Here is a 56,703-nt window from a genome sequence, read left to right on the forward strand (position 1 = left end):
CGACCTGGCCCGGGAACACCTCGGCGTGACCGGGGCCTTCTCGCGCCTGGAGCGGGTCAAGTTCCCCCAGCTGCTGCCTCCCGGCGAACGCGTCACCCTGGCCCTCGAGTGGCACGGCGACATGCAGCGGCTGGATTTCCGCCTCAGCGGCCGTCACGGCTGCCATGCCAGCGGCCGGATGCACTTCCGTGCAGGAGACCCGTCATGACCCCGGCTCGCCCCTGCGTCCTGATCCCGGTCTACAACCACGAACAGGCCATCGGCCGCACCTGCGCGGCGATCCGCGAGCGCCTCGGCCTGCCGCTGCTGCTGGTCGACGACGGCAGCGACCCGGCGTGCGCCGCGACGCTCGACGCCCTGGCGGCGGCCGATGATGTCCAGCTGATCCGCCTGCCGCGCAATCGTGGCAAGGGCGCGGCGGTCAAGGCCGGCCTCGCCGAGGCGCAACGCCGGGGCTACACCCACGCCCTGCAGGTCGACGCCGACGGCCAGCACGACCCCGCCGACCTGCCCGCCTTCGTCGCCGACCTCGCCGCCGACGACGAACGCCTGCGCATCGGCTATCCGCGCTTCGACGCCAGCGTACCGCGCCACCGCTTCTACGCCCGCTACCTGACCCACGGCATGGTCTGGCTCGACACCCTGTCGTTCGCCCTGCGGGACACCATGTGCGGCGTCAAGCTGTTTCCCGTGGCCGCCACCCGCCGGCTCCTCGCTCGTCACGGCTGCGGCGAGCGCATGCAGCTCGACACCGAACTGCCGGTGCGCTGGGTCTGGGCGGGCGGTGAGGTGCTCAACCTCCCGGTTCGGGTACACTATCCGCTCGACGGGGTGTCGCACTTCGCCCTCGGCCGCGACAACGCGCTGCTGGTGGCGATGCATCTGCGGCTGTTCGCCGGCATGCTCTGCCGCCTGCCACGCCTGGTGTGGCGCCACGTCAAGCGAACCACCGGGAGGAACGACGCGTGAACGCCACGGAAAAGGCGCCGCGCCACTGGGCGCGCATCCAGGAATCGGGCAGCGTCGCCGGCATGCGGATCATGGTCTGGATCCGTCGCCGGCTGGGCCCCCTGCCATTTCGCTTCATGCTGGCATGGGTGATTCTCTACTACTATCTGCGCCGCCCGCTGGCCCGGCGTGCCTCGCGGCGCTATCTCAAGCGCATCTGGCCGTACCATGCCGGCGGCGCGCCCGGCGGCATGGCGTTGCTGGTGATGCGCCACTTCTGGGCCTTCGGGCGCTCACTGATGGACAAGGTCGACGTCTGGAGCGGCCTGGCGCTGGATGTACGCATCCCCGATGCCGACCGCGCCCGGCTGGACGCCGCCATCCGCAGCGGCCGGGGCGGGCTGATGCTGGTCTCGCATCACGGCAACCTCGAGATCTGCAGCGCCATGAGCCACACCCGGGACGACTTCCACGTCACCCAGCTGATGCACACCCGCAACGCCGAGAAGTTCAACACCCTGCTGGCCCAGGCGACCCACCGTCGCCCCCCCGAGATCGTCGAGGTCAGCGAGATCACGCCCGCCACCGCGATGCGCCTGGCCCGGCGCATCGATGCCGGCGGCTTCGTGGTGATCGCCGCCGATCGCGTGCCGGTGGGCGAGTCCGGGCGCACCCGGGACCTGGACTTCCTCGGCGACGCCGCGCCCTTTCCCGAAGGCCCGTTCCGGCTGGCCGCGCTGCTGCGCTGTCCGATCTACACGCTGGGCTGCGTGCGCGACGGCGATCATCACCGCATCACCTTCGAGCCGTTCGATGACACATCCACCCTGAGGCGCCGTGATCGCGACGCCTGGTGCGATGCCGCCATGCCCCGCTACGTCGCCTGGCTGACCGAGCAGTGCCGGCGTCACCCGCTGCAATGGTTCAACTTCTTTCCCTTCTGGCACGCCGATGACCGCTGACAACACTCGCCCCTGGCTGACGCTGGACGGCACCCCCGTCCCGCTCGAGAGCGTCGCGCGGGTCGCGCGGCGCGACTGCCGCGTGCGCCTCACCGACGCCCCTGCCTTCCGCCGCCGCATCGAGGCCGGCCCGGCCTTTCTCGAGCGCCTGCTCGACGAGGACGGCGTCATCTACGGCGTGACCACCGGCTTCGGCGACGCCTGTACCCGCGCGGTACCCGCCGACCAGCTCGAGGCCCTGCCCCGACAGCTGTATACCTTCCATGGCTGCGGCCTGGGCGAGGTGCTGGACGTCGAGACCGCCCGCGCCGTGGTCGTCGTGCGGCTGATCTCGCTGTGCCGCGGCCTGTCCGGGGCGTCGTGGACCCTGCTCGAACGCCTCGTCTGGCTGCTCGAGGAGGACGTGATACCGGTCATCCCCACCGAAGGCTCGGTGGGCGCCAGCGGCGACCTCACCCCGCTGTCGTACCTGGCCGCGGTGCTCTGCGGCGAACGCGAGGTCTACGACCGCGGCCACCGCCGCGCCACCGCCGAGGCCTTCGCCGAGCGCGGCCTCGCCCCCTACCGGCTGCGCCCCAAGGAAGGCCTGGCGCTGATGAACGGTACCGCGGTGATGACCGCCCTGGCCTGCCTGGCCTGGGAGCGCGCCGAACATCTCTCGCGGCTCGCCACTCGGGCCACGGCGATGAACGTCTGGGCGCTGGACGGCAACCCCTACCACTTCGACGCCACCCTGTTCGCCGCCAAGCCGCATCCCGGCCAGCAGCGCATCGCCGCCCGCCTGCGCGCCGATCTTGCCGTCGACGCCGAGGCCCGCACCCCACGCAACTCGCCGCGCCTGCAGGACCGCTACTCGACCCGCTGCGCGCCGCACGTGATCGGCGTGCTCGAGGACAGCCTCGGCTGGCTGCGCCGCTTCATCGAGGACGAGCTCAACAGTGCCAACGACAACCCGCTGATCGACCCCGACGGCGAGACGGTGCTGCACGGCGGCCATTTCTATGGCGGTCACATCGCCTTCGCCATGGACGCGCTGAAGCCCCTGGCCGCCAACCTCGCCGACCTGCTCGACCGCCAGCTGGCCCTGCTGGTCGACCCCCGCTACAACCACGGCCTGCCGGCCAACCTGAGCGGCGCCGAGCCCGAGCGCGCGGCGCTCAACCACGGCTACAAGGCGGTGCAGATCGGTGTCTCGGCGTGGACGGCCGAGGCGCTCCAGCACAGCCTGCCGGCCAGCGTCTTCTCGCGCTCCACCGAGTGCCACAATCAGGACAAGGTGAGCCTGGGCACCATCGCCGCCCGCGATGCCCTGCGCGTGCTCACGCTCGTCGAGCAGGTCGTCGCCGGCGTGCTCCACGCCGCCTGCCAGGCACTCGAGCTGCGCCGGAGCCTGAGCGACGAGCCGCCGGCGGTGCTGGCCGCCTGGCTCGCCGCCTGCCGCACGCACATCGCGCCGCTGGCCGAGGACCGCCCCCTCGAGGACGAGCTGCGACGGCTGTGTCGGGTCCTGCCCGAACTCGCCGCCACGCTGTACCCCGACACCCCGGCCCACACCGCCGACTGACCCATCGACCGGAGATTGTCATGCGCCTGTTCGTACTGCTCATGCTGGGACTGCTGTCGAGTCCGGCCCTGGCCTTCGACCTCGCCGACCTCCAGCACCGGCTCGGCGACACCCAGGGGTTGAGCGGTCGCTTCGTGCAGACCCGCCACCTCGCCGACCTGGATACCGATCTGGAGAGCCGCGGGCACTTCACCTATCAGCGCGGTAAGCGGGTCGTCTGGGCGCTGGAGCAACCGGTCGAGGACCGCCAGGTCTTCACGCCCGCCGACGCCCGCGCGGCGGACGACGCGCCGGGCGATACCGGCGATGACCGACGCCGTCGCCAGATCGCCGCACTGCTGCTGAACCTGCTCGACGGCGACTGGCAGGCGCTCGAACGGCGCTTCTCGCTGACCCTGAGCGGCGACGCCACGGCCTGGCAGGTGGCGCTCGCGCCCCGCCAGGCCGCCCTGCGCGAGCGTCTCGCCGAGGTGACGCTCGCCGGCGGCCGCTACGTCGAGCGCCTGCGGCTCGAGACCGCCGACGGCGACACCCTCACGGTACGCTTCAGCGACCTGCAGCCCCTGGCCGGAAGCGACCCGTGACGCGCCCGGCGGCCCTCGGCAAGCACCTCGCCCGGCTATGGGGGCTGGTGCTGTTGGCCGGCGTGGTGAGCCTGGCCTGGCAGCTGCGCGACGGGCTGCCCAGCGACACGCGACTGACCGCGCTGCTGCCCCAGGACCGCCAGAATCCGCTGCTCGAACGCGCCGACGCCCGGCTCGGCCGCGCCTTCGAGGATCGCTTCGTGCTGCTGCTTGACGCGCCGGCCCTGCCCCGGGCCACCGCCGATCTCGCCGAGCGGCTCTCCGCCGCCGACGGCGGCCGGCTGCTGACCCGCCTCGACTGGCGGGACGTGGACTTCGCCGACAGCGATCCCGCCGCCGTTTTAGGCCCTTACCGCTACCGGCTGCTCACTCCGTCGCTGCGGCAGGCGATCGAGCAGGACGGCGGCACCTCGCTGGTTCAGCCGGCCCTGGCGCGGCTGTTCTCGCCGGGTGGCGACCCCGAGCCGGTGGCCGACCCCTTCGGGCTGCTCGACCGCTGGCTGGCCCAGCAGGACGACAGCCCCGTCTCGAGCTGGCAGGGCCTGCTCACGGTGCGTGACCGGGATGGCACGCGCCGCTCGCTGCTGATCGGCCGGCTGGCCGACACCCCCTATGCCCCGTCGGCCCAGCAGGCACTCACTCGGGCGCTGCGTGCCTTCGAAGCCGCGCATCCCGATGCCCGGCTGCTGCATTCGGGGCTGATCTTCCACGCCGCCGGCGGCGCGCGTCAGGCCCGCCACGAGATCACCACCATCGGGCTGGGGGCCTTTCTGGCGCTGATCGTCATCCTGCTGGCGGTGTTTCGCTCGCCACGCACCCTGCTCGCCCTGCTGCTGCCGCTGGCCGGCGGCCTGCTGGTCGCCACGCCGCTGACGCTGGCGCTGTTCGGCCGGCTGCACCTGCTCACCCTGGCCTTCGGTGCCAGCCTGATCGGCGTGGCCATCGACTATGCCCTGCACCTGCAGTGCGAACGCGCCGTCCAGGGCCGGCGCTTTCACCTGCGGCCGCTGCTACCCGGCCTGGCCCTGGGGCTGGTTTCCAGCCTCGCCGCCTATCTGGCCCTGGCCCTCGCACCGATGCCGGGGCTGCGCCAGATGGCCCTGTTCGCCGCCGCCGGGCTCGCCGGTGCCTGGCTGACCGGCGTGCTGTGGCTGCCCCGCCTGGCGCTGCCGGTGCACCCCGCCACCGCCCGGATCGCCGCACGCTGGTGGTCGCTCACCACGCCGCGCCGCACGCTGGCGCCCGGCTGGCTGGCCGTGGCGGCGCTGATCCTGCTGGGCGTGACCGCCGGGCGGCTGACCGCCGACGACAGCCTGCGCCTGCTCAACCCCTCGTCGTCCGCACGGCTGGCCGAGGAGCGCCGGGTCCAGAGCCTGCTGGGCCGCGACACCGGCAGCCGCTACTTCCTGGTGACCGCCGATGACGAGCCCGCCCTGCTCGAGCGGCTGGCCGAACTCGGTCAGCGACTGGACACGGCCAGCGCCGACGGCCTGACGATCGGCTACCGCAACCTGGCCGACCATGTGCCGCCGCCCCGCATTCAGGACGCCAATCTCGCCGCGGTGCGCCGCCTCTACGGCGAGCCGCTGGCGACGCTGGTCGAACGCGCCGGCCTGCCGGGCTCGGTGATCGCCAAGGCCCGCGCCACCCTCGACAGCGTGCCGCGGCTGGATGTCGCCACCTGGCTCGACGCCCCCGCCGGCACGGCCGACCGCCGGCTGTGGCTGGGGCCGGTCACGGCCGACGACGGCACCACGCGCCTGGCCGCCACCCTGGTGCTCAACGGCGTCGACAGCGCGGCGGAAGGCCGGCGCCTGGCGGCCCTCGCCGACGCCCGGCCCGATGTCTGCTACGTCGATCGCGTGGCGCGCCTGTCGCGACTGCTCGGCGAGCTGCGCCGGCACGTCAGCCTGTGGGTCGGCCTGGCCCTGGCCCTGCTGACCGCCGGGCTCGTGCTGCGCTACCGTCGGCAGGCCTGGCGCGTGGTCACGCCCGCGCTGGGCGCCCTGCTCGGCACCCTGGCGGTGTACGCCGTCGCGGGGGTGCCGTTGAACGTGTTCAGCCAGCTGGGCATGCTGCTGGTGCTGGGGATCGGCCTGGACGCCGGCATCTTCAGCGCCGAGCATGCGCGGCGCCCGGCGACCTGGCTGGCGGTCAGCCTGTCCACGCTGACCAGCGTGCTGGCCTTCGGCCTGCTCGCGTTCAGCGCCACGCCGGCGCTGCACTACCTGGGGCTGACCTGCCTCATCGGCCTGACGCTGGTCGGGCTGCTGGTGCCCTGGGTGCGTCCCGCCCCGCCTCGCATCAAGGAGAGACCACATGGCGAACCTTGCCCCGCGCGCTGACGCCAGCGACGTGGTCGTGATCGGCGCCGGCCCCGCCGGTGCCCTGGCCGCCGCCCGACTCGCCGACAGCGGCCATCGGGTCCAGGTCGTCGAGCGCACGCGCTTCCCGCGCTTCTCGATCGGCGAGAGCCTGCTGCCCCAGTGCATGGCGCCGCTCGAGCGCGCCGGGCTGCTCGACGCCGTCCTGGCCGGCGACTACCAGCCCAAGAACGGCGCCGCCTTCACCCGCCGCGGCGTATCGACCGTCATCGACTTCCACGACAAGACCACGCCGGGCTGGGCCACCACCTTCCAGGTGGAACGGGCCGACTTCGACCAGCGCCTGATCGAGGCCGCCCGGGCACGCGGCGCCCGGGTCGACTTCGCCACCACGGTGGATGCCGTCGAGCCCGACGCCCGGCACCCCCGGCTCACGGTGCGCGATGACACCGGCCACACTCGACGGCTCGAGACGCGCTTCATCCTCGATGCCAGCGGCTACGGCCGCGTGCTGGCCCGCCGGCTGGGGCTGGCCCGCGACCCGCGGCTCGAGTCCCGCACGGCCCTGTTCACCCATGTCGACACCGGCCTCGACGACGACTTCGACCGCGAGAAGATCCTGATCGGCGTGCATCCCGACGATGCACAGCTGTGGTACTGGCTGATCCCGTTCCGCGACGGCCGTGCCTCGGTGGGCGTGGTCGGCGACACCGCGACCCTCGAGGCCGCCGGTGACGATGCCGAAAGCCGCTGGCGGACGCTGGTCGACGCCGAGCCGCGCTTCGCCGAGCTGCTCGCCGGGGCCCGACCGATACGCCCGGTGGACGCACTGGCCGGCTATTCCGCCGACGTCGAGCGCCTGCACGGCCCGGGCTTTGCGCTGCTGGGCAACGCCGGCGAATTCCTCGACCCGGTGTTTTCCTCGGGGGTGACCATCGCGCTGCGCTCGGCGGACATGGCCGTGCCGCTGGTCGAACGCACGCTGGCCGGCGAGTCGCCCGACTGGGCGGGCGAGTTCGAACGCCCGCTGCGCGCCGGGACCGCCACCTTTCGCGCCTTCGTCGAGGCCTGGTACGACGGCCGCCTGCAGCGCATCATCTTTCACCCCGACCCGCCCGCCGAACTGCGCCGCCGGATCAGCGCGGTACTCGCCGGCTACGCCTGGGACCGCGACAACCCGCTGGTCACCGCCAGCCGGCGGCGGCTCGACCTGCTGGCCGAGCTGTGCGGGCCTCTTCCGGAGGCCCGCCCATGAAACGCCGTCCGGTCTGGCCGGCCGCCTGCCTGACATTGCTGCTCGGCGGTTGCTCGCTGGCCCCGCCGCTGCCGCCCGCGCCGCGCCAGTCTCTGGCCGCGACGGCGACCACCGTCCAGCGGCGCATCAGCCTGATCCCGGACGACACGCGGCGCGCACCCCGGACCCTGCTGGCGGTGCTGCGCGTCCGGGGCGCCGGCTGGCGGGCGGCCTTCCTCACGCCCTACGGTCAGCGGCTGGTGACCCTGATCCACGAGGACGGCGACAGCCGCTATCGCGAGGGCGACGTGCCGCTGGCGACGCTCGGCGACACGCTGCCGCCGGCCGACTGGCTCGCCGCCCGGCTCGACTGGTGCCTGTGGCCGACGGCCGCGCTGCGGGCCGCCTTCGACGGCACGTCGTGGACGGTGGACGTCGCCGATGGAGCCCGTATCATTCGCCATCATGGACGCGCGGTAGCCCGGATCACCCCGGCCGACACCGAGTTCGCCCGCGCCGAGACGGTGCGGCTCGACGATCGTCGGGGTGGCTACCGCCTGCGCATTTCCCCGCTGCCGGAGACCTCCCATGAGTGATGCCACTGTTCGATCGCCGTGCCGTCTCTCCGCCCCCGGCGTGGTCTGCAGCCTGGGCGACGACCCGCGGCACCTGATCGCGGCCCTGCGCGAAGGCCGCCGAGGGCTGACGACGAGCGATACCTTCACCCCCGGCCGACGCCTGCCGCTGGGCCGGGTGACCGTGCCATTGCCCGCCGACGAGGCCTGGCCGGCGGCGCACCGCAGCCGCAACAACCGGCTGCTGGCCCGGGCCCTCGAGCGCCTGGGGCCAAGCCTCGAGGCCGTGCTGGCACGCCACCCCCGCGAGCGCATCGGCGTGGTGCTGGGCAGCAGCACCTCGGGGATCGGCGAGACCGAGCAGGCGCTGGCCGTCGCCGGGCGCGACGGCCCGCTGCCGGAGGACTTCCACTACGCCCGCCAGGAGCTGGGCGCCCCGGCACGCTTCATCGCCGAGCGGCTGGGCCTGGCTGGGCCGGTGCATATCCTGTCCACGGCGTGCAGCTCCAGCGCCCAGGCCCTGGCCAGCGCGCGACGCCTGCTGCTGGCCGGGGAGTGCGACGCGGTGATCGCCGGCGGCGCCGACAGCCTCTGCCGGCTGACGGTCAACGGCTTCGCCAGTCTCGAGGCGGTCAGCGACGCGCCCAGCCTGCCGTTTTCCGCCAACCGCGCCGGCATCAACCTCGGCGAGGCCGCCGCGCTGTTCTTGGTGACCCGCGAGCCCGGCGGCATTCAGCTGCTCGGCGCCGGCGAGAGCAGCGATGCCTACCATGTCAGTGCCCCGCGCCCCGACGGCAGCGGCGCCCGCGCGGCGATGGCCGCCGCCCTGGACCAGGCCGGTTGCGCGCCCGAGGCGGTGGACTACCTCAACCTGCACGGCACCGGCACCGGCACCGGCCACAACGATGCCATGGAGGCCCGGGCGGTCAGCGAGCTGTTCGCCACACCCCCGGCCTGCAGCTCCACCAAGGCATTGACCGGGCATACGCTGGGTGCGGCCGGCGCGCTGGAGGCCGCGTTCTGCTGGCTGGCCCTGCACCACGGCTTCCTGCCGCGCCATGTGCATGACGGCGTCGACGACCCCGAGCTGCCGCGACTGCCGCTGGTCAACACTCCCGAAGGGGCGCCCCGCGTCGCGCTGTCCAATTCCTTCGCCTTCGGCGGCAACAACGTCAGCCTGCTGCTGGCCCGCGACGCGCCGGAGGACGGTCCATGACGCCCCTGCCCTGCGCGATCGCGCCCTACGTCCCCCAGCAGGGGGCCATGTGTCTGCTCGATCGCCTGCTGGCGGTGGACGAGACCTCGCTGAGTGCCAGCGTCGACCCCGCCACCAATCGCCTGTTCCATAGCGACGGCGCGGTGCCGGGCTGGGTCGCCCTCGAGTGGCTGGCGCAGGGCGTCGCCGCCTGGGCCGGCTGGCACGCCGCCCGGCACGGTGCGACCCCGGCGGTGGGGTTTCTCGTCGGCACGCGACGCTTCACCAGCCACCGCCCCGCCTTCCCGGTGGACCGGGCGCTGCGCGTGCAGGTCACGCGTGATTTCGTCGCCGACAACGGCCTGGCCCACTTCGCGGGCCGGGTGCTTGCGGCCGACGACGACACCCTGCTGGCCGAGGGCCGGCTGACCATCTTCCAGCCCGCCGACGAGGAGGCCACGCATGCCTGACTCCCGCCCCGACACCGTCCTCGTCACCGGCTCGAGCCGCGGCATCGGCCGCGCCGTGGCCCTGCGCCTGGCCCGCGACGGCTTCGATGTGGTGCTGCACTGCCGTCGCCAGCAGGCGCAGGCCGAGAGGGTCGCGGAGGAGATTCGCGCCCTGGGGCGCGCGGCGCGGGTGCTGTGCTTCGACGTGACCGATCGCGCGGCGGCCCGCGTCGCCCTGGAAGCCGACATCGAGGCCCACGGCGCCTATTACGGGGTGGTCTGCAACGCCGGCATCACGGCCGACGGCGCCTTCCCGGCGCTGACCGACACGGCCTGGGACAGCGTGCTGTCGACCAGCCTCGACGGCTTCTACAACGTGGTGCACCCGCTGGTCATGCCGATGATTCGTCGGCGGCGGCCGGGCCGCATCGTGGTGATGTCCTCGGTGTCCGGGCTGATCGGCAACCGCGGCCAGGTCAACTACAGCGCCGCCAAGGCCGGGCTGATCGGCGCGGTCAAGGCGCTGGCGGTGGAGCTGGCCAAGCGGCGCATTACCGTCAACGCCGTGGCGCCGGGGTTGATCGAAACCGACATGGTCGACGCCGAGGCCACCGAGGCGGCCCGGCGCGCCATTCCCATGCAGCGCCCGGGCACTGCCGACGAGGTTGCCGGCGCAGTGAGCTTCCTGTGCGGCCCGGATGCCGGCTACATCACCCGGCAGGTACTCTCGGTCAACGGCGGGCTGTGCTAGGCAGGCCTCGACAGGCCGTTGCCACAGGCTTGCTAAGTTTTTGCGCCCGTCGGCCGATAACACCGGGGAATACCGGATTTCTGCTCCGGCTCACGGATCGAGGGAGACGTGGTGTGATTGCAGTCGTTGTCATTATCGTGCTGGCCACGCTGGCGCTGGGCGGCCTGGGCGTCATGGCCAGCGCCCCGAGCTGGCCCCTGCCGGCCGATACGCTGGCCGCCTACGGCGGCTATGCCCTGGCCCTGGTTGCGGCCATGGGCGTGCTCATCCTGCTGGTGATGCTGGCCCACCAGCAGCGCCTTCAACAGCGCGCCCTGACCCGGAGCCTGGAACTCCAGCAGGCCCAGCAGCGCGGCCTGGAAACCACGCAGCTCATGGAGCGCTTCGTGCATCAGGCGGAACTGCTGCTGGAGCGGGAAAGCCTCGACCCCAACAAGCGCAGCGTACTGCGCTGCCTGTCCATCGATGCACTGCGCGGCAATACCGGCCGCGGCGATCCCAACTACCATCGCCTGGCGCGGCTGTTCGAGTGGCTGGCGCAGGAGGCCGAGGCGGCCGGTCAGGACCCGGTCCGGCAACGCCTGATGGAGCCCGTGCTGCGCCAGTATGCGGAAATCGCCGATCAGCTTTGCCACGTGGGCGAGGCCGACCCGACGCGGCTGGAGCCTTTCCTGCGCTTCCAGCCGCAGGCCCGGCCCGAGGCCGAGCGCACCGAGGCCTAATCCCTACCAGCCCCTAGGTTTGTCGGAAAAGTCGGCGAGCGACGATCAGGCAAGGCAAAAATCAGCGAAAAAGCGGAGTTTACAGGGTGTAAATGAGCATTTTGATCGGACTCGCGCCCGAGCTGATTTTTAACGCCGCATGATCGAGCGCAGCCAGTTTTCAGGCAAAGCCTAGTAAAGGCGGTTGCCGGTATCCCCCTGCTTGACCGCCGCCGTCACCGTGACTTCGACACGCAGCTCGTCGGCCGGCATCGGGGCGGTAATGCAGGTCCGTGCCGGGGCATGCCCTTCGGGGACCCAGGCATCCCAGACGGCGTTCATCGCCGCGAAGTCGGCACCGTCCTTCAGATAGATCGTCGCCGCGAGCAGGTGCTCGCGATCCGAGCCGATCTCGGCCAGCAGCGCATCGACGCGCGCCAGCATGCTTTCGGTCTGTTCGGTGATGTCGCCGTGGCGTGCCTCGGGGCCGGCCACCTGGCCGCACAGGTAGGCCACACCGTTGTGAATCACCGCCCGGCTCATGCGGGCCTTGGTATCGTGACGCTGGATCATCCGGTCTTTCCTCGTGGTTTCAGGGGGTCAGCGCAGCAGGAGCAGCGGCACATCGGCGCTGCGCAGCATAGCCGTGGTGGTGCTGCCGACCAGCAGGTGGCGAATGCGCGAATGGCCGTAGGCGCCCATGATCAGCAGGTCGATGGCCTGTTCGCGCTGATAGTCACGCAGGGTGGCTTCCACGTCGCCGGCACGGATCGCCTTGTGGGCCTTGATGCCGGCATCGTTGAGGGTGTCGATCGCCCAGTCGAGCTGCGCCTGAATATCGGCGATATCCGCCCCGACCGTCACCACATGACAGGTCAGGCCGGCGAACAGCGGACTGGCGGCGATCATCTCGATGCCCTTGCGGGTGGTACGGCTGCCGTCGAAGGCGACCATGACCCGCTGGGGTGCGCGGAAGGTCTCGGGCACCATCAGGATCGGCCGATGCACGGCGCGCACCACCCGCTCCAGGTTGGAACCCAGGTGCTCGGACGCCCGGTGGGCGGACTCGCCGCGCTTGCCCATCACCAGCAGCCGTGTCTCGCCTTCCAGGTCATGCAGCGTCTCGACCAGCTCGCCGTTGCGCTGGCGACTGTGGGGTTCGTCAACGCCGTCGTCGACGGCCCGCTGGCAGGCCGCCTCGAGCATCACCCGGCCCTGCTCCCGGGACAGCTTGGCGCGGCGTTCATCCAGCGAGGCCAGTTCCTCGAGCAGGTGCTCGCGGCTGCCCAGGCCGATGTTGCCCGACAGGTTGCCGGCCTCGGGCGGCGCGTGATTGTCGATCACGTGCAGGAAGGTCAGCGGTGCCTCGAGGCGCTGGCTCGCCCAGGCAGCGTAGTCGCACACCGCCGTGGCATAGCCGGAGCCGTCGATGCAGGCCATGACGTGTTCTTTCATCGGGCACTCCCCAAGTTGTCCATCGTTCGCTTCATCGTCGGCGCATCGCGGCGTCGACTCAATGGCCGCTCATCAACTTCTCGACCGCATCGGGCTTGTCATGCACCGCGAAGCGGTCGACGAGCGTGGCGCTCGCCTCATTGAGACCCTCCACCTCGACCTCGGTGCCCTCGCGCCGGAAGCGAATCACCACCTTGTCGAGCGCGTCCACCGCCGTGATGTCCCAGAAGTGTGCCCGCGACAGGTCGATGCGCACCCGCTCCAGCGACTCCTTGAAGTCGAAGGCGTTGGTGAAGCGATCCGCCGAGGTGAAGAACACCTGACCGATCACCCGATACTCGCGGGCCTGGCCGTCGTCGCTGGCCTGGCTGTCGATGTAGAGCACTCGGCCGACCTTGTTGGCGAAGAACAACGAGGCCAGCAGCACGCCGACGAACACGCCGATCGCCAGGTTATGGGTCGCCACCACCACGACCACGGTGGCCAGCATGACAATATTGGTGCTCATCGGATGCTTGCGCAGGTCGCGCAGCGACTCCCAGCTGAAGGTGCCGATGGAGACCATGATCATCACCGCCACCAGCGCGGCCATGGGAATCTGCGACACCCAGGGGCCGAGGAACACCACCAGAATCAACAGGAACACCCCGGCGACCAGCGTGGACAGCCGCCCGCGCCCGCCGGATTTCACGTTGATCACCGACTGGCCGATCATCGCGCAACCCGCCATGCCGCCGAGCAGGCCGGTGGCGATGTTGGCCATCCCCTGGCCGCGACACTCGCGGTTCTTGTCGCTGCCGGTATCGGTGAGCTCGTCGACGATGGTCGATGTCATCAGCGACTCGAGCAGCCCCACCACGGCCAGGCCCAGCGAATAGGGCAGGACGATCAGCAGCGTCTCCAGGTTGAGCGGCACATCCGGCCACAGGAATACCGGCAGGCTGTCGGGCAGCTCGCCCATGTCGCCCACGGTACGGATATCCATGCCGGTGAGCATGTAGACGATCGTCAGGGTGACGATGCACACCAGCGGCGAAGGCACCGACTTGCCGATCTTCGGCAGCAGCGGAAACAGATAGATGATCGCCAGCCCCGCCGCCGTCATGGCATAGACGTGCCAGGTGACGTTGGTCAGCTCGGGCAGCTGGGCCATGAAGATCAGGATCGCCAGCGCATTGACGAAGCCGGTGACCACCGAGCGCGAGACGAAACGCATCAGCTCGCCGAGCCTCAGGTAACCGGCGATGATCTGGAACACACCGGTGAGCAGGGTCGCGACCAGCAGGTATTGCAGGCCGTGCTCCTTGACCAGAGTGACCATCAGCAGAGCCATGGCCCCGGTGGCCGCCGAGATCATGCCCGGCCGGCCGCCGGCGAAGGCGATCACCACGGCCATGGAAAACGAGGCGTAGAGCCCCACCTTGGGATCGACCCCGGCGATGATCGAGAAGGCGATGGCCTCGGGAATCAGCGCCATGGCGACCACCAGGCCGGCGAGGATGTCGTTCTTGGGGTTGAAGAACCAGGTCTGTTTCAGGGATCGGATCATGCAGTTGTCCAGGTATCGTCAGGGGCGACGTACCCTCGCCGCGCTCTCCGGGAGCGTCCCACAACAAGGGTACGTGCGGTATTCGGTCTTCGAAAACGGGAGCCGTTCGGGCGAACGGAATCGCAACGCTCACCGGCGGTCGAGACGCCGGGCGTCGCCGGGCGCGTGTCGGGCACGCAAGGCGGGGGCGGTACTAGGGCGGACTGGCGATGATCGCGCGCGACCTCATGGCGAGTTCATCCTTTCGTCGAAGCGGTACATGGCGAAGCGGCGCATTCTAGCAGGCCGGGAGCGTGATATCACCCCGAACCGGCCTGCACCGACCGCGCCCGGCAGCGTTCCAGATGCCGCGCCAGCAGCGCCTTGCCGAGCAGCGTGCCCAGCACCAGCGCCCCGCCGGCAAAGGCCAGCCTGGACGGGCGCTCGCCGAGTATCCACCACACCCACAGGGTGCCGACGACGGTTTCCAGCAGCATCAGCAGGCTGACCTCGGCGGCCGGCAGGTAGAGCGGGCCACGCTGGATCAGCGTGAAGCCCAGCGGCAGCAGCACCAGGCAGAGCAGCGCCAGATAGCCCGCCCGGGCCGGCGCGGGCAGCATCGGCGCCACCCCCTGCACCACCCCGGCCATGCCGGCGGCCACCGCCACCAGCACGCCCGACAGCACCAGTATGGGGCTCATGTCGATCCCGGGCCGCGTCCGGCACAGGGTGAAGTTGGCGGCCATGCACAGTGCCGACATCAAGGCGCAGGCATTGCCCTGCCATGCCCCCGGCCCGGCATCGTCCAGGACGATCAGCGAGGTACCGGTCAGGCACAGCCCGATCGCCAGCCAGGTGCGCCGCGGCTGCCGCTCATGGAGAAAAAGCCGTGACAGCAGCGCGGCGATCAGCGGCGTCCCGGCGAGAATCATCAGCACGTTGCCGCCGCGGGTGTAGTGATTGCCGAGCACGAAACCGATGTTCGACGCGCCGAACAGCAGCGCCACCCCGAGCCCCGTCAGGCCGCAACGCCGAAAGGCCGGGACGATCGCCCCGCGCAGACGCAGCGCCAGCACCGCCAGAAAGCCCAGCGCGGTCAGCAGCCCGCGCCACAACAGTGCCTGGCTGTCGGGCATGCCGATCAGCTTTACCAGCAGGGCATCGGGGGAAATGATCAACGGCCCCGCGGCGGTCATCAGCAGGCCTTGCTGGCGCAGGGACAATGACGCGAGTGGCGAGGTGTTCGGCAAGACATCGCTCCGAGATGTTGTCCGGTCGGACCGACAGGCTGGCCGACTGGCCGAGCGCCGGCAAGCCGGTACGCCTACACGAGGCCGCGTGCGACAAGGGCCTCGCGAATGATGGGCACCGGCGTCATCAGGTGCTCGCGCATGCGTTCGCAGGCCCGCTCGCTGTCGCGGGCCAGGATGGCGTCGACCAGGGCGGCGTGTTCGCGGCGCTTGGCTTCCAGCGCCGCCTCGGAAAAGACCGTCTCGCACAGCCACAGGTGCCGATAGCGCTCCGCCTGGTCGAACAGCGACTCGCGCACACGCAGCAGGAGCGGCGACTGGCAGCCGGCGACGATGGCGTAGTGAAACGCCTTGTGGCGGGCGTCCCAGACATCCAGCATCTCGTCGGCATTATGCACTTCCACCACCTTCGCCAGGGTATGCAGCTTGGCGAGGATGTCGGCCTCCCACTCGTCCCCGCCCCTGGCGATCGCCAGCTCGAGCATCAGCCCCTCGAGATGGGCCCGCGCATCGTAGATGTCGTTGAGTTCCTGCTCGGACATGCCGGCGACCCGATAGCCGCGCTGGCTGACCGCCGTCACCAGATGCTCGCCGACCAGTTGCGACAGCGCTTCGCGCACCGGCCCCACGCCCAGGTCATAGCGCGCCTTGAGCCGGCTCATCAGCAGCTTTTCACCGGGGGCGTAGACGCCGCGGATGATGTCGCGCTTGAGCTGGCGGTAGGCACTGATGGCCAGGTTGGGACGCGGGGCGGGCTGGGTCATGAAGCATTCCTTGCGGCAGAGGGACCCATCATACCCAACTCCGGCGGGACCGGAAAAACGATGAAATTTCTCCAAAAACTTATAATTTTGACATATGAATAAAATGTAGATATTTTTCCTCTCGTTGACCCACGATGCACGCCCTTGAACACCCAGGAGGTTCGCCATGACAGCCCTGCCATCACTCGCCGAGATCGATACCCATGGATTCCGGCTCGCCCCGCTGCCCCAGTCCCCCCGCCTGCTTCGGCTGACCCTCGAGGCACAGACGGTGACGGCCTTTCTCGATGCGGTCGACGACCTGCCCGTCCAGGCACTCGAGTACAAGTCCATGCTGCGCTTTCGCGTCGCCAGGGTGCTCGATGACCTGTGCCGCAACACGCTGCAGCCGCTGCTGGTGGATACGCTGGTGGACCGCGCTCACGGGGCACTGCTGATCGATGCCGAGGGGGTGAATCAGGTCGAGCAGGTCGACGCGATGATCAAGCTGTCGACCGCCGTGGCGCACTGCTTCGGGCGCTCCAACTTCGACGCCATGAGCGGCCAGTACTATGCGCGTTTCGTGGTGAGGAATGTCGACGAGTCGGACAGCTACCTGCGCCAGCCGCACCGCGTGATGGAACTGCACAACGACGGCACCTTCGTCGAGCAGGACACCGACTACGTGCTGATGATGAAGATCGACGAGCGGAACATGGAGGGCGGCAACTCGCTGCTGCTGCACCTGGATGACTGGGAGGATCTGGAGCGCTTCTACCACCATCCGCTGGCGCGCCGCGAGATGCGCTGGTCGGCGCCGCCCAGCAAGAAGGTCGCCCGCGACATCCATCACAGCGTGTTCGACGTCGATGCCGAGGGACGACCGGTGATGGCCTACATCGACCAGTTCGTGCAGCCCCGGGACTTCGAGGAGGGCAACTGGCTCACCGACCTCTCGGAATCCCTGGAGAGCAGCGACGCGCGCCTGTCACTGCCCGTCCCGGTCGGCAGCTTCCTGCTGATCAACAACCATTTCTGGCTGCACGGCCGCGACCGTTTCACTGCACATCCGGAGCTGCGCCGGGAACTGATGCGCCAGCGGGGCTACTTCACCCACAAGAAGACGCTGGCCACCTCACGGACCGAGTGAGCCATCCGCCAGGCCACCCCACCCCCACAATAGAGCAATCGTCGTTGGCTCCGGCAAGGGGCGCCGGGGACAGGTCATAGAGGGGGTCCGACGCCATGGCCGGAAAGTGTTCCCTTCCCTTCCGGCATTTCCGCCATCCATGGCGGTCAGATGGCGTCGGTAGCGCCCAGGGACGGGTTCACAGCACCCCCTTGAAGACCTGTCGACGGATCCGCCCCTGGCGACAACACCTAACGGCGATACCCCTGACTCCCTCAACCTGCGAGATTCCGGTGTACGATTTCATCATCATCGGCGGCGGCATTCTGGGCATGTCGACCGCCATGCAGCTCATCGAAGCCTACCCCGACCGGCGCATGCTGGTCCTCGAGAAGGAAGGCGGGCCGGCGCATCACCAGACCGGCCACAACAGCGGCGTCATCCATGCCGGCGTCTACTACGCGCCGGGCAGCCTCAAGGCGCGCTTCTGCCTGGCCGGCAACCGCGCCACCAAGGCCTTCTGCGATACCCACGACGTCGCCTACGAAACCTGCGGCAAGCTGCTGGTCGCCACCAACGACGTGGAAATGACCCGCATGCAGTCGATCTGGGAGCGTACCGGCGCCAACGGACTGGAGCGCGAGTGGCTGAGCGCCGAGGCACTGCGCGAGAGAGAACCCGATATCACCGGTGTCGGCGGCATCTTCGTGCCCTCGAGCGGCATCGTCGACTACGCCGAGGTCACCGCCCGGATGGCCGACGTCTTTCGCCACGCCGGCGGCGAGATCCGCTACGACGCGGAAGTGACCGCCCTGGAGGAACGCCGCGACGAGGTGGTGGTGACCAGCTCGCAGGGCACCTTCACCACCCGCCATCTGGTCTCCTGCTCCGGCCTGATGGCCGACCGCACGGTGCGCATGCTGGGCCTGACGCCCGCCTTCACCATCTGCCCCTTCCGCGGCGAGTACTACCTTCTGCCCCCGCAGCACAACACCATCGTCAATCACCTCATCTACCCCATCCCCGATCCCGGGATGCCGTTTCTCGGCGTGCACCTGACCCGCATGATCGACGGCACGGTGACCGTGGGCCCCAACGCCGTGCTGGCCTTCAAGCGCGAGGGCTATCGCAAGCGCGACATCTCGCTGCGCGACCTGCTCGCCATGGGCACCAACCCCGGCATTCGCCGGGTGCTGCGCAGCCACTGGCGCGCCGGGCTCCACGAGATGAAGAACTCGCTCTTCAAGGGCGGCTATCTTGAGGAGGTGCGCAAGTACTGCCCGAGCCTGACGGCCGACGACCTGACGCCCTACCCGGCCGGCGTCCGTGCCCAGGCGGTGTCCCGCGACGGGGAGCTGATCGACGACTTCCTGTTCGTCAACACGGCCCGCACCGTCAACGTCTGCAACGCCCCCTCTCCCGCCGCGACCTCGGCCATCCCGATCGGCGCGCACATCGTCGAGAAGGTCAGGGCCCAGGTGGACGCCTGAGCGTCGCCAGCCGTGCAGGCGATCATCGCGGTGCCGCGTGCCGGGCACCGCGACGGCGCGACGCCTTCAGATGACGCTTCAGGGCACGGCGCAGCCGATCGGCCTCGTGGCGCAACCCGTCGCCGGAGACCATGCCGATGCCCATCACCAGCCCGCGGCGAGGGTCGTCCCGCCCGCAGGCCAGGCTCAACGGGCGCACCACCAGCTGCGCCTCGAGCAGCCGCTGGGTCAGCGCCACATCATCGATCTCGGGATCGAGCTCGAGACACAGGCTGATGGTGCCGCTGGGCGCGGATAGCCGCCTGACGCCGGGCAGGTCGTAGAGCCGGTCGTGGAGGACCTGCTGACGGGCGAGGTAGTCCCGACGAATGCGCCGGTTCCAGGCATCCAGGTCCCCGTCGTCGATGAACTGCGCCAGCACCGCCTGGTCCATCATCCGCCCCTCGCGGAAGACCTCGCTGCGCAGCCGGTTGAGCGGGTCCGCCAGCCCGCGCGGCACCACCAGGTAGCCCAGCCGCAGCCCGGGAAACAGCAGCTTGGAAAACGTGCCCACCAGCACGCCGGCGCTGCCCTGCGGATCGAAGAGCAGGTCACTGCCGCCGTCGTCGGCGAACTCGTAATCGTCCTCGATGACGAACGACGCCCCCACCTCGCGACACAGCGCCCGCTTGTCCGCGGTCCGCGTCGGCACGCCCAGCGGGTAGTGATGGCTGCCGGTGAAATAGGCCAGGTGCACCGGCTGCGAGGCGGTGCGCGGCACATACCCCGACTCGGGATGCCAGGCCAGGGTCTCGACCTCGAGCCCCGCCGCCATGAAGACGTTGCGCGCCCCCCAGTAGCAGGGGGAGTCGAGCAGTACCCGCTGGCCGGCATCGGCCAGCGCCAGCGTGCACAGCTCGATGCCGTGATGCGCGCCTTCGGTGATGATGATCTGGTCGGTGTCGCAGCGGATGCCGCGCCAGCGCTGCAGGAAGTCGCGAATCGCGCGCTTGAGCGGGCCGTACCCGCCGGTGGAATAGGACAGCAGCAGGGTGTTCTGCGGCACGGTGACGCTGGCATAGAGCGAGCGCCACTTGCGCATCGGGAAGTGCGCGATGTCGGGGATACCGGGCATGAAGGCGCCGCTCTGGATCGAACTGGCCCCGGGGCTGGCCAGTACCGCCCGCGCTCGTGCCGACAGCGCCGCCTCGCCGGAAGGCGACAGCGCGGCCTCCGCCAGCGGGGTCACCGGTGCCTGACAGGGCCGGCACACCCAGGTCCCGCTGCCCTGCCCGGTCACCAGCAGGCCCTCGTCGATGAGCCGCTGCAGGGCCTTGACCAGGGTGCCGCGCGCCAGCCCCAGTCGGGCGCAGATGCGCCGCTGGGAGGGCAGGCGCACCCCGCCGGGCCAGTGCGAATGAATCACGCCGCGCAGGGCCTGCTCGACACGCACCTGCTTGCCGAGACTCTCGGGCTGTCGCTGATAGGCGGCCCACAACGCGCTCAGTCGGGCCTCTTGCGTTGCCATGGTGTCTTTTTCCTCCCCGCCAGACGCCCATTCTCGGCGCGCACCGGCAATTGGTCCAGTCGAACGCCGAATTGGTCTATTCAATGCCGACCGGCACGCTGCTAGCGTGCCTTCAGGATCGGACCTGCAAGGTAAGTCGGTCCTCACCATGACAACATCAAGAAACCCGGATTGGACAACAATGATGCAAGACACTTCCCATCAGACGGACAAGCTCGTCCGCGTGCTGGCCCGAGGCGACGTGCTCGCCCTGGCCTTCGGCGCCATGATCGGCTGGGGCTGGATCGTGCTCACCGGTACCGCCATCCTGGATGCCGGCAGCCTCGGCGCGATTCTCGCCTTCATCGTCGGCGGCATCGCCGTGCTGCTGGTCGGCCTGACCTACGCCGAACTGGCCGCCGCCATGCCCAAGGTCGGCGGCGAGCACGTCTACAGCTATCGGGCGCTGGGCCATTTCGCCTCCTTCATCTGCACCTGGAGCATCGTGCTCGGCTACGTCGGTGTCGTCTCCTTCGAGGCGGTGGCCCTGCCGACGGTGGTCGAGCAGCTGCTTCCCGGCTATGCCGTCGGCCACCTGTGGACCGTCGCCGGCTGGGACGTCAAGGCCAGCTGGGTGGCGGTCGGCGTGATCGGCTCGCTGGTCATGATGACCATCAACTACCTCGGCATCTCGACGGCGGCGCTGATCCAGAAGCTGGTCACCGGCCTGATCCTGGTGGTCGGCGTGCTGTTCATCACCGGCGCGCTGTTCACCGGCGACGGCATCAACATGACCCCGCTGTTCAACCACGGCGCCGACGGCGGCCTGGCCGGCGGCATCATGGCGGTCATGGTGATGGTGCCCTTCCTGTTCGTCGGCTTCGACGTGATTCCCCAGGCCGCCGAGGAGATCAACCTGCCGTTCCGCGACATCGGCAAGGTGCTGATCGTCTCGGTGATGATGGCGGTGGCCTGGTACGCGCTGATCATTCTCGGCACCAGCCTGATGCTCGGCCACGACACCCTGGTCGAGAGCTCGTTGAGCGTGCCCGATGCCATGGCCGTCGTCATGGGCAGCCCGTGGGGCAGCAAGCTCATGGTGCTGGCCGGGATCGCGGGCATCATCACCAGCTGGAACGCCTTCTACATCGGCGGCTCCCGCGCCATCTACGCGCTGGCCCACTCGGGCATGCTGCCGGCCTTCCTCGCCAGGCTGCATCCCACCCACAAGACGCCCACCAACGCCATCCTGATGATCGGCCTGCTGTCGATGCTCGCCCCCCTGCTGGGTCGTCCGGCGATGGTCTGGCTGGTCGACGCCGGCGGCCTGGGCATCGTCATCGCCTACCTGTTCGTGGCGCTGTCCTTCATGGTCCTGCGGGTCCGCGAGCCGGACATGGAGCGTCCCTTCCGGGTCGGCAACGCCAAGCTGGTGGGCAGCCTGGCCGTGGCCTTCTCCTTCATCATGGCCTGCCTCTACCTGCCGGGCAGCCCCTCCGCCCTGACCGGTACCGAATGGCTGATCTTCGGCATCTGGATGGTAGCCGGGCTGGCGATGTACGGCTACGCGCTGAGCCGCTACGGACGGGACTACAGCAACCAAGTCATGCAAGACGTTTACGTACGCTGAGGAAAGACGCTCCATGATCGACCTGTTCACCCAAGGTCAGCCCGTCGATGCCTGCATCGACGGCGAGTGGCGCCCCGGGCGGCGCCGCTTCCCGGTCACCGATCCCGCCAGCGGCGAGACGCTGGCGCAGGTCGCCGATCTCGACGCCACCGATGCCCGCGATGCCGTGGCCGCCGCCCACCGGGCACTGCCGGCCTGGCGCGCTACCCCGGTGAAGGAACGCAGCCGGCGGCTGCGCGCCTGGTTCGACGCCATCGTCGAGGCCGGCGAGGCCCTCGCCGAGCTGATGACGCGCGAGCAGGGCAAGCCGCTCGCCGAGTCCCGGGGCGAGGTGACCTACGGCGCCTCGTTCGTCGAATTCTTCGCCGAACAGGCCAAGACCCTGAGCGGCGAGACGCTGCCCATGCAGAGTCCGGACAAGCGCATGCTGGTCACCCGCGAGCCGGTCGGCGTGGTCGCGGCCATCACGCCGTGGAACTTCCCGCTGGCGATGATCACCCGCAAGTGCGCCCCGGCGATCGCCGCCGGCTGCACGGTGGTGATCAAGCCCGCCGAGGCGACCCCGCTGACCGCACTGGCGCTGGCCCGGCTGGCTGAACAGGCCGGCCTCCCGGCCGGCGTGCTCAATGTGGTCACCAGCGAGCGTCCCGGGGCGATCGGCGAGGTGCTGACCACCGATCCGCGGGTGCGCAAGGTGTCGTTCACCGGTTCCACCCCGGTCGGCAAGACCCTGCTGGCCCAGTGCGCAAGTACGGTCAAGAAGACCGCCATGGAGCTGGGCGGCAACGCGCCGTTCATCGTCTTCGACGATGCCGACCTGGACGCCGCCGTCGACGGCGCGATCGCCGCCAAGTTCCGCAACGCCGGGCAGACCTGCGTGTGCACCAATCGCTTCCTGGTGCAGTCGGGCGTCTACGAGGCCTTCCTCGACAAGCTGACCGCCCGCGTGACGGCCCTCAAGGTCGGCGACGGCCGCGAGCCGGGCGTGCAGATCGGCCCGCTCATCAACGCCGCCGCAGTGGACAAGGTCCGGCGGCATGTCGGCGACGCGCTGGCAAAGGGCGCCCGCCTGCTGTGCGGCGGCGAGCCCCACCCCACGGGCGCGCAGTTCTTCACGCCCACGGTGATCGCCGACGCCACCCGCGACATGGCCGTCGCCGAGGAAGAGACCTTCGGCCCGCTGGCCCCGGTGTTCCGCTTCGACAGCGACGAGGAGGCCATCACCCTGGCCAACGACACCCCCTTCGGCCTGGCCGCCTACTTCTACAGCCGCGACTACCGGCGCATCTTCCACACCCTGGAAGCCCTGGAGTACGGCATGGTGGGCGTCAACGAAGGGCTCATCTCCACCGAGCTGGCCCCCTTCGGGGGCATCAAGGAATCGGGGCTGGGCCGCGAGGGCTCGCATCACGGCCTCGAGGAGTTTACCGAGTTGAAGTACGCCTGCCTCGGCGGCCTCTAGGACAAAAACGGGCTGCGCTCGGCCAGGCGGTGTTGAGCCAGCGACGCGACATGCTCATGGACAGACGTCCACTGCGCTGTCACCTCGCTGTCTCGCCTACCCTGGCCGTCGCTCGCCACGCTTTTGTTGCGGTCGACGTCACTCAATCCAAACAAACCATCGCTTCCCTGCCGCCGAATGAGGGCGGCTACGCCCTGCCATGGAGCTTACCTGCATGACCAATGCCGAACTCAACGCCCTGAAGGACCAGTACGTCGCCAGCGGCGCCGCCTCGCCCACCACCGTCTTCGCCGATCGCGCCGAGAACGCCGAGATCTGGGACGCCGACGGCCGCCGCTGGATCGACTTCGCCGGCGGCATCGGCGTGCTCAACCTGGGCCATCGCCATCCCCGGGTGGTCGAGGCCGTCAAGGCCCAGCTCGACCGCGTGATGCATACCTGCGCCACGGTAATGCCCTATGCGCCCTACGTGCAGCTGGCCCGGCGGCTGTGCGAACTGACCCCGACCCGCGACGCGGCGCGCAAGGCGCTGCTGGTCAACACCGGCGCCGAGGCGCTGGAGAACGCCGTCAAGATCGCCCGCGCCGCCACCGGCCGCAGCGGCGTGATCTGCTTCGACGGCAGCTTCCACGGGCGCACCTTCATGACGCTGGCCATGACCGGCAAGGTCATGCCCTACAAGAACGACTTCGGCCCCATGCCGGGTGACGTCTATCGCGCACCCTACCCCAACCCGCTGCACGGCATCAGCGACGACGAAGCCCTGGCCGGCCTGAAGAAGGTCTTCAAGACCGACATCGCCCCGCATCGCACCGCCGCGATCGTCATCGAGCCGGTGCAGGGCGAGGGCGGCTTCTACATCGCCTCGACCTACTTCCTCGAGCAGCTGCGCGCGCTGTGCGACGAGCACGGCATCCTGCTGATCGTCGACGAGGTGCAGTCCGGCTTCGCGCGGACCGGCAAGCTGTTCGCCATCGAGCACAGCGGCGTCGCGCCGGACATCGTCACCATGGCCAAGAGCCTGGCCGACGGCATGCCGCTGTCGGCGGTGGTCGGCAACGCCGCGGTCATGGATGCCTCCGGCCCCAACTCGCTGGGCGGCACCTACAGCGGCAACCCGCTGGCCTGCGCCGCGGCGCTGGCGGTCATCGAGGCCATCGAGGAGGAGGACATCCTCGCCAGGAGCGAGCGCCTGGGCCGGGCCCTGGCCGAGCGCTTCACGACCTGGGAAAGCCGCTTCGGCGCCGTCGCCCACGCTCGCCACCTGGGTGCCATGGCGGCCTTCGAGTTCGTCGACCCGGCCAGCGGCGCCCCGGACCCGGCACTGACCCAGGCGGTATGTGCCAAGGCCCGCGAGAAGGGGCTGATCCTGCTCTCCTGCGGCTTCTACGCCAACACCATCCGCATCCTGGTGCCGCTGACCGCCGAGGGCAGCCTGGTCGAGGAAGGCCTGGACATCGTCGAGTCGGCGATCGCCGAGCTGGCCGGCTGATAGCGCCACCGCCTCGGCCCGACGCCACCCTCAGCGGGTGGCGTCGTCGTTTCGGGACGCCTCCCCGCCCTCGTTATTTGGGGACGGATTGGCACCGGTCCGGGGGGCACTTCCCGCCATGGCGGAGAAGCCCTTGAGCAGGTCCATGGGCATGGGAAAGATGACCGTCGAGGTATTCTTGCCGCTCATGTCGCTCATCGTCTGCAGGTAGCGCAACTGCAGGGCCATGGGGTTGGCCGCCATCACGTCGGCGGCCTCGAGCAGCTTGTGCGAGGCCTGCAGCTCGCCCTCGGCATGGATCACCTTGGCGCGCCGCTCGCGCTCCGCCTCGGCCTGGCGGGCGATGGCGCGAATCATGCTCTCGTCGAGGTCGACGTGCTTGATCTCCACGTTGGCGACCTTGATCCCCCAGCCCTCGGTCTGGGTGTCCAGGATCTCCTGAATATCGTCGTTGAGCCGGTCGCGCTCGGAGAGCATCTCGTCGAGATCGTGCTTGCCGAGCACCGAGCGCAGGGTAGTCTGCGCCAGCTGGCTGGTGGCCATGCCGTAGTGCTCGACCTGGATGATCGCCTTCTCCGGGTCGACCACGCGGAAGTAGAGCACCGCGTTGACCCGCACGGTGACGTTGTCCTGCGAGATCACGTCCTGCTCGGGCACATCGAGGGTCACCAGGCGCAGGTCGACCACCTGCATCTTCTGGATCACCGGCACGATGATGAACAGCCCCGGCCCCTTCACCGCCTGGAAACGCCCCAGGAAGAACACCACCCCGCGCTTGTACTCCGGCAGGATGCGAATCGACGCGCCGATCAGCAGCAGGACCAGCACCAGCGGAACCAGATAGGACAGCATCATGACGACTCTCCCGATATGGACGATGCGGTGTCGGGCGGCTCGGCGGCGGGCTCGACCTCCACGGTCAGGCCGTCGACCGCCACCACCCGGAGTGTCTGGCCGGCCCGGACCGGCGAGCGGCAACGCGCCCGCCAGCGTTCGCCGAACAGGCGAACATGGCCCGCCCCCGTGAAGTCATGCAGCGCCACGGCCCGTGCGCCGACCAGTTCGTCCTGGCCGGTTCTCGGACGCCGTCGCAGGCCCAGAAAGCGCAGCGCCACCCACAGCATGAACCCCGAGGCGACCAGTGCCACACCGCCGATCAGCGGCAGCGACACGGCCAGGTTGCGGTCATCCATGAGAATCACCGAGCCGGCCACGAAGGCGACGATGCCGCCGATGCCCAGCACGCCGAAGCTGGGCATCAGTGCTTCGCCGACGATCAGCGCCAGCCCCAGCAGCACCAGACCCAGCCCGGCATAGTTGATCGGCAGCACCTGGAAGGCGAACAGCGCCAGCAGCAGGCAGATCCCGCCGACCACCCCGGGCACCAGTGCCCCCGGGCTGAGCAGCTCGAAGACCAGCCCGTAGAAACCCAGGATCATCAGGAAATAGGCGACGTTGGGGTCCGAGATCACGCTCAGCAGCTCGGTGCGCCAGTCGGGATCGAAGGCGACCGTGGAAAGCCCGGCGGTGTCGAGCGTGCGCGGGCCGTCGGCCATCACCACCTGGCGGCCGTCGATCTGGCCGAGCAGCTCGGGCACGTCGCGGGCGACGACGTCGATGACGTGCTTGTCGAGCGCTTCGCCGGCGGTGAGATTGACGGCGTCGCGCACCGCCCGCTCGGCCCAGTCGGCGTTGCGCCCGTGGCGCTGGGCCAGGCTGCGGATGGTCGCCACCGCATCCTCGAGCACCTTGCGCTGCATGGCGGTGTCGCCGTGACGTTTCGACGTGTCGCTGTCGGCACCACCGGCCTGTGTATCCGTCTTGCCGCCGTCGCTGGCGTCATCACCGCCGGACGGCGCCGACTCCGGCGACCCCCCCGGCAGCAGCCCGCCGCCGATCTGCACCGGCGTCGCCGAACCGAGGTGGGTGGCCGGCGCCATCGCCGCGACATGGCTGGCGTAGAGTAGATAGGTGCCGGCACTGGCGGCGCGCGCGCCGGACGGCGCGACATACACCACTACCGGCACCGGGCTGGCCAGCATCGCCTGGATCATGTCGCGCATCGCGGCATCGAGTCCGCCCGGGGTATCGAGCCGCAGCACGGCGAGCGCCATGTCCTGCGCCTGCGCACGTTCCAGGCCGCGCCGGAAGTAGTCGCTGGTCGCCGGTCCGATGCTGCCGTGCAAAGTCATCACCAGCGCCTGGCGTGAGGCCGGCTGCGCCGTGGGCGTGAGCATGGCCCAGCCCAGCAGCGTGCACGCCAGGAATACAAGCCAGACCAGGCGGTGGTGACGAGCGACATGGAAATGGTTCGGCATCGACGGCATGAGTGCCTCGCTCTGGATCGAACGGTGCTGTCTTCAAGCTAGTGTCATCGCGCGAAAGTTGCTAAGCCAATCACATTGGCAGCCGCGTCACTCTCGCGTCCGCGCCCGCTGATAGAGCGAGCCCTTCGGCGAGCCCGTCGGCGAGCCCGTCGATTCCGTCTCGTCGGCCGACGGTGCGGGCGACTCAGGCCGGTCGCTCTCGGCAGCGCTCGACCCGGAATCCGCACCGGCCGGGCTTTCCTTTCCGGCGTCGCCGGCCTCGTCGCCCTCACCACCGGCCACCGAGGACAGCGTCTCCAGCGGGGAGGTCACCAGGTTCTCGAGGGCTTCGCGGATCGCCTGCCCCACGACACTGCCGACATCCAGCTCGGGGTCGTCGAGCGGGATGGTGACCGGCACCTCGAAGCGGATCACGCCGTCATCGCCCTGCAGCAGGCCCACCAGCAGCCGGGCGGGCAGGTCGGGCGCCTCGCCGGGCACCGGCTCGCCCAGATCCAGCCGGTGCAAAACCACTTGAGTCTCGGCACGCAGCCGGCCGTCGCGAATCCGGTAGGCGGCATCCAGCGTGACCCGGCCCTGCTCGATTCGATAACCGCCGAAACGGCGAATGTAGGGGGCGAAGGTGGTCAGCGCCAGCTGCTCGACATGCAGCGTCATGTCGCCCTGCAGGGGGCGCTTCAGGGGCTGGAAGGTGCCCTCGATGCGTAAGGGAGACTCGCCGTCGACGCGCCCGTCGAGCGTCAGGGCGCCGTCGCCTTCACCGGCGCCCAGCCCCGTCCAGTCGCCATGCAGCGCCGCCAGCTTCAGTGACACCGGACGGGACAGATGACGATCCTCCAGCGCCACCCGGCCGTCGCTGATGGCCAGCCGTGCCAGCGACCAGCGCAGTCCGCGCCTCTTTCCTTGCCCCTGTCCCGACCCGCCGCCGGGCGGCAGCCAGGCACCCAGATTGGTGGTCAGCGCCTCGTCGATGGTGACTTGCCACCAGGGGTGCGCCAGCCGGATGGCATCGATCGTCAGGCGCGAGGCCTCGCTGTCGAAGTGCACTCCCTCGACCGCGACGTGCGCGAAGCGCCCCAGCGGCGCCCCGTCGGGCGTGGTCGCCTGGATATCGGCCAGCGAGCCCTGCGCCGTCAGCGTGGTGCCGGACGACGACGCCGACCCGGCGCGCAGCCGGACGCGGCCACTCAGGGTGCCGTGCGGCACCTCGGCCCGGGTGAGATAGGCGACATACCGGCTCACCACCGCCACCGGCAGGGCCTCGACCCGAAACGCCAGATCGGCCTGCCAGGGCGCGAAGCCCAGTGTGCCCTCGGCGGTGAACGGCCGGCCCGCCCAGTCCGCCTTGACGTCGAGCTTCATCGGCTCGGCGTCGCGCGAGTCATAGCCGGTGGCGGTCAGCGACGCCGAGGCGAGCGACAGGGTCACCGGACGCGACGGCCGCCGGTTGACCCAGTCGAAGCGCCCCTGCTCGGCGGTGAGGCGATCGATGCGCAGCGGCGCCTTTTCACCGCCGCCGCCCCCGAACAGCTGCGCCAGGTTCCACGTGCCGTCTTCACGCCAGATCAGGCGCAGCCGCGGGGCGGTGAAATGCAGCTGCTCGACATGCCAGCCCGGGTGCCACAGCGACGACCAGGCGAGCCGGGCATCGACCTCACGGCTGGCCAGCACCGGCGGCTGCCCGGCCTCGCCGGCGATGCGCAGCCCCTCGAGCCGCACCGTCGCCTGCCAGGGCGTGACCTCCACCTGCTTGACCGTCACCTCGCGCCCGGTCATGGCGGAGAGCGTGCCGGTCAGGCGCGTCGCCACGTAACGCGGCAGGGCCCATTGCCAGCCGATCACCAGCACGCCCGCCACCAGCAACAGCCCTGCCAGCCACCGCCCCTTGCGGTGGCCGCCTCTCGCCGCCTTGTTCCGTATCGCCATCGCGCCTCTCTCCTTCCGTGGCCCGTCCTGCCTTCAGGGTGGCAGCCGGGGCGACCCCCGACCACTGCCGCGCCGTTCCGACAACCCGGGCCCGCGGCTGGCCAGACTGCATCTTTCCGGGCAGGCTGAGCGTACGTAAGGAAAGTCAGGCACCCCGCCCTTGATTCCCAGGAGCCCCTCGCGATGCCCCGCTTGTCCCCGGCCGGCCTCAGGCCCCTTATGTCGCTCGTCCTGCTGCTCGTCGCCGGCGGCGCCCAGGCCTTCGCCCTCGACGACTGGTCGTCGGTGGAAGCCGAGGCCCGCGGCCAGACCGTGTACTTCGATGCCTGGGGCGGCGACCCGGACGTCAATGCCTACCTCGACTGGGTCGCCGAGGCGATGGCGGCGCGTCACGGCGTCGACGTCGTCCACGTCAAGCTGGCCGATACCGCCGAGGCCGTGTCACGGGTCCTCGCCGAGAAGGCCGCCGGCAACACCGATGACGGCGCCATCGACCTGATCTGGCTCAACGGCGAGAACTTCGCCGCCATGAAGAAAAACGGCCTGCTCTACGGCCCCTTCGCCCAGCGGCTGCCGCACTACGCGCTGACCGACCCCGCCGACCACCCGGCGGTCCGCGAGGACTTCACCCTGCCCACCGAAGGCTACGAGTCGCCGTGGGGCAAGGCGCAGCTGACCTTCTATCACGACAGCGCCCGCGTCGCCTCGCCGCCGCGCAGCATTCCGGCCCTGCTCGACTGGGCCCGGGCGCATCCGGGGCGCTTCACCTACCCGCTGCCGCCCGACTTCCTGGGCTCGAGCTTTCTCAAGCAGGCGCTGCTGGCGCTGGTCGACGACCGCACGCCCCTCTACCACCCGGTCGCGGAGGCCGACTTCGACGCGGTCACCGCGCCGCTGTGGGACTACCTCGACCGCCTGCATCCCTATCTCTGGCGCCGGGGGCGCACCTTTCCGGCCAGCGACGCCACCCTGCGCCGGCTCATGGGCGACGGCGAGCTGAGCCTGGCCTTCACCTTCACGCCCTCCGCCCCCGCCGTGGCCGTGGCCGCTCATCGCCTGCCGCCCACCACCCGCAGCTACGTGCTCGACGGCGGCACCCTGGGCAACGTCCACTTCGTCGCCATCCCCTTCAACGCCGCCCACAAGGCCGGCGCGCTGGTGCTGGCCAACTTCCTGCTCTCGCCGCAGGCCCAGGCCCGCAAGCAGTCGCTCGACGGCTGGGGAGACGCCACGGTGCTGGCCATGGAGGCGCTGAGCCCCGATCAGCGCGCGGCCCTTGCCGACGATGCCGACAACCCCGCGCGTCTGCCGGCCGGCGCCCTGTCCCGGACGCTCGCCGAGCCGCATCCCAGCTGGACGCCGCGACTCGAGGCGGCCTGGCAGGCCCGCTACGGCGCCCGATGAGCGGCCACTTCGCCTGGACCCGGCTGGCCCGCTGGCTGACCGTCGGCCTGATCGGCCTGCCGGTCGTCGCCGGGCTGGCCGGCGTGATCGCACCGGCCTTCGGCTGGCTGCCGGCCCTCGGCGGTACCTCGCTGTCCCTGGCGCCCTGGCAGGCGCTCGCCCGGGTGCCCGGGCTGGCCGAGATGATCCGCCTGAGCGCGGTCACCGGGCTGGCCAGCACCCTGCTGTCGCTGGCCGGCGTGGTGCTGCTGCTCGGCGCCTGCCTGCAGACCCGGGTCATGGGGATGGTTCGCCGGCTGCTCTCGCCGCTGCTCGCGATACCGCATGCCGCCGCCGCCATCGGCCTGGCCTTCCTGCTCGCCCCGTCGGGGCTGGCCAGCCGGATGATGTCTCCCTGGCTCAGCGGCTGGCAGTACCCGCCGGACTACCTGTTTCCCCACGACCCCGGCGGGCTGGCGCTGATCCTCGGCCTGACGATCAAGGAGGTGCCCTTCCTGCTGCTGATGAGCCTGGCCGCCCTGCCGCAATGCCAGGCCGATGCGCGCCTGCGCGTCGCCCGCGGGCTCGGCTACCGTCCCGCAGCGGCCTTCTTCAAGGCCGTGCTGCCGGGGCTGTATCCGCTGCTGCGCCTGCCGATCTACGCGGTGATCGCCTTCGCCACCGCCACGGTGGATGTCGCGCTGATTCTCGGGCCGTCGACGCCGCCGCCGCTGTCGGTGATGGTGCTGCGCTGGTTCCACGACCCGGACCTGAGCCTGCGCTTCATGGCCTCCGCCGCTGCGCTGACCCAGCTCGGCGTGACCCTGGCGGCGCTGGCCGTCTGGCGGTTGCTGGAAGCAGCCGTAATCCGTCTATGGCGTGGCTGGCCGGCCAACGGGCAACGTTCCGCCGCCGAAGGACTCACGCGGGCGCTGGGTACGGGGCTGCCGGGCATTGCGCTGGCGCTGATGGCCGGCAGCCTGGCCGGACTGATGCTGTGGTCGCTGGCGGGATACTGGCGCTTCCCGGCCGTCATTCCGCCGCTGACCCTGGACAACTGGCGTGACGCCGCCGGCGCCTGGGGAGCGCCGCTGACCCGGACCATCATCATCGGCGCGGCGGCCACGGCCGTGTCACTGACGCTGGTGCTGGGCACGCTGGAGGCCGAGGAGCGACGCGGCGGACGCTGGCAGACCGCGTTGATCTATCTGCCGCTGCTGGTGCCCCAGAGCGCCTTCCTGTTCGGCCTGGTGCAGTGGCAGGCCGCCCATGGCCCGCCGCCGGGGCTCGGGGCGGTGATTGCCGGGCACACGCTCTTCGTGCTGCCCTATGTCTATCTGGTGCTCGCGGAAAGCTACCGGCGGCTCGACCCGCGCTGGTCGCACCTGGCACGGAGCCTGGGCGCCTCGCCGGGGCGGGTGTTCCGGCGGGTGCGTCTGCCGCTGCTCGCCATGCCGCTGATGAGCGCCGCCGCCGTGGGCTTCGCGGTCAGCATCGGCCAGTACCTGCCCACGCTGCTGCTGGGCGCCGGGCGGGTGGCGACCATCACCACCGAGGCGGTGAGCCTGGCCAGCGGCGGCGACCGCCGCCTGACCGCCGTGCACGCCCTGCTGCAACTGCTGCTGCCGGCCGTCGGCTTCGCCCTGGCGCTGGGCCTGCCGCGTCTGCTGTTCCGCCATCGCACCGGCCTGATGAGCCACTCATGACCGATCTGACCGACATCGCCCCCGCGCCGCTGCATCTCGAGCGGCTGACCATTCACCTGGCGAGGCGCACGCTGGTGACGCTCGACACCACCATCGCCCCCGGCGAGATCCTGACCGTGATGGGGCCCTCCGGCAGCGGCAAGTCGACCCTGCTGGCGGCCATCGCCGGCTTCCTCCCGGCGGCCTTCCGGCTGAGCGGCCATGTCCGGCTCGGCGAGACCCCGCTCGACGCCCTGCCGGCCGAGCGGCGCCGGGTCGGACTGCTGTTTCAGGACCCGCTGCTGTTTCCGCACCTCTCGGTCGGCGGCAACCTCGCCTTCGGCATGGCCCCCGGCGGCCGGCGCCGCGAGCGCCGTGCGCGTGTTGCCGAGGCGCTCGCCCGGGCCGGGCTGGCCGGTTACGCCGATCGCGACCCGGCCACCCTCTCGGGCGGCCAGAAGGCGCGGGTCGCGCTGCTGCGGGTGCTGCTCTCCGAGCCCCGGGCGATGCTGCTCGACGAGCCCTTCTCGAGTCTCGATGTCGCGTTGCGCGACGAGCTGCGCCGGCGGGTCGTCGCCGAGATCGCCCGGCGCGGCCTGCCGGCCCTGCTGGTGACCCACGATCCCGCCGACGCCGAGGCGGCCGGCGGGCGGATCGTCACGCTGGGCGAGGCCTGATCAGCCCAGGCGCTCGGCCAGCTCGTCGAGGGACGACACCGTCAGATCCGGCTCGCCGCCCCAGGTGTCGAACGGCGCCTCGGCACTGCGCCGCACCCAGGCGGCCCGCAGGCCGGCGTGCTTGGCGCCGATCACGTCGAAGGGATTGCACGACACCAGCCAGGTCTCGTGGGCCGGCGTCTCGAGCCGGTTGTGCAGAAAGGCGTAGACCGCCGGGTCGGGCTTGAAGCGCTTGACCTCCTCGACGCTGACGATGTCGTCGAACTGCCCGAGCACCCCGGCCTGATCGAGCAGCCCCTCGACCGCCCGGCGGCTGCCGTTGGAGAACGCTACCCGCTTGAGGTGCAGCTCGGCCATGCGCGACAGGGCCGGCGCCACGTCGTCGAAGGCCGGCAGCCGCCCGTAGACGCCCATCAGCCGCTCCTTGTCGGTCTCGCCGAGGCGTGTGCCCATCGCGCGATCGACGAATTCCAGGGCGTCACGGGTGCATTGCGAGAAGTCGGCGAAGGCGCCCATCAGGCCCCGCCGGAAGGCATATTCGAGCTGCTTGTCGCGCCAGCGCCGCGAGAATTCCTCGGCGCTGTCGCCCAGGTGCTGGTGCAGGGACTCCACCACACCGTGGGTGTCGATCAGGGTGCCGTATACATCGAATGCCAGAACTCGTTTCATGCCGTGCTTCCTGTCACTGCGTTCGTGTCGCTTCAGACTGGTCGCTTTGTCGACCCTCGACAAGTGGCCGTTGGCAATCGCACTTGGCCTGGCAAGGGGCGCCGGGGACAGGTCGTAGAGGGGGTCCTACGCCATGGATGGCGTAGGTAGCGCCCATGGAGGGGTTTACAGCGCCCCCTCGTAGACCTGTCGACGGCTCTGCCCCTGGCGATCACCGTAACGGCGACAGTCCTGACAAGTGCCCCTTGGCATATGACAAGCAAGGGGTAAACGCCGCACAATAGCCCCTCCTGATCGACGACTGGAATGAGAGACCCGCGATGGCGTTCAACGTGTATGTGGATGGGCAGGAAGGGACCACCGGCCTGCGCCTGCTCGACTATCTCGAGGCGCGCGACGATATCGAGCTGCTGCGCATCGACAGCGATCGGCGCAAGGATACCGCCGAGCGTGCCCGACTGCTCAACGCCGCCGACGTGGCCTTCCTGTGCCTGCCGGACGAGGCCTCGCGCCAGGCGGTCGAGCTGCTCGACAATCCCGATACCTGCCTGATCGATGCCAGCACCGCCTTTCGAACCGCCGAGGGCTGGACCTATGGCCTGCCCGAACTGGTTCCCGGCCAGCGCGAGGCCATCCGGCGCAGCAAGCGCATCGCCAACCCCGGCTGCCATGCCAGTGCCTTCATCCTGCTGGTGCGCCCGCTGATCGAGGCCGGCCTGCTGCCCGCCGACTACCCGCTGTCGGCCTTCTCGCTGACCGGCTACAGCGGCGGCGGCAAGAAGCTGATCGCCGAATACGAGGCCGCGGAACCCGGCCGCCATGCGGCCCCGCACCCCTATGCCATGACCCTGGCCCACAAGCACCTGCCGGAGATGCGCCTGCACGGCGGCCTCGCCCAGGCACCGGTCTTCACGCCCGTGGTGGGCCCCTTCCTCAAGGGGCTGGCGGTCACCGTGCCGCTGCATGTCGACCGCCTGGCCGCGGGCGCCGACGGTGCCGCGATCCACGACGCCTATACCCGCCACTATGCGGGCGAGCCCTTCGTCAACGTCATGCCCCTGGCCGACGAGGCCAGTCTCGACCACGGCTTCTTCGAGGTGCAGGGCGCCAACGACACCAACCGGGTCGACCTGTTCATCTACGGCGGCGAGGAACGCCTGGCGCTGGTCGCGCGGCTGGACAACCTGGGCAAGGGTGCGGCGGGCGCCGCGGTGCAGTGCATGAACATCCACCTCGGCCTGGACGAGGATACCGGCCTGACCGTCGGTTGACGCGGCGACCGCTGCCCGAAACGACGCTGCCCACCCCGGCCGGGGTGGGCAGCGTCACGCTCCACCGGCAACACCGGGTCAGTCGGCCAGACGCTGCAGGGCGAAGGCGGCGATCGCGGTATCCTGAACCCCCGTGCCGGTCAGGTCGCAGACGGTGATGCTGGCATCCGAGACCCGCAGGCGCTGGTTCTCGGCGATCACCTGGCCCAGCTCGTAGACCTTGAACGGCGCGCTGGCCTCCGTTTCGCCGGCCTTGACGAAGGCCTTGAGCTCGCCGTTGGTCCGGCTCTGCGCGCGGGTGTCGCAGACGAAGGCGTCGGCACGGATCATCACTTCCTCGTCGAGTTCGCGCTTTTCCGGGCTGTCGGAGCCCATCGCCGTGACATGCACCCCCTCGGGCAGGTCCTGGGCGGTAAGGATCGGCTCCCGGGCGGGCGTGGTGGTGATGATGATGTCGGCCTGCGCACAGGCGTCCCTGACCGAGTCGTGGACGTTGACGCTCAGCCCCTGCGCGCGCATGCGCTCGGCATAGGCCTCGGCGGACTCGCGGTGCCGCGCCCAGACATCGACGGTATCGATGTCACGGACCAGCTGCAGCGCCCGCACCTGCAGCTCGGCCTGTTCGCCGGCGCCCAGCACGGCGACCCGGCGGCTGGCCTCGCGCGACAGGTGCTTGGCGGCGATCGCGCCGGCCAGTGCGGTGCGCAGGGCGGTCAGGTAGCCCTCGTCGAAGAGCACCGCATCCACCAGCCCGGTCCTGGCGGAAAACACCATCATCAGCCCGTTGAGGCTCGGCAGGCCGATCTTGGGATTGTCGAAGAAGCCGGGGCTGACCTTGATGGCGAAGCGCTCGGCACCACGGATGTGCGCCGTCTTGACGTCCACCTCGCCGTTGGCCTCCTCGATCGCCATCGACAGGATCGGCGGCTGCACCACCTCGCCGCGCCCCAGGGCGGCGAAGCCGGCCTCCACGGCCGCCAGGGCCTCCCGGTCGAGCCTGACCGCGGCCTCGATGTCATCGCGCTGATAGAGCTCCATGGCACTCCTCCTCCATTGATGGTTGGCACGCTGGCTTGAAGCCTGCCCCGCAAAAGGCCAGCATCGTCAGCGAGGTTTGGCAAGCGCACGGGCCCGGTCGACGGTTTCCAGCGCCACGCCGTTGCCCGAGACGATCAGCGCCACGGTCTGGCCGCGCACGTCCAGGCCATGCTCGTCGATGGCCGCCAGCCCTACCGCCGCGGCACCTTCCACCAGCATCTTCTCGTCGGCCAGCAGGTCCACCATGGCCCGGGCGATGGCGACCTCGGAAACCTGATAGTGATCGTCCATGACGTCTCGCACCAGCGCCAAGGTGCAGCGGTTGTCCAGACCGATACCGCCACCCAGCGAATCGCCGAGGCTCTCGACTTCCTCGACATCGACCGGATGCCCGGCCTTGAGGCTCTCCCACATCGCCGCCCCCTGACTGAGGCTGACACCGGTGACCCGGGTGGCCGGACGAATGCCCTTGATCGCGGCGCCGATGCCGCCCAGCAGCCCGCCGCCGGACAGGCCGACGATCACGCGATCCAGGTCGGGCTGATCCTCGAGCAGCTCCAGGCCGATGGTGCCCTGGCCGCTGGCGATCAGCGGGTCGTCGAAGGGCGGGATCAGCGTCATGCCCTCCTCGTCGACCAGCCGTGCCACCTCGCCGAAGGCTTCATCCTGGCTCCGGCCGACACGCCTGACCTCGGCGCCCAGCGCCTCGATGGCCCGCACCTTGTTGTCGGGTACCAGGTTCGACAGGCAGATGATCGCCGGCACGCCCAGCTTTGATGCCGCCAGCGCCACGGCACGCCCGTGGTTGCCGGTGGAGGCGGTGGTCACACCGCGCGACAGCGCCTCGGCGCCGTCCCGCTCGAGCAGGGCGCGGATCATGTTGGTCGCCCCACGCAGCTTGAAGGCCCCGCTGGGCTGGCAGTTTTCCAGCTTGAGAAAGACCTCGGCATCGAAACGCCGCGACAGGGCCTGAGAGCGGATCAGCGGGGTGCGCGTCACCTGCCCGGCAATGCGTGCCCGGGCCTGATAGAGCGAGGCCAGGGTGACGCCATGCGTCGGCTGCGTCATCGTTGACTCCTTGTTGAACGGCATGTGCCAGACAGGACGACGCCGCAAGGGGCTTGCGGCGTCGTCATCAACATCAGCGTATCAGTCGTCGGGGGATCGATCAGGCCCCGTCGCCCAGATCGCCGGACTTGGTCAGCTCGTCGGCGACCTTGTCCACGGCACGCCTGGCGCGGGCGACGATCTCGTCGACATCGTCACGGGTGGCGACCAGCGGCGGCGCGAAGCCGAGGATGTCGCCCTGCGGCATGGCACGGGCGATCAGGTTCTCCTCCAGGGCGGCGGCGCTGATGCGCGCCCCGACCTTCAGGGCCGGATCGAAGTGGGCGCGCTTGGCGGCCGCGGGCGAAAACTCCAGTGCCGCGAGCATGCCGACGCCACGCACGTTGCCGACGATCGGGTGCTCGCCGAAGGCGTCCTGCATCTTCTGCTGCAGGTAGGCGCCGGTCTCGGCGGCATTCTGGGTCAGCCCTTCGCGCTCGATGATCTCCAGGTTGGCCAGGCCGGCGGCACAGCCCAGCGCATGGCCGGAGTAGGTCCAGCCGTGGCCGATCGGGCCGAACTCGCCGGTGCCGTGCTCGAGCACCTGCCAGACCTTGTCGCCGACGATCACGCCGGAGAGCGGCTGATAGGCACTGGTCAGGCCCTTGGCGATGGTGATCAGGTCCGGCTTGATGCCGTACTGATGGCTGCCGAAGTTGCTGCCGATGCGACCGAAGCCACAGACCACCTCGTCGGCGATCAGCAGCACGTCGTACTTGGACAGCACGGTCTGGATCTCGTCCCAGTAGCCTTCCGGCGGCGGAACGATGCCCCCGGTGCCCAGCACCGGCTCGCCGATGAAGGCGGCGACGGTATCCGGCCCCTCGGCCAGGATCAGCTCCTCAAGCTTGGCGGCGCAATGCTTGGAGAATTCGCGCTCGCTCATGCCTTCCAGTTCGGGGGCACGATGGTAGTAGTACGGCGCCTCGGTGTGCAGGATGCCGGTCATCGGCAGGTCGAACTGATCGTGGAATGCCTTGAGGCCGGTCAGCGAACCGGTGGCCAGGCCGGAGCCGTGGTAGCCGCGCATCCGCGAGATGACCTTCTTCTTCTGCGGGCGGCCCAGCACGTTGTTGTAGTAACGCACGATCTTCAGCTGGGTCTCGTTGGCATCGCTGCCGCCGAGGCCGTAGTAGACCTTGGACATGCCCGGGCCGGCCAGCTCGAGGATCTTCTCGGACAGCGCGATCTGAGGCTCGTTGGAGTGCCCCACGTAGGTGTGGTAGTAGGCCAGCTCCAGCGCCTGCTTGTAGATGGCCTCGGCCACTTCGGTGCGGCCGTAGCCGATGTTGACGCAGTAAAGGCCGGCAAAGCCGTCGATGAACTCGCGGCCGTCCTTGTCGACGATGTTGATGCCCTTGCCACCGGTGATCACGCGACCCGGCGCATTGCCGTGGGCGAAGTCACGCAGGTGCGTGGATGCGTGGAAGGTGACCTTGCGATCGCGGTCGATCAGATCCTGATGGGTGGTCATGGCACTCTCCTGTGAAAATCAAAGTAAACGTCTTGCGTCGTTAAAAACGCGAAATACTCAAGCGCTCGGTATGTCAGGCCGCCTTGTTTCTGCCAGCAAGGCAAAACCGAGCGAGCGACGGCCACGGCAGGCGAGCCGACGGCGCGACAGCGCAGTGGACATCTCGTCCATGAGCATGGCGCGTCGGCGGCTCAACACCGCCTGGCCGAGCGCAGCCGGTTTTTCAGCTCCCTGAGACGGAACCGAGCCCGCCGAGGCAGTAGTACTTCGTCTCGAGATACTCCTCGATCCCCGCGGTGCCGCCCTCGCGGCCCAGGCCCGACTGCTTGACCCCGCCGAAGGGGATGGGCGGCCCGGTCATCTTCACGGTGTTGATCGCCACCATGCCGTTCTTCAGCGCGCGCATGATCTTCCAGATGCGCCGGATGTCATGGGTGAAGATGTAGGCGGAAAGCCCGTACTCGGTGTCGTTGGCCATCTCGATGACCTCGTCATCGGTGCTGTAGCGGGTGATGCCCGCCACCGGCGCGAAGTTCTCCTCGCGCCAGACCTTCATGTCCGCCGTGACCTCGGTCAGCAGGACGGGCATGAAGAAGTTCTCGCCCGGCGCGGCCGACTGGTCGCCGTGGACCAGCGTGGCGCCCCGGGACAGCGCGTCGTCGACGATCGCCGCGGCCTTGTCCACCGCACGGCGATGAATCAGCGGCCCCAGGTCGACCTCGCCGTCCAGGCCGTTGCCGACGGTGAAGGCCTGCATGCGCTCGGCGAAGTGCGCCACGAATTCGTCGTGCACGGACTCGTGAACCAGGATGCGGTTGGCGGCCAGGCAGTCCTGTCCGGCGGTCTGGAACTTGGCCGCCACGGCGGCGTAGGCCGCTTCCTTGGGATCGACGTCCGGGCCGACGATGAACGGCGCATTGCCGCCCAGCTCCAGCGAGACGCGCTTGACGGTACCGGCGCTCTGTTCGAGCAGCAGGCGGCCGACCGGCGTGGAGCCGGTGAACGACAGCGCCTTGACCCGCTCCTCCTTGCAGAGGACCTCGGAGACCATCGGTGCATCGCCGAGCACCACGTTGAACACCCCGGCCGGGATGCCGGCGCGCTCGGCCAGCTCGGCCAGCGCCAGGGCGGAGAACGGCGTCTCGCCGGCCGGCTTGACGACCACCGTGCAGCCCGCCGCCATGGCCGCGGCGGCCTTGCGGGTGATCATCGCCAGCGGGAAGTTCCACGGCGTGATCAGCGCGGCCACGCCCACCGGCTCCTTGAGGGTACCCAGGGCAGCATTGGGGATATGGCTGGGGATGGTCTGGCCGAAGGTGCGCTTGCCCTCCTCGGCGAACCAGCGGATGAAGCTCGCTCCGTACTCCACCTCGCCGCGCGCATCGGGCAACGGCTTGCCCTGCTCGCGGGTCATGATGTAAGCGAGATCCTCGCGATGGGCCTGCAGCAGGTCGTACCAGGCCAGCAGCCGCTCGCAGCGCTCGTCGGCGCGCAGCGCCCGCCACTGCACGAAGGCGGCATCCGCGGCGTCCACGGCGGCGCGGATCTGCTCCGGCTCGAGCAGCGGAATGTGGCCCAGCGTCTCGTTGGTCGCCGGGTCGATCACGGCCTCTTCGCGACCCGCGTCGCCATGGGTCCACTTGCCATCGATATAGGCGTACTGACGAAACAGGCGGGGATCGTCGAGTTTCATCCTGCACCTCCGCAGAAACGGAAAAACGGGTTCCGGGTATTGCTACCCGCTTGCTGCCCAGAGTAAGGGAGGCGGCGCTCGACGTGTTTCTGTTAGCCAGGGGGGAAAGGCGGGATTTTTTTGGAGATGTGGGGAAGAGTTGAGGTTTTTTCTCGCCGGCTCAGGAAAGCCGGCCGCTGAACAGCTCCAGGCTCCGTCCCCGGTGGCAACACACCAGGTTGAGCTCACAGGCCCGCGCCACCTCGACCGCCAGGGCAGACGGCAGCGACAGCGTGGCCAGGGTGGGAATGTGCGCGCGCACGGTCTTCTGCACCAGCTCCAGGCTGCAGCGGCTGGACACCAGCACCGCCTCGGGCGGGGTGCCGTTCAGCAGGCTCTCGCCGATCACCCGATCGAGGGCGTTGTGGCGGCCGATATCCTGCCCCTGCGTCATGACCTCGCCCCGGGCATCCAGCCCCAGGGCGGTGTGCTGGCCCCGGCAATGCCGTGCCTCGAGCGCCGCCAGCCCCTGGCGCAGGGCCTCGCCGGATAGTACCGGGTGCGGCGGCAGACGGGTCAGCCCGGCCATCACCTCGGCCTCCTCGAGGGCACCGCAGGCACCGCAGCTGGAGACCGAGGCCTCGCACGGGGCGCGCCGTGCCGCCTGTCGCGCCAGCCGCGCCGGGACCCCCAGGCGCACCCGCAGGCCATGGCGCAGCCGCGAGACCGTGATGTCCGCGACCTGATCGCGACGGGTGATCCAGCCGGCGGTAAAGGCGTGACCGATCGCCAGCGGCTCGAGCGACTCGGGGGTGGCCAGCAGCGTGGCCACCGCCTCGTCGTTGAGCGCCAGGGTGATGGGCATTTCACGGGGGCCGTCGAGATCGCGCAACGGTCGATCGCGCCGGTCGGTGTACTCCTCGACCGGCGCCGGGGAGACAGGCGGCATGTTCATGGGCATAGCGTAATCACCCCGGCGAGCGACGCCAAGTCGCCGCCGGTCGATCGCGGCGCCACGAACTCAGTCGGCATCGATGGTGAGGGGCGGCGCTTCATCCTTGACGGTCTTGGTGACGATATAGGTGAAGTAGCGCTCGATGCCCAGATCGGACATCAGCCAGTGGTCGATCAGGCGCTGGTAGGCGTCGACGGTGTCCGCCTCCACCTTGACCAGGTAGTCGACGCCGCCGCCCACCGCGACGCACTCGGTGACCAGCGGCTCCTCGCGCATGGCCTTCTCGAAGCGCTGGAAGCTCTCGGCATTGTGGGCCTTGAGCTCGATCTGCACCCACACCGGGGTGCGCCTGAGGAGCACGCGCGGGTTGATGCGTGCCGAGTAGCCCTCGATGACACCGGCCTTCTCGAGCCGGCGCACCCGCTCCCAGCAGGGGCTGACCGACAGATTGATCGCTTCGGCCAGGCGCGACTTGGTGATGCGGCCGTCCCTGGCCAGGATGTCGAGGATCTTGAGGTCGTATCGGTCGAGCTTCATGCCGGTCCACTGTCGGGCCGGCCGCCGCCATCGGCGGCCGGGACGCTTGCCTGGGCTGGGTTCAGCCGTCGAGAGAGTCCACCACCTCGGCGATCACCGCGATGGTGTCGCCCATGTTGACCTGCGCCGGGAAGCGCCGGGCCACCAGCAGGCCGTCGCGCTCGGCGCGATAGGTCACGGGCTCGGCGCCGGTACGGGTCATGTCGTAGACGCGGGCGATGACCTGTCCCGTCTCCACCCGGTCGCCCAGGCTCACGGTGAGCTCGAGCAGCCCGGTGTGCTCGCTCTGCACGTAGCAGGAGGCATCGGGCATGTCGACGTAGACCTGCGGCTCGGCAGGCGTTTCCAGCTCGCCGTCGACCAGACCATAGTGGATCAGGAAGTTGCGCACGCCGCGCTCGGTGATCGCCATGCGCTCCGGCGTGGTGGTACCGCCGCCGCCGAGCTCGGTGGCGACGAAGATCTTGCCCTGGCTTTCCACCGCCGTGTCGTACAGCTTGGCGGCATCCAGCTCGAACATCATCATCGCCGTGGGGGCACCGAAGGCCTTGGCACCGGCCAGCGCCTGGCGCTGCTGGTCCTTGTCCTCCAGGTGGTGCGACGCGGCGAACGGCACGATGTCCAGGGTTCGGCCGCCGGAGTGCAGATCCAGCGCCACATCGATCATCGGCACCAGATAGCGCGTGAAGTAGTCGGCGATCTGCTCGGTGACACTGCCGTCCGGGTTGCCGGGGAAGCTGCGGTTGAGGTTGCCGCCGTCCATCGGCGAGGTCCGGCGACCGGCCTGAGCCGCCGGCACGTTCATCATCGGCACGATGATCACCCGGCCGTGCACGTCCTCGGCCCTGAGCGTGCCGGCCAGCTTCATCAGCGCGGTGATGCCCTCGTACTCGTCGCCGTGATTGCCCCCGGTGAGCAGCGCCGTGGGGCCCTCGCCGTTGGCGACCACGGTGATCGGGATCATCACCGCGCCCCAGGCCGACTCGTCGTTGGAGATCGGCAGCTTGAGAAAACCATGCTGGACACCGTCGGCCTCGAAGTCGACGGTCGCGGAGATCGGACTCGGCCGCAGGTCGCGGGCTCGCTGGGTCATGATGCCACTCCTTGCTTGACGAACAGCGGACTTACTTGACGAACAGCTGGCGCGGGAAGTTGGCCAGCGGTTCGGCGCCGTTTTCGGTGATCAGGATGCTTTCGGTGATCTCGAGGCCCCAGTCGTCCATCCACATGCCGGGCATGAAGTGGAAGGTCATGCCCGGTTGGAGAATCGTCTCGTCGGAGGGACGCAGGCTCATGGTCCGCTCGCCCCAGTCCGGCGGATAGCTGATGCCGATCGGATAGCCGCAGCGCGCGCCGCCGCGGTCGAAGCCGTACTTGTCCATCGCGGCGCCCAGCGCCATGGCGATGTCGGCGCAGCGATTGCCCGGCTTCGCCACGGCCAGGCCGTTCTCGATGCCCTCGAGCAGGGCCGACTCGCCGCGCACGAACTCCTTGGGCGGCTTGCCGAGGAACACGGTACGCGACAACGGCGCATGATAGCGCTTGAAGCAGCCGGCGATCTCGAAGAAGGTCCCCTCGCCCTCGCGGAACGGCGTGTCGTCCCAGGTGAGGTGCGGTGCCGCGGCATCGGAGCCGGTCGGCAGCAGCGGCACGATCGCCGGATAGTCGCCGCCGTACACCTTGCCGTCGGCATCGGTCCAGCCCTCGATGCCCACGCGGTAGATCTCCGAGACCAGCTTGCTCTTGGCCAGCCCCGGCTCGATCATCTCGAGGATCCGCGAATGCATGCCCTCGACGATGCGCGCCGCGACGCGCATGTACTCGATTTCCTGGGACGACTTGATCGCCCGGCACCAGTTGACCAGCGAATTGGCGTCCTGGAAGCGGGCGTGCGGCAATTCACGGGTCAGGCTGGCGTAGGCCTTGGCGGAGAAGTAGTAGTTGTCCATCTCCACGCCGACGGCGCCTTCGTGCCAGCCGCGATCGGGCATGATCGACTGGGCCAGGTACTCCATCGGGTGCATGTCCGGATTCTGGACGTAGTAATCCGGATAGTAGGTGATGTTCTCGGGGTCCATCCAGCAGGTACGCAGCGCCCCGTTGCTGTCCTGCCGTCGCCCGTACCACACCGGCTCGCCCTCGAGTCCGAGCAGCACGCACTGATGCACGTAGAACGACCAGCCGTCGTAGCCGGTCAACCAGGCCATGTTGGAGGGGTCGCTGATGATCATCACGTCGATGCCGCGGCTGGCCATCGACTGACGCACCTTCCAGAGGCGCTGGGCATATTCCTCACGGGTGAAAGGCAGGGAAACCTGGATCATGTGCCTCGTTCCAAAACACGAAATCGCCAGAACCGACCCTCCGGCGGGAGTACGGGGGTGTCGGGCCGTCAAGGGGACGCTGAAACAGCTGTTTGGCAACCCACATTGTCATGACAACGGGACCTTGAAATCATGACAATTACCTGCCAATGTCCTGCCGCTGATACTAGCACCAACGTAGAGCCAGCCGTCAAAGGCTTTATTGAATCATGACAATTGATCTGACGCCCTACCTGTCATCACAGGGTCCGAAGTACCTGGCCATCGCCCGGGCGCTGTCCGAGGCGATCCGCCAGGGCGAGCTGACCCCCGGCACGCGGCTGCCCCCGCACCGGCAGCTGGCCGATGCCCTGGGCGTCAGCGTCCAGACCGTCTCGCGCGCCTATGCCCAGGCCGAGAAGATGGGGCTGGTCCAGGCCCGGGTGGGCAGCGGCACCTGGATCAACACCCTCGACGACAATCGCGAGGCGGAATACCTGCGCACCGGCGAGCCGCGCACCGAATCCGCGCTGATCGACCTGTCGATCGCCCACCCGGTCTGCCCGCCGACTCACCACCTGCGCTTTCGCGAGACGCTCGCCGCCCTCGCCGAACAGGCCTCGCCGGAGGTGATCTCCGCCAGCCGACCGATCGCCGGGCTGTCCTACCAGCGCGAGCGCGCCGGGTACTGGCTGCGCGACCGGCTGGGCGTGCCCGGCGACGTGGAGGAACGCATTCTCTGCAACGGCGCCTCCCACGGGCTGATGCTGGCCATCGCCACCGTGGTCCAGCATGGCGACCTGGTGCTGACCGAGGCCCTGACCGACCACGGCCTGATCGCCCTGTCGCGGACCCTGGGCTTTCAGCTGCGCGGGGTCGCCATCGACGACGAGGGCGTGATGCCCGACGCCCTCGATACCGCCTGCCGTCGCTTCCGCCCGCGGGCCGTGTGCCTGACGCCGACTCAGCTCAACCCCACCGGCGCGACCCTGAGCGAAGCGCGCCGCGACGCCATCGCCGAGGTGCTGAGCCGTCACGGCGTGTGGTTGATCGAGGATGACGTCCACGCCCTTCTCGAGTCGCCGGGCCTGACACCGCTGACGGCCCGGCTGCCGCGCCAGAGCTTTCATGTCACCAGCCTCACCAAGGCCACCGTGCCGGGGCTGCGCGCCGGCTATCTCACGGTGCCCCGGGGCCAGCTGCATCACGCCCTGCCCCGCCTGCGCGCCACCACCTGGATGGCCACCCCGCTGATTCTCGAGATCGCCGATGCCTGGCTGGCCGACGGCACCGTCGAGGCACTGGCCGGCGAGCAGCGCGAGCTGCTCGCCGAGCGCCAGCAGCTCGCGGCACGGCGGCTCGACGGTCACGTCTTCGCCTCGCGCGCATCAAGCCTGCACGTCTGGCTGACCCTGCCCGATGCCTGGCGGGCGGAGGAGCTGCGCCAGCAGGCCGAGCAGGAAGGCGTGGCGATCACCGCCTCGCAGCCGTTCATGGTCGAACAGACCCCCGCCCCGCGGCGTGTGCGCCTGAGCCTGGGCGCCGAGCCCGACCCGGAGCGCCTCGACCGCGGCCTGGAGCTGGTCGCCCGCTTGCTCAACGAGGCGCCGCCGCCCATGCTGGAGATCGTCTACTGAGTTGCCGGACACCGGCGGACACGGCAAGGAGAGAACAGAGGATGCGCGTACTGGTTCACATCGACGAGGCCGACACCTGGCGCGAGGCGCTGGCCCGCCGCCTGCCCGACGCCGAGATCGTCACCAGCGACGACCCCGGCGACGCCCCCGCCGACTACCTGGCGGTGTGGAAGCCGCCCGCCTCGCTGTTCGAGGGCCAGACGCGCCTCAAGGGCATCATCAACCTGGGCGCCGGTGTCGATGCGCTGCTCGCCAACCCGGGCCTGCCCCGCGACGTGCCCGTCGTCAAGCTGCGCGATGCCGGCATGGCACCGCTGATGGCCGACTATGTGCGCTTCGGGGTGGTCTATTTCCAGCGCGACTTCGACCGCTACTTCGCCCAGCAGGGCCACGCCACCTGGCATGAACAGCCGCTGACCGACAAGGCCGACTGGCCGGTGGGCGTGCTGGGCCTGGGCGCGATCGGCGCCCACGTTGCCCGGGTGCTGGCCGACGACGGCTTTCCGGTGCACGGCTGGAGCCGCTCGGCCAGGTCGCTCGACGGCGTGACCTGCCACCACGGCGAGGCCGGCCTGCCCGAGCTGCTGGGCCGCGTGCGCACCCTGGTCACCCTGCTGCCCGACACCGACAGCACCCGTGGCCTCATCGACGCGAAGACGCTGTCGCGGCTGCCCGAGGGCGCGACGCTGATCAATCCCGGGCGCGGCAGCCTGATCGACACGGCGGCGCTGCTCGATGCCCTCGGCCCCGGCGAGCAGGAGGGCCATCTGCGCGGTGCCCTGCTCGACGCCTTCACCGAGGAGCCCCTGCCCCGCGACAATCCGCTGTGGGCCCACCCGCGCGTGCGCATCACCCCGCACATGGCCGCGCCGACCCCGGTACGCGACGCCGCCGACCAGGTCGCCGAGCTGATCCGCGCGCTGGACAACGGCGAGGACGTCGAGACCATCGATCCCCGGGCCGGCTATTGAAGGCGCCCTACAATGGCTCCCGGGTCACCTCCAGCACACGGCCATCCACCGTGCGCTGGAGCTTGTCCTCGATCTCCTGACACAGTGCCTCCACCCGGCGGCCGTCGATACCGGCCACCACGAAGGTCCATTCGCTCGTCTCCAGGCGATCGAGGGCGCCGCTTTCACACACCGCCACCGCGGGGTTGCGCCCGAAACGCTCGTGCAGGCCGCCCATGCGCTGGCGCTTTTCCTTGAGTGAGCGACAGCCCGGCAACGACATCTCGACGGTCATCACGACGATGTGCATGACGCCTCCGTGTATCGGGCATCCCCGGGTCCGCCCGCGATCAGTGCACGACATCCTCGTAGATCAGCCGCGTCGCCGCGAAGCGATTGAGCAGCCGGTGGACCAGATAGGCCGCCAGCAGGGCCGCGAGCATGCCCACGCAGATCGAGCTGACGCGATAGAGGGCACTGTAGACCAGGTCCTGGCCGGGAGACAGGTACTGGCCGAACAGGATGCCCACCGTGGTCATGCCGCCGAAGCCCGCCCCCGAACCCACTCCCTCCTTGAGGTGCTCGCGGGCGAACAGCATCACGCCGATCCACAGCGGCAGCACGACCAGCCACAGGTTGCCGGAGTGGTTGTAGAGGACCAGCTGCACCAGCAGGCCGTAGCTGCAGCCCAGCAGCACCCCGGTCGCGCGATGCCGGGCCGCCACCACCGCGCCCCGGAAGGTCAGCGGGAACAGGATCAGGATGGTCGCCACCTGGGCGGACAGCGAGTCGCGCAGGTCGAAGACCTGGAAGACCACGAACGACAGCGTCGCCACGCTGGCGCCGAGCAGGGTCTCGTGACGCTGGCGCGCCAGGGACTTATCGCGCCGCGGCGGCCGCCCCCGCGGTTCGGCATCGGGGATCAGCACGTAGGCCACCGCGGCCAGGGCGAGCGTCAGGCTGCTGGCGATCAGGTTGCTGGCCAGCAGGTCGTGCAGGTTGGTGGCAGGATAACTGGCGAAGTGGAACATCACGCTCAGGCTGACCACGCCCTGGGCGCCGAACAGGAACAGCGGCCCGCCGCTCATCAGACGGAAACGCCCGGCGAACAGGATGAAGGCCAGCCCCGTCATGATCACCGGCAGGTGGCCGAACAGCCCGGCGATCAGCGCCACCTCCACGGTGTTGATCAGCGCACTGCCCAGGAACTGGCGAATCACGTGGCCGTTGAGCGTCGGCACCAGGGCCAGCAGCAGCATGGGATAGACGGTGAAGAAGACCCCGTAGTGCCAGTCGAACAGGCTGGAGACGACGAAGCCCAGGGTGCTGCCGAAGGCGACGCGCAGGCACTGGCGAACGTCATTGGTGTCGAGTTCCTTGAGGGGATGCACCGGCCCTGGCCGCCGCTTCCCGTTGCTCGGCCTCCCTCGACCGTTCACGAACCGGAGCATCGCGCGCCTCAATAGATGTAGTGCAGCAGGCTGATCAGATCGATCTGCAGGCGCCCCAGGGCATCCAGCAACGAATTGTCGCTCGGGTAGAGCTGCACCGTGGCCAGCGCGCCCGTCGGCGACACGCCCGGCGGCGCCTCGTCGAGGGCGACATGGAGGCGCATGCGCTGGGCATTGCGCACCCAGCGATCCGATTCGGTCGGGTCGGCCAGCTGACCATCCGCCCGCAGCTGGCCATTGCGGACCCCGCTGTCCAGGCTGGTCACGTGGCCCTTGAACACCTCGCCGGGCCAGCCATCGAAGACCACGGCGGCCGGCGTGCCGACATCGACATAACGCAGGCTCTTCTCGCGGAAGTCGGCCACCAGGTCCGGGGTGTCGGCCACCAGCGCCAGCACCGCGCTGCCGGCCGCCGCATAGCTGCCCGCCTCGAGCTGCAGGTTGCTGACGGTGCCGGCGATGTCGGCACGCACCCGGGTGTACTCCCGGTCGAGCTTCGCCCGGGCCAGGGCATTACGGGCCTGACGCAGGCGCAGGTTGTCGTCCCCCGACTGGCCACGTTCCACCTCGAGCCGATGCAGGGTCGAGCGGGCGGCCTCGACCCGGGCCCGGGCCGCCTGGTAGCGGGCCAGCGTCGTGTCGCGCCGCTGGCGGGCCACCTGGTTGCGCTTGACCAGATCCTCGTAACGCTTGACGTCACGCGCGAGATTCCCGGCATCGGCCCGCGCCGCGGCGAGGTTAGCCCGCGCCGCGGCGATGCGCGCATCGAGCTGGGCATTCTCGCGCCGGGCCTGCTCGAGGGCCAGCGTCGCCTTTTCCACCGCCAGGCGGTAGCGGGCCGGATCGATGCGAAACAGCACCTCGCCGGCCTCGACATGCCGATTGTTGGCCACCTCGACCGCCGCCACCTGCCCTGACACCCGGGGAGCGACGCTCACCACCTGACGGATCAGGCGCGCCTGGGGCGTCAGTGGCATGTGCAGATCGGCCAGCAGGAAATAGCCGAACAGCAGGACAAAGGCCGTCAGCGCGACCTGGACCCAGCGGGCAAAGCGTTGTTCCGGTGTCATGGCTCTCTCTTGTGGACGACGTCAGGCAGGGGCGTGATCGATTCGCCCGGCGCGAGGGTCGGGCAAGCCATGCCGGCAACGGGGCGACGCCGCGATCCTCGGGCCACGGGCCGGTGGGCGAACCGATCGATAATTAGCAGGCTGTCTATTTTGCCATTAAATTAGTATGCTAATCAATAGTCAGCAATGAAATCCACTCCCCGCCTGTCTTCCCCCGCCTCCCGGGCCGGCGAGCGCCTTGCCGACGCGGCCGCCACGTGATGTGCTAAGGTGCCGTCACACGCCCTTGCGGCGAGTCCATCCTGCGGATGCATGCCATGACCGATACGCCGACCGCCAGCCAGCCGACCGCCGCGGTGAAGAGCCCTGCCGCGCACGAGGCACCGATCATCCAGATCGACGGGCTCGACAAGACCTACGCCTCGGGCTACCAGGCCCTGAAGTCGATCGACCTCGAGATCCAGCGCGGCGAGATCTTCGCCCTGCTCGGTCCCAACGGCGCCGGCAAGACTACCCTGATCAGCATCATCTGCGGCCTGGTCAACCCCACCGGCGGCCGGGTGATAGCCGACGGCCACGACATCGTCCACGACTACCGCGCCGCCCGCGCGACCATCGGCCTGGTCCCCCAGGAGCTGACCTCGGAGGCCTTCGAGACGGTATGGAACACGGTCAGCTTCAGCCGCGGGCTGTTCGGCAAGCCCCCCGATCCCGCGCATATCGAACGGGTGCTCAGGGATCTGGCGCTGTGGGACAAGCGCAACAACAAGCTGATCACCCTCTCCGGCGGCATGAAGCGGCGCGTGCTCATCGCCAAGGCGCTGGCCCACGAGCCGCGTATCCTGTTTCTCGACGAGCCCACCGCCGGCGTGGACGTGGAGCTGCGGCGCGACATGTGGAACGTGGTGCGCCGGCTGCGCGAATCGGGAGTGACCATCATCCTCACCACCCACTACATCGAGGAAGCCGAGGAGATGGCCGACCGCATCGGCGTGATCAGCCACGGCGAGATCATCCTGGTCCGCGAGAAGCAGGCGCTGATGCGCCAGCTGGGTCGCAAGGAACTGATGCTCCAGCTCGCCACGCCCCTGGCCGCGCTGCCCGAGGCGCTCGCCGGACGGGGGCTGACCCTCGACGACGCGGGCCGGCAGCTGGTGTACACCTACGACGCCCAGCAGGACGCCACCGGCATTGCCGAGCTGCTGCGCGCCGTGGATGCCGCCGGGCTCGAGGTCACCGACCTGCAGACCCGGCAGAGTTCGCTGGAGGACATCTTCGTCGGCCTGGTCAAGGAGCACTGATGAACTGGTACGCCATTCGCACCATCTACCGTTTCGAGATGGCCCGGGCCCGGCGCACGCTGCTGCAGAGCATCGTCTCGCCGGTGCTCTCCACCTCGCTGTACTTCGTGGTCTTCGGCGGTGCGATCGGCTCGCGCATCACCCAGATCGACGGCGTCAGCTACGGGGCCTTCATCGTCCCCGGGCTGATCATGCTGATGCTGCTCACCCAGAGCGTCTCCAATGCCTCGTTCGCGATCTTCTTCCCCAAGTTCTCGGGGACCATCTACGAGCTGCTCTCGGCGCCGGTGTCGCACTTCGAGATCGTGCTCGGCTACGTCGGCGCGGCGGCCACCAAGTCGATCATCCTGGGGCTGCTGATCCTGGGCACGGCGAGCCTGTTCGTGCCGCTGACGATCGCCCATCCGCTGTGGATGGTCCTGTTCCTGGCACTGACGGCGGTCACCTTCAGCCTGCTCGGCTTCATCATCGGCATCTGGGCGGACAACTTCGAGAAGCTGCAGCTGGTACCGCTGCTGGTGATCACGCCGCTGACCTTCCTCGGCGGCACCTTCTACGCCATCGACATGCTGCCGCCGCTGTGGCAGACGGTGACCCTGGCCAACCCGGTGGTCTACCTGGTCAGCGGCTTCCGCTGGAGCTTCTTCGGCAGCGCCGACGTCAGCGTGGCCGCCAGCGTGGCGATGATCCTGCTGTTCCTGACGGCGTGCCTGGGGATCGTGGCGTGGATCTTCCGCACCGGCTACCGGATTCGCCCCTGAGCCTCTCCGATACGATACGAAGAGAAACCGGGCTACCCATGTGGATAGCCCGGACCAACGGCTCCTGACGGGCGGCGTCAATCCAGCAGGACGTTGAACTGCCTGAGCCATTCCGGGTGGGCCGGCCAGGCGGGCGCCGTGACCAGCTTGCCGCAGGTGACCGCCTGGTCGACGGCGATGTCGGCGTAGTCGCCACCGGCCAAGCGCACCTCGGGGGCGCAGGCCGGATAGGCCGAGACCCGGCATCCCTCCAGCGAGACCGCCGCGGCCAGCAGCTGGGCGCCATGGCAGATCGCCGCCACCGGCTTGTCGGCCTCCCGGAAGTGACGCACCACCTCGAGCACGCGCTCGTCGAGGCGCAGGTACTCAGGCGCGCGGCCGCCGGGGATCACCAGGGCGTCATACTCGGCGGGATCGCTCTCGGCAAAGGTGGCGTTGAGGGTAAAGGCGTGCCCGGGCTTCTCGCTGTAGGTCTGGTCGCCCTCGAAGTCATGGATCGCGGTCCTGACGCTGTCACCCTCGCGCTTGTCGGGGCAGATGGCATGCACCGTGTGCCCCATCGCCTGCAGCGCCTGGAACGGCACCATGATCTCGTAATCCTCGACGAAGTCCCCTGCAACCAACAGAATCCTGGCCATGTCGGTATCTCTCCTGATCTGTTTCCGGCTCCGGATCGGGCACTCACGGCTTTCCTGAACAGGGTAGCAGGGAACGCGCCCCCGGCCATGCCGGTCTTATTCCGGCACGCTTTGTTCTTTCTCGGTACGCTCTGCAGATGGAGATGATGCATGACGCTCCGTGCTTTCACCCGCCCGGTCCGGCTGGCTCTCGGCCTGGTCCTGTGGCTGGTTGCCGTATCCGCACTGGCCGCGGCCGAGCCTCATCCCTTTTCGGCAACCTACCGGCTGCATCTGGACGGCTGGCCGGATGTCACCATCCACCACCGGCTGAGCCGTGACGATGGCCAGTGGGAAAGCGCCATGCACGCGCAGATCGCCATCGCCGAAGGCAACGAGCGCGGCCGCTTTCGCGTCACCGACGACGGCCTCGATGCGCTGTTCTACCGCAGCGGCTATCGGCTGTTCGGCCTGGGCAAGGACTACCGCCTCGACGATCGCGAACTGGCCCCGCTGCCCGACCGTCAGACCGCCCTGGTGGCCCTGGCCCGCCAGGCGGCCACGGCAGCCTGCAACGGCGCCGAGGCCGCCCCCTGTACCCTGCGCTATCGCGATTACGACGGTACCGCGGTCACGCTGGCCTACCGGGTGCTCGACCACAACGAGGTGACCGTCGAGGGCCATCGCTACCCCAGCCTGAACGTCCTCACCTGGCGTTCCGACAAACCCGAGCGCCAGCTGCGCCTGCGCCTGACCCCCTCACTGCCGGGGCTGCTGCTGGGCGGCGACTACCGTCGCGACGGCAAGGTTCTGAGCACCCTGGAGCTGGCCCACCTGAGCCGTCAGGCGGCAGCCAATCAGTCCCGCTGATGGGGCATCAGCGATTGTCGTCACCGTCGCGCATCGCACTTTGCTAAGGTAGGGAGCCGTTCACGGCGGTGCTGCCCGTCCTGTCCCCACCCTGCCGAGGAGTGACGATGTTCTCCGGTCTGTTGCTGATCCTGCTGCCGCTGATTCTCGGGTATCTGGTGCCGGTGCGCCGCGAAACCGTGATGCAGGCCATCAACCGGGCGGTCAATGGCTCGATCTACGCCATCCTGGCCCTGATGGGGGTGAGCCTGACCGGCCTCGACGACCTCGGCGGCCAGCTGGCCCGCATGGGCGGTCAGGCGCTCGCGCTGTTCGCCGTCATCACCCCCGTCAACCTGCTGGCCCTCTATGCCCTGTCGCGGCGCAGCGTCCTGCACGCCGGCGACTCGCCGCGCCTCGCCGGGGCCCCGACCAGCAAGCTGGCGGCCATGGCCGGCTCGCTGGCGCTGGCCGGCGTGGTGATCGCGGGCATCCTCGCCGGGCTGGTACTCGCCCGGCTGGGCGTCGAGGGCACGGCGCAGCACGCCGAGATGCTGGCCGAATGGGTTCTCTACGCGCTGCTGGCGCTGATCGGCTGCCAGCTGCGCAACTCCGGCATGCCGCTGCGCCAGATCCTGCTCAACCGCCACGGCCTGGCCATCGCCCTGACCGTCGCCGCCAGTTCGCTGGCCGCCGGGCTGCTGGCCGCGCCGCTGCTCGACCTGCACTGGAACGAAGGACTGGCGATGGCGGCCGGCTTCGGCTGGTATTCGCTCTCCGGCATCCTCATCGGCGACCAGCTGGGCCCGGTGCTGGGCGGAGCGGCCTTCTTCAACGACCTGGCCCGCGAACTGACGGCCTTCCTGCTGATTCCGCTGGTGATCCACCGCGCCACCCCGCTGGCCATCGGCTACGGCGGCGCCACCTCCATGGACTTCACCCTGCCGGTCATCCAGCAGCACGGCGGCGTGGCCTGCGTGCCCATCGCCGTGGTCAGCGGCTTCCTGCTCTCGCTGCTCTCGCCGCCGCTGATCCTGTTCCTGCTGTCGTTGTAGGGCGCGCCGGCAGGCTCTGGAGACGAATACCTGCCCCTCGCCTGCGCATTTTCACGCAACACCCTGCGCGACGATGCGCAAAGATGGCAGGATAGCCGAGTCACCACCGCCATCCCGAGCCCTTCATGAAGCCCGAGTTCCCTTCGCCCGGATGCGCCCCGGCGCGTCAGGACGGCCGCCTTGCGCCCGGCGCCCTGCTGTCCCTGGGTGTCCTGCTGCTGGCCGGCGCCGTCGCCTACTGGCTGCTGAGCCATCCGCCGCGCGCCGGCCAGCGTGCCGCCCCGCCCGAGCCCGCACCACCGATGGTCAGTGTCGCGGGCGTCCAGCGCCGGGGCGTGGCACCGACCCTCGTCGCCTACGGCCGGGTCATCGCCGCCCGCGAGACCCGCGTGGCCAGCCGCGTCGCGGGTCAACTGGCCCGGTTCGCTCCCGGCGTCGAGCCGGGTCGTGTGGTCGAGGCCGGCGCGACGCTGGCCATCCTCGATGATGCCGACTACCGGCTGGCGGTCCAGCGCGCCGAGGCGGCACTGACCCGGGCCCGGGCCGACCTGGCGATCGAACGCGGCCAGCAGCTCCAGGCCCAGGCCGACTACCGCACCTACGGCCGCGAGCTGCCCGCCGAGCGCCGCGCCCTGGTCCTGCGCGAGCCGCAGCTCAAGGCCGCCCGGGCCGCCGTCTCGAGCGCCGAGGCCGACCTCGAGCAGGCGCGTCTCGAGCTGGCGCGGACCACCATCGCCGCGCCCTTCCGCGGCATGGTGCAGGAGCGCCTGGTGGGCGCCGGCAGCGCCATGGCGGCCAACACCGCCCTGCTCGGTCTGGTGGATGTCTCGCACTTCTGGGTGCGGGTCTCGCTGGAGAGCGACGCCCTGGACTGGCTGGAAACCGGCGACGGCATCGACAGCGGCTCGCTCGCCACCCTGGTGAGCGATGCCTGGCCGGCGGACCGGCAGCGCCGGGGGCGTGCCTTCTCGATCCTGCCCGGCCTGGCCGAGAACGGCCTGATGAGCCAGCTGCTGGTGCGGGTCGAGGACCCGCTGGCGCTCGACACGAAGGCGCCGGCCCTGCGTCTGGGCGACGTCGTCGAGGCCCGCTTCACCCCGCCCGGGCGTGACGACCTGATCGGCCTGCCGGTCGCCGCGTTGCACGAGGACGACCGGGTGTGGACGCTGGACGCCGGCAACCGGCTGCACATCGTCTCCGTCACGCCGTTCTATCGTGACCAGCGCCAGGTGCTGATCCGTGCCGACGGCGCCCCGCTCGGTGGTGCCGAGCGCGTGGTGGTCAGCCCGCTCGTCCGGCCCCGCGAGGGCATGGCGCTGCGCGTGGCCCCGACACCGGACGACACGTCGCCCGGCGGCGATGCCGACGACGGGGAGACGCCGCCATGACCCGGCACGGCCCCATCGCCTGGATGACCCGCCACGGCGTGGCTCCCAACCTGCTGATGCTGATCCTGCTGCTCGGCGGCCTGATGGCCAGCCTGACGATCAAGAAGGAAGTCTTTCCCGACTTCACCCTGGAAGCGGTCGACATCGAGGTGGCCTACCCGGGCGCCACGCCCGAGGAGGTCGAGCAGAGCCTGCTGCTGGCCATCGAGTCGGCGCTGGCGGATATCGACGGCATCGACGAGGTCACCGCCACCGCCAGCGAAGGCAGCGCCAGCGTGACCGCCGAGCTGCGCCCCGGGGCCGAGACCATGCGGGTCTATCAGGAGATCCAGCAGGCGGTGGACCGCATCCGCACCTTCCCCGAGGCCGCCGAGGCGCCCACCTTCAGCCTCGCCGGGCGCTCGCGGCAGGTGCTCGAGCTCAACCTGCACGGCCCCACCGATGCCCTGACCCTCCAGCGGCTGGCCGAACGCCTGCGCGAGCAACTGCTCGGCGAGACCGCGCTGGGCAAGATCGAGCTCGAGGGCAGTCGCGACCGCGAGATCCAGGTGCTGCTCGACCCGGCGGCGATGCGCCGCTACGGGCTCAGCCATGCCCAGCTGGCCGAGCGCATCGGCGCGGAGGCCCTCGACCTCGCCGGCGGCCGCCTGGACACCCGCGACGGCGAGTGGCTGGTCCGCTACCAGGGACGGCGCCGGAGTGCCGCGGACTTCGCCGAGCTGCCGGTGCTGTCGACGGCCGACGGCGGCGTGGTTCGCCTGGGCGACATCGCCCGCGTGCAGCCCGGGCTCGCCGAGGGCGATCGCGAGGTGCTGTTCAACGGCGAGCCGGGCATCTCGCTGCAGGTCTATCAGGTCGGCGACCAGACGCCGCTGGGCGTCTCGGCGATCGTGCGCGGCGAGCTCGACCGCCTGCGTGACGAACTGCCGGACGGCATCTCGCTGACCCCGGGCTGGGACAGCTCCACGATCTACCGCCAGCGCCTCGATCTGCTGCTCGGCAACGCCTGGCTGGGCCTCGCCATGGTGCTGGTGCTGATGGGGCTGTTCCTCGAGGCCCGCCTGGCGATGTGGGTGACGCTCGGCATCCCCACCGCCTTCCTCGGCGCCATGCTGTTCCTGCCCGGGCTCGGTGTGTCGATCAACATGATCTCGATGTTCGCCTTCATCATCGCCCTGGGCATCGTCGTCGACGACGCCATCATGGTCGGCGAGAACATCTACGCCCATCGCGAGAAGGGCCATTCGGTCTTCGAGGCGGCCATCCACGGCGCCCGCGAGATCGCCGTGCCGATCAGTTTCGCCGTCCTCTCCAACATGGTCGCCTTCCTGCCGCTGCTGTTCCTGCCCGGCTTCCTGGGCATGATCATGGGCGTGATTCCGCTGGTGGTGATCACGGTCTTCGCCGTGTCGTGGATCGAGGCGCTGTTCATCCTGCCCACCCACCTGGCCCACAGCCAGCCGCGCCAGCGCCTGCCCGCCTGGCAGCGGCCCATCGAGCGGGTCCGTCAGGCGATGCAGCAGGGGCTCGACCGTTTCACCCAGTACCGCTTCGCCCCCTTCCTCGAGCGCGCCCTCGACCGGCGCCTGCTCGCCGTGGCGATCGGCGTCGCGGTGCTGATCCTCGCCCTGGCCTACGCCGCCAGTGG

At 69.7% G+C, this 56,703-nt stretch carries 51 protein-coding genes (2 of these 51 only partly in view); 29 read left to right on the top strand and 22 right to left on the bottom strand.

What is annotated here, in order from left to right; all coding sequences use genetic code 11:
• The 12 genes from KGQ91_RS16160 to KGQ91_RS16215 all read left to right on the top strand — a co-directional run.
• Nucleotides 1–208, top strand: partial view of an ApeI family dehydratase gene (locus tag KGQ91_RS16160; protein WP_224421495.1) — the end only. Its footprint begins 1,505 nt before the window's first position; 208 of the gene's 1,713 nt are visible here — the last part of the coding sequence; its start codon lies beyond the left edge, outside the window; its stop codon occupies nt 206–208.
• Nucleotides 205–969, top strand: a complete 765-nt coding sequence (locus KGQ91_RS16165) for a glycosyltransferase family 2 protein (protein ID WP_224414332.1) — start codon at nt 205–207, stop codon at nt 967–969. Before KGQ91_RS16160 ends, KGQ91_RS16165 begins: the two co-directional genes overlap by 4 nt.
• Nucleotides 966–1,910 carry an LpxL/LpxP family acyltransferase gene (locus KGQ91_RS16170; RefSeq protein ID WP_224421496.1) on the top strand — a complete coding sequence of 315 codons (945 nt, stop codon included), beginning with the start codon at nt 966–968 and terminating at the stop codon, nt 1,908–1,910. Before KGQ91_RS16165 ends, KGQ91_RS16170 begins: the two co-directional genes overlap by 4 nt.
• Complete coding sequence (locus tag KGQ91_RS16175) at nt 1,900–3,474, top strand: HAL/PAL/TAL family ammonia-lyase (RefSeq protein ID WP_224421497.1); 1,575 nt, start codon at nt 1,900–1,902, stop codon at nt 3,472–3,474. The genes KGQ91_RS16170 and KGQ91_RS16175 overlap by 11 nt, the downstream gene beginning before the upstream one ends.
• Nucleotides 3,475–3,494: 20 nt before the next feature.
• Nucleotides 3,495–4,058, top strand: coding sequence for a LolA family protein (locus KGQ91_RS16180; RefSeq protein ID WP_224421498.1), 564 nt, complete (start codon nt 3,495–3,497; stop codon nt 4,056–4,058).
• A complete protein-coding gene (locus KGQ91_RS16185) occupies nt 4,055–6,403 on the top strand; it encodes an MMPL family transporter (RefSeq protein WP_224421499.1) in 2,349 nt (782 codons plus the stop codon). The genes KGQ91_RS16180 and KGQ91_RS16185 overlap by 4 nt, the downstream gene beginning before the upstream one ends.
• Nucleotides 6,378–7,637: an NAD(P)/FAD-dependent oxidoreductase gene (locus tag KGQ91_RS16190; RefSeq protein WP_224421500.1), complete on the top strand. Its 1,260-nt coding sequence runs from the start codon at nt 6,378–6,380 to the stop codon at nt 7,635–7,637. The genes KGQ91_RS16185 and KGQ91_RS16190 overlap by 26 nt, the downstream gene beginning before the upstream one ends.
• Nucleotides 7,634–8,212, top strand: coding sequence for a DUF3261 domain-containing protein (locus KGQ91_RS16195; RefSeq protein ID WP_224414326.1), 579 nt, complete (start codon nt 7,634–7,636; stop codon nt 8,210–8,212). The genes KGQ91_RS16190 and KGQ91_RS16195 overlap by 4 nt, the downstream gene beginning before the upstream one ends.
• Nucleotides 8,205–9,407, top strand: a complete 1,203-nt coding sequence (locus tag KGQ91_RS16200; protein ID WP_224414325.1) for a beta-ketoacyl-ACP synthase — start codon at nt 8,205–8,207, stop codon at nt 9,405–9,407. Before KGQ91_RS16195 ends, KGQ91_RS16200 begins: the two co-directional genes overlap by 8 nt.
• A complete protein-coding gene (locus KGQ91_RS16205) occupies nt 9,404–9,856 on the top strand; it encodes a hotdog family protein (protein ID WP_163648332.1) in 453 nt (150 codons plus the stop codon). The genes KGQ91_RS16200 and KGQ91_RS16205 overlap by 4 nt, the downstream gene beginning before the upstream one ends.
• Nucleotides 9,849–10,586, top strand: coding sequence for a 3-oxoacyl-ACP reductase FabG (gene fabG, locus KGQ91_RS16210; protein ID WP_163648331.1), 738 nt, complete (start codon nt 9,849–9,851; stop codon nt 10,584–10,586). The genes KGQ91_RS16205 and fabG overlap by 8 nt, the downstream gene beginning before the upstream one ends.
• A 113-nt stretch (nt 10,587–10,699) precedes the next feature.
• Nucleotides 10,700–11,308, top strand: coding sequence for a hypothetical protein (locus tag KGQ91_RS16215; RefSeq protein ID WP_224414324.1), 609 nt, complete (start codon nt 10,700–10,702; stop codon nt 11,306–11,308).
• Nucleotides 11,309–11,479: 171 nt separating this feature from the next.
• Here KGQ91_RS16215 and KGQ91_RS16220 read toward each other — a convergent pair whose 3' ends face one another.
• From KGQ91_RS16220 to csiR, 5 genes are all read right to left on the bottom strand, one after another.
• Entirely contained in the window at nt 11,480–11,860 is a 381-nt protein-coding gene (locus tag KGQ91_RS16220; RefSeq protein WP_224414323.1) for a RidA family protein, read from the bottom strand.
• A gap of 27 nt (nt 11,861–11,887) precedes the next feature.
• Nucleotides 11,888–12,742, bottom strand: a complete 855-nt coding sequence (locus tag KGQ91_RS16225; protein ID WP_224421501.1) for a universal stress protein — start codon at nt 12,740–12,742, stop codon at nt 11,888–11,890.
• Nucleotides 12,743–12,800: 58 nt separating this feature from the next.
• The gene (locus tag KGQ91_RS16230; protein WP_224421502.1) at nt 12,801–14,291 is read right to left on the bottom strand and encodes a SulP family inorganic anion transporter; all 1,491 of its coding nucleotides are present in this window, start codon (nt 14,289–14,291) and stop codon (nt 12,801–12,803) included.
• 299 nt (nt 14,292–14,590) lie between these two features.
• On the bottom strand, nt 14,591–15,520 hold the full coding sequence (locus KGQ91_RS16235; RefSeq protein ID WP_224421503.1) for a DMT family transporter: 930 nt from the start codon (nt 15,518–15,520) through the stop codon (nt 14,591–14,593).
• Nucleotides 15,521–15,594: 74 nt separating this feature from the next.
• Nucleotides 15,595–16,284 carry a DNA-binding transcriptional regulator CsiR gene (gene csiR / locus KGQ91_RS16240; RefSeq protein WP_163649580.1) on the bottom strand — a complete coding sequence of 230 codons (690 nt, stop codon included), beginning with the start codon at nt 16,282–16,284 and terminating at the stop codon, nt 15,595–15,597.
• A 166-nt stretch (nt 16,285–16,450) separates the two neighbouring features.
• Between csiR and glaH the strand changes: the two genes are divergently transcribed.
• Nucleotides 16,451–17,413: a glutarate dioxygenase GlaH gene (glaH, locus tag KGQ91_RS16245; RefSeq protein ID WP_163649579.1), complete on the top strand. Its 963-nt coding sequence runs from the start codon at nt 16,451–16,453 to the stop codon at nt 17,411–17,413.
• A gap of 272 nt (nt 17,414–17,685) precedes the next feature.
• Nucleotides 17,686–18,882: an L-2-hydroxyglutarate oxidase gene (gene lhgO / locus KGQ91_RS16250; RefSeq protein WP_224421504.1), complete on the top strand. Its 1,197-nt coding sequence runs from the start codon at nt 17,686–17,688 to the stop codon at nt 18,880–18,882.
• Between the two features lie 22 nt (nt 18,883–18,904).
• Here lhgO and KGQ91_RS16255 read toward each other — a convergent pair whose 3' ends face one another.
• Nucleotides 18,905–20,389, bottom strand: coding sequence for an aminotransferase-like domain-containing protein (locus KGQ91_RS16255; protein WP_224421505.1), 1,485 nt, complete (start codon nt 20,387–20,389; stop codon nt 18,905–18,907).
• Nucleotides 20,390–20,573: 184 nt separating this feature from the next.
• Between KGQ91_RS16255 and KGQ91_RS16260 the strand changes: the two genes are divergently transcribed.
• From KGQ91_RS16260 to gabT, 3 genes are all read left to right on the top strand, one after another.
• Nucleotides 20,574–21,998 carry an APC family permease gene (locus KGQ91_RS16260; RefSeq protein WP_224421506.1) on the top strand — a complete coding sequence of 475 codons (1,425 nt, stop codon included), beginning with the start codon at nt 20,574–20,576 and terminating at the stop codon, nt 21,996–21,998.
• Between the two features lie 13 nt (nt 21,999–22,011).
• The gene (locus KGQ91_RS16265; RefSeq protein ID WP_224421507.1) at nt 22,012–23,460 is read left to right on the top strand and encodes an NAD-dependent succinate-semialdehyde dehydrogenase; all 1,449 of its coding nucleotides are present in this window, start codon (nt 22,012–22,014) and stop codon (nt 23,458–23,460) included.
• A 214-nt stretch (nt 23,461–23,674) separates the two neighbouring features.
• Nucleotides 23,675–24,952 (top strand): 4-aminobutyrate--2-oxoglutarate transaminase, encoded by a 1,278-nt coding sequence (gene gabT / locus KGQ91_RS16270; RefSeq protein ID WP_224421508.1) that lies wholly within the window; start codon nt 23,675–23,677, stop codon nt 24,950–24,952.
• Between the two features lie 30 nt (nt 24,953–24,982).
• Here gabT and KGQ91_RS16275 read toward each other — a convergent pair whose 3' ends face one another.
• From KGQ91_RS16275 to KGQ91_RS16285, 3 genes are all read right to left on the bottom strand, one after another.
• Nucleotides 24,983–25,807, bottom strand: a complete 825-nt coding sequence (locus KGQ91_RS16275) for a slipin family protein (RefSeq protein WP_224421509.1) — start codon at nt 25,805–25,807, stop codon at nt 24,983–24,985.
• Nucleotides 25,804–27,279 carry an NfeD family protein gene (locus KGQ91_RS16280; protein ID WP_224421510.1) on the bottom strand — a complete coding sequence of 492 codons (1,476 nt, stop codon included), beginning with the start codon at nt 27,277–27,279 and terminating at the stop codon, nt 25,804–25,806. The genes KGQ91_RS16275 and KGQ91_RS16280 overlap by 4 nt, the downstream gene beginning before the upstream one ends.
• 87 nt (nt 27,280–27,366) lie before the next feature.
• Nucleotides 27,367–29,205 (bottom strand): DUF748 domain-containing protein, encoded by a 1,839-nt coding sequence (locus KGQ91_RS16285; RefSeq protein ID WP_224421511.1) that lies wholly within the window; start codon nt 29,203–29,205, stop codon nt 27,367–27,369.
• Nucleotides 29,206–29,424: 219 nt separating this feature from the next.
• Between KGQ91_RS16285 and KGQ91_RS16290 the strand changes: the two genes are divergently transcribed.
• Genes KGQ91_RS16290 through KGQ91_RS16300 form a run of 3 tightly spaced genes read left to right on the top strand, consistent with a single transcriptional unit; the run spans nt 29,425 to nt 32,950 of the window.
• Nucleotides 29,425–30,609 (top strand): ABC transporter substrate-binding protein, encoded by a 1,185-nt coding sequence (locus tag KGQ91_RS16290; RefSeq protein ID WP_224421512.1) that lies wholly within the window; start codon nt 29,425–29,427, stop codon nt 30,607–30,609.
• Nucleotides 30,606–32,294 (top strand): ABC transporter permease, encoded by a 1,689-nt coding sequence (locus KGQ91_RS16295; RefSeq protein ID WP_224421513.1) that lies wholly within the window; start codon nt 30,606–30,608, stop codon nt 32,292–32,294. The genes KGQ91_RS16290 and KGQ91_RS16295 overlap by 4 nt, the downstream gene beginning before the upstream one ends.
• Nucleotides 32,291–32,950, top strand: a complete 660-nt coding sequence (locus KGQ91_RS16300; protein WP_224421514.1) for an ATP-binding cassette domain-containing protein — start codon at nt 32,291–32,293, stop codon at nt 32,948–32,950. The genes KGQ91_RS16295 and KGQ91_RS16300 overlap by 4 nt, the downstream gene beginning before the upstream one ends.
• Here KGQ91_RS16300 and KGQ91_RS16305 read toward each other — a convergent pair whose 3' ends face one another.
• Entirely contained in the window at nt 32,951–33,619 is a 669-nt protein-coding gene (locus KGQ91_RS16305) for a haloacid dehalogenase type II (protein ID WP_224421515.1), read from the bottom strand.
• 320 nt (nt 33,620–33,939) lie between these two features.
• Here KGQ91_RS16305 and argC point away from each other — a divergent pair, with 320 nt between their 5' ends.
• On the top strand, nt 33,940–34,890 hold the full coding sequence (gene argC / locus KGQ91_RS16310) for an N-acetyl-gamma-glutamyl-phosphate reductase (protein WP_224421516.1): 951 nt from the start codon (nt 33,940–33,942) through the stop codon (nt 34,888–34,890).
• Nucleotides 34,891–34,968: 78 nt separating this feature from the next.
• Here the strand turns inward: argC and KGQ91_RS16315 are convergent, their stop codons facing one another.
• The 8 genes from KGQ91_RS16315 to doeA all read right to left on the bottom strand — a co-directional run bounded on the left by KGQ91_RS16315 (nt 34,969) and on the right by doeA (nt 43,997).
• Complete coding sequence (locus KGQ91_RS16315) at nt 34,969–35,928, bottom strand: cyclodeaminase (protein ID WP_224421517.1); 960 nt, start codon at nt 35,926–35,928, stop codon at nt 34,969–34,971.
• Nucleotides 35,929–35,994: 66 nt separating this feature from the next.
• Nucleotides 35,995–36,996, bottom strand: a complete 1,002-nt coding sequence (eutB, locus tag KGQ91_RS16320) for a hydroxyectoine utilization dehydratase EutB (RefSeq protein WP_224421518.1) — start codon at nt 36,994–36,996, stop codon at nt 35,995–35,997.
• 100 nt (nt 36,997–37,096) lie between these two features.
• Nucleotides 37,097–38,509 (bottom strand): aminotransferase, encoded by a 1,413-nt coding sequence (locus tag KGQ91_RS16325; RefSeq protein ID WP_163649565.1) that lies wholly within the window; start codon nt 38,507–38,509, stop codon nt 37,097–37,099.
• A gap of 223 nt (nt 38,510–38,732) precedes the next feature.
• Entirely contained in the window at nt 38,733–40,202 is a 1,470-nt protein-coding gene (locus tag KGQ91_RS16330) for an NAD-dependent succinate-semialdehyde dehydrogenase (protein WP_224421519.1), read from the bottom strand.
• Nucleotides 40,203–40,362: 160 nt separating this feature from the next.
• Nucleotides 40,363–41,136: a formate dehydrogenase accessory sulfurtransferase FdhD gene (locus tag KGQ91_RS16335; protein ID WP_224421520.1), complete on the bottom strand. Its 774-nt coding sequence runs from the start codon at nt 41,134–41,136 to the stop codon at nt 40,363–40,365.
• Nucleotides 41,137–41,202: 66 nt separating this feature from the next.
• Nucleotides 41,203–41,673, bottom strand: coding sequence for an Lrp/AsnC family transcriptional regulator (locus KGQ91_RS16340; RefSeq protein ID WP_163649562.1), 471 nt, complete (start codon nt 41,671–41,673; stop codon nt 41,203–41,205).
• A gap of 61 nt (nt 41,674–41,734) precedes the next feature.
• Nucleotides 41,735–42,766, bottom strand: coding sequence for a N(2)-acetyl-L-2,4-diaminobutanoate deacetylase DoeB (doeB, locus tag KGQ91_RS16345; RefSeq protein ID WP_163649561.1), 1,032 nt, complete (start codon nt 42,764–42,766; stop codon nt 41,735–41,737).
• A 31-nt stretch (nt 42,767–42,797) separates the two neighbouring features.
• Complete coding sequence (gene doeA, locus KGQ91_RS16350) at nt 42,798–43,997, bottom strand: ectoine hydrolase DoeA (RefSeq protein ID WP_163649560.1); 1,200 nt, start codon at nt 43,995–43,997, stop codon at nt 42,798–42,800.
• Between the two features lie 209 nt (nt 43,998–44,206).
• On the opposite strand from doeA, the gene ehuR reads away from it, so the two are divergent.
• Together ehuR and KGQ91_RS16360 are read left to right on the top strand one after the other, a co-directional pair.
• On the top strand, nt 44,207–45,613 hold the full coding sequence (ehuR, locus tag KGQ91_RS16355; protein ID WP_163649559.1) for a MocR-like ectoine utilization transcription factor EhuR: 1,407 nt from the start codon (nt 44,207–44,209) through the stop codon (nt 45,611–45,613).
• A gap of 41 nt (nt 45,614–45,654) precedes the next feature.
• Nucleotides 45,655–46,584 (top strand): 2-hydroxyacid dehydrogenase, encoded by a 930-nt coding sequence (locus KGQ91_RS16360; protein ID WP_163649558.1) that lies wholly within the window; start codon nt 45,655–45,657, stop codon nt 46,582–46,584.
• Nucleotides 46,585–46,591: 7 nt separating this feature from the next.
• Here KGQ91_RS16360 and KGQ91_RS16365 read toward each other — a convergent pair whose 3' ends face one another.
• The 3 genes from KGQ91_RS16365 to KGQ91_RS16375 all read right to left on the bottom strand — a co-directional run bounded on the left by KGQ91_RS16365 (nt 46,592) and on the right by KGQ91_RS16375 (nt 49,084).
• A complete protein-coding gene (locus KGQ91_RS16365) occupies nt 46,592–46,873 on the bottom strand; it encodes a DUF503 domain-containing protein (RefSeq protein ID WP_163649557.1) in 282 nt (93 codons plus the stop codon).
• Between the two features lie 40 nt (nt 46,874–46,913).
• Nucleotides 46,914–47,954, bottom strand: a complete 1,041-nt coding sequence (locus tag KGQ91_RS16370) for a DUF2955 domain-containing protein (RefSeq protein ID WP_224421521.1) — start codon at nt 47,952–47,954, stop codon at nt 46,914–46,916.
• Between the two features lie 68 nt (nt 47,955–48,022).
• Complete coding sequence (locus KGQ91_RS16375) at nt 48,023–49,084, bottom strand: HlyD family secretion protein (RefSeq protein WP_163649555.1); 1,062 nt, start codon at nt 49,082–49,084, stop codon at nt 48,023–48,025.
• A 317-nt stretch (nt 49,085–49,401) separates the two neighbouring features.
• Between KGQ91_RS16375 and KGQ91_RS16380 the strand changes: the two genes are divergently transcribed.
• Together KGQ91_RS16380 and KGQ91_RS16385 are read left to right on the top strand one after the other, a co-directional pair.
• Nucleotides 49,402–50,385 carry an ABC transporter ATP-binding protein gene (locus KGQ91_RS16380; protein ID WP_163649554.1) on the top strand — a complete coding sequence of 328 codons (984 nt, stop codon included), beginning with the start codon at nt 49,402–49,404 and terminating at the stop codon, nt 50,383–50,385.
• Entirely contained in the window at nt 50,385–51,146 is a 762-nt protein-coding gene (locus KGQ91_RS16385; protein WP_163649553.1) for an ABC transporter permease, read from the top strand. The genes KGQ91_RS16380 and KGQ91_RS16385 overlap by 1 nt, the downstream gene beginning before the upstream one ends.
• 77 nt (nt 51,147–51,223) lie before the next feature.
• Here KGQ91_RS16385 and KGQ91_RS16390 read toward each other — a convergent pair whose 3' ends face one another.
• A complete protein-coding gene (locus tag KGQ91_RS16390; RefSeq protein ID WP_163649552.1) occupies nt 51,224–51,784 on the bottom strand; it encodes a DJ-1/PfpI family protein in 561 nt (186 codons plus the stop codon).
• Between the two features lie 150 nt (nt 51,785–51,934).
• On the opposite strand from KGQ91_RS16390, the gene KGQ91_RS16395 reads away from it, so the two are divergent.
• The 4 genes from KGQ91_RS16395 to KGQ91_RS16410 all read left to right on the top strand — a co-directional run.
• The gene (locus KGQ91_RS16395; protein WP_224421522.1) at nt 51,935–52,633 is read left to right on the top strand and encodes a hypothetical protein; all 699 of its coding nucleotides are present in this window, start codon (nt 51,935–51,937) and stop codon (nt 52,631–52,633) included.
• Nucleotides 52,634–52,740: 107 nt separating this feature from the next.
• A complete protein-coding gene (locus KGQ91_RS16400) occupies nt 52,741–53,667 on the top strand; it encodes a LysO family transporter (RefSeq protein WP_163649550.1) in 927 nt (308 codons plus the stop codon).
• Nucleotides 53,668–53,792: 125 nt separating this feature from the next.
• Nucleotides 53,793–55,055: an efflux RND transporter periplasmic adaptor subunit gene (locus tag KGQ91_RS16405; RefSeq protein ID WP_224421523.1), complete on the top strand. Its 1,263-nt coding sequence runs from the start codon at nt 53,793–53,795 to the stop codon at nt 55,053–55,055.
• Nucleotides 55,052–56,703: the 5' portion of an efflux RND transporter permease subunit gene (locus KGQ91_RS16410; RefSeq protein ID WP_224421524.1), read on the top strand. Its footprint extends 1,456 nt past the window's final position; 1,652 of the gene's 3,108 nt are visible here — the first part of the coding sequence; it begins with the start codon at nt 55,052–55,054; the stop codon falls past the right edge of the window. The genes KGQ91_RS16405 and KGQ91_RS16410 overlap by 4 nt, the downstream gene beginning before the upstream one ends.

The sequence above is a fragment of the Modicisalibacter tunisiensis genome, from assembly GCF_020148005.1.
In the GTDB taxonomy this organism is placed as follows: Bacteria; Pseudomonadota; Gammaproteobacteria; order Pseudomonadales; family Halomonadaceae; genus Modicisalibacter; species Modicisalibacter tunisiensis.

Coding starts and splice junctions, on each gene's coding strand:
- KGQ91_RS16265 (WP_224421507.1), top strand. CDS start 22,012: ATGATCGACCTGTTCACCCAAGGTCAGCCCGTCGATGCCTGCATCGAC.
- KGQ91_RS16405 (WP_224421523.1), top strand. CDS start 53,793: ATGAAGCCCGAGTTCCCTTCGCCCGGATGCGCCCCGGCGCGTCAGGAC.
- KGQ91_RS16255 (WP_224421505.1), bottom strand. CDS start 20,389: ATGGCAACGCAAGAGGCCCGACTGAGCGCGTTGTGGGCCGCCTATCAG.
- KGQ91_RS16325 (WP_163649565.1), bottom strand. CDS start 38,509: ATGACCACCCATCAGGATCTGATCGACCGCGATCGCAAGGTCACCTTC.
- KGQ91_RS16380 (WP_163649554.1), top strand. CDS start 49,402: ATGACCGATACGCCGACCGCCAGCCAGCCGACCGCCGCGGTGAAGAGC.
- KGQ91_RS16220 (WP_224414323.1), bottom strand. CDS start 11,860: ATGATCCAGCGTCACGATACCAAGGCCCGCATGAGCCGGGCGGTGATT.
- fabG (WP_163648331.1), top strand. CDS start 9,849: ATGCCTGACTCCCGCCCCGACACCGTCCTCGTCACCGGCTCGAGCCGC.
- ehuR (WP_163649559.1), top strand. CDS start 44,207: ATGACAATTGATCTGACGCCCTACCTGTCATCACAGGGTCCGAAGTAC.
- KGQ91_RS16390 (WP_163649552.1), bottom strand. CDS start 51,784: ATGGCCAGGATTCTGTTGGTTGCAGGGGACTTCGTCGAGGATTACGAG.
- KGQ91_RS16290 (WP_224421512.1), top strand. CDS start 29,425: ATGTCGCTCGTCCTGCTGCTCGTCGCCGGCGGCGCCCAGGCCTTCGCC.
- doeB (WP_163649561.1), bottom strand. CDS start 42,766: ATGACCCAGCGAGCCCGCGACCTGCGGCCGAGTCCGATCTCCGCGACC.
- KGQ91_RS16305 (WP_224421515.1), bottom strand. CDS start 33,619: ATGAAACGAGTTCTGGCATTCGATGTATACGGCACCCTGATCGACACC.
- KGQ91_RS16175 (WP_224421497.1), top strand. CDS start 1,900: ATGACCGCTGACAACACTCGCCCCTGGCTGACGCTGGACGGCACCCCC.
- KGQ91_RS16190 (WP_224421500.1), top strand. CDS start 6,378: ATGGCGAACCTTGCCCCGCGCGCTGACGCCAGCGACGTGGTCGTGATC.
- KGQ91_RS16340 (WP_163649562.1), bottom strand. CDS start 41,673: ATGAAGCTCGACCGATACGACCTCAAGATCCTCGACATCCTGGCCAGG.
- csiR (WP_163649580.1), bottom strand. CDS start 16,284: ATGACCCAGCCCGCCCCGCGTCCCAACCTGGCCATCAGTGCCTACCGC.
- KGQ91_RS16360 (WP_163649558.1), top strand. CDS start 45,655: ATGCGCGTACTGGTTCACATCGACGAGGCCGACACCTGGCGCGAGGCG.
- doeA (WP_163649560.1), bottom strand. CDS start 43,997: ATGATCCAGGTTTCCCTGCCTTTCACCCGTGAGGAATATGCCCAGCGC.
- KGQ91_RS16385 (WP_163649553.1), top strand. CDS start 50,385: ATGAACTGGTACGCCATTCGCACCATCTACCGTTTCGAGATGGCCCGG.
- KGQ91_RS16335 (WP_224421520.1), bottom strand. CDS start 41,136: ATGAACATGCCGCCTGTCTCCCCGGCGCCGGTCGAGGAGTACACCGAC.
- KGQ91_RS16225 (WP_224421501.1), bottom strand. CDS start 12,742: ATGAAAGAACACGTCATGGCCTGCATCGACGGCTCCGGCTATGCCACG.
- KGQ91_RS16205 (WP_163648332.1), top strand. CDS start 9,404: ATGACGCCCCTGCCCTGCGCGATCGCGCCCTACGTCCCCCAGCAGGGG.
- glaH (WP_163649579.1), top strand. CDS start 16,451: ATGACAGCCCTGCCATCACTCGCCGAGATCGATACCCATGGATTCCGG.
- KGQ91_RS16200 (WP_224414325.1), top strand. CDS start 8,205: ATGAGTGATGCCACTGTTCGATCGCCGTGCCGTCTCTCCGCCCCCGGC.
- gabT (WP_224421508.1), top strand. CDS start 23,675: ATGACCAATGCCGAACTCAACGCCCTGAAGGACCAGTACGTCGCCAGC.
- KGQ91_RS16260 (WP_224421506.1), top strand. CDS start 20,574: ATGCAAGACACTTCCCATCAGACGGACAAGCTCGTCCGCGTGCTGGCC.
- KGQ91_RS16285 (WP_224421511.1), bottom strand. CDS start 29,205: ATGGCGATACGGAACAAGGCGGCGAGAGGCGGCCACCGCAAGGGGCGG.
- KGQ91_RS16180 (WP_224421498.1), top strand. CDS start 3,495: ATGCGCCTGTTCGTACTGCTCATGCTGGGACTGCTGTCGAGTCCGGCC.
- KGQ91_RS16300 (WP_224421514.1), top strand. CDS start 32,291: ATGACCGATCTGACCGACATCGCCCCCGCGCCGCTGCATCTCGAGCGG.
- KGQ91_RS16165 (WP_224414332.1), top strand. CDS start 205: ATGACCCCGGCTCGCCCCTGCGTCCTGATCCCGGTCTACAACCACGAA.
- KGQ91_RS16395 (WP_224421522.1), top strand. CDS start 51,935: ATGACGCTCCGTGCTTTCACCCGCCCGGTCCGGCTGGCTCTCGGCCTG.
- KGQ91_RS16295 (WP_224421513.1), top strand. CDS start 30,606: ATGAGCGGCCACTTCGCCTGGACCCGGCTGGCCCGCTGGCTGACCGTC.
- KGQ91_RS16375 (WP_163649555.1), bottom strand. CDS start 49,084: ATGACACCGGAACAACGCTTTGCCCGCTGGGTCCAGGTCGCGCTGACG.
- KGQ91_RS16195 (WP_224414326.1), top strand. CDS start 7,634: ATGAAACGCCGTCCGGTCTGGCCGGCCGCCTGCCTGACATTGCTGCTC.
- eutB (WP_224421518.1), bottom strand. CDS start 36,996: ATGACGCAGCCGACGCATGGCGTCACCCTGGCCTCGCTCTATCAGGCC.
- KGQ91_RS16400 (WP_163649550.1), top strand. CDS start 52,741: ATGTTCTCCGGTCTGTTGCTGATCCTGCTGCCGCTGATTCTCGGGTAT.
- KGQ91_RS16315 (WP_224421517.1), bottom strand. CDS start 35,928: ATGGAGCTCTATCAGCGCGATGACATCGAGGCCGCGGTCAGGCTCGAC.
- KGQ91_RS16275 (WP_224421509.1), bottom strand. CDS start 25,807: ATGATGCTGTCCTATCTGGTTCCGCTGGTGCTGGTCCTGCTGCTGATC.
- KGQ91_RS16330 (WP_224421519.1), bottom strand. CDS start 40,202: ATGAAACTCGACGATCCCCGCCTGTTTCGTCAGTACGCCTATATCGAT.
- KGQ91_RS16365 (WP_163649557.1), bottom strand. CDS start 46,873: ATGCACATCGTCGTGATGACCGTCGAGATGTCGTTGCCGGGCTGTCGC.
- KGQ91_RS16230 (WP_224421502.1), bottom strand. CDS start 14,291: ATGATCCGATCCCTGAAACAGACCTGGTTCTTCAACCCCAAGAACGAC.
- KGQ91_RS16280 (WP_224421510.1), bottom strand. CDS start 27,279: ATGCCGTCGATGCCGAACCATTTCCATGTCGCTCGTCACCACCGCCTG.
- argC (WP_224421516.1), top strand. CDS start 33,940: ATGGCGTTCAACGTGTATGTGGATGGGCAGGAAGGGACCACCGGCCTG.